Below are 57,671 nucleotides of genomic sequence, written 5' to 3'. Positions count from 1 at the left end.
CATATCAATTTTGCCATTCAAGGTAATTGCGGAACCATCTACATCAGCAGTAAAGGCACCTTTAGACATGCCACTCATATCAAGCGCCATAGTCCCATCAAGATTTTCTACATTCCTCTTTATTCCATCTTTAGTACGTAGCGCTACGCGACCATCATTAACAGTCACAGCGCCATCAAAAGTACCCGACTTATTTGGATCGGATGGTTTTACTAATTTAGTTATACTCCACGACCCATCAGCTAGTTGCCATATATGAAAATCTGGCGCCTCGACGATTACACTAGAAATAGCCGTAGCCCCTGATGTGTTGCCACCAATAATCTTCGGTAAAGAAGATAATTTAACTCCTACAGCTACCTCTTGAGCAGTTCCAACTAAATGTCCATCTCTATCTTTGATAATCACATCTGTTAGAACAACATCACCATTCCAATTAATTCGGAGAGAATCATAGTCTATAGAACCGTTTATGACATTATTTACTTGTTCTTTAACCATAGGTGCAATGTAAGTTTGAGCCATAGGATTAATGCTGGCACCAACAATACCAGACAAACCTAAAATCGCTGCACCGATAAGGAGCCACTTTTTACGGGTCATAATGATACTCCCATACACATTATGAATAATATAAATATATATACTAATCTTACCACAGACACAGTAATAACTATAGTATTTTCAGAGTGAATTTTATAAAACCTATCAAGAACACTCATTGTCTATAATGTCCATTACAAGAAAAAAGACGACCGAAGTCGTCTTTTTAAAGATCATATTATTGATTGCCGCCTAGTTTTGACAATTGTTCAACAGCACCACTATTAGCGATAACTTCAGCACCTTGACCTACAGGTGTAGACAATGGAACGCCTGTTAATTGTTCAAGAGCCGCAATGCTAATATTGTAATTGTAAAGAGCTTCTACATAGTTATTACGAGCTGTTGTCAACTTAGTTTCTGCATCAAGTACATCAAGGTTCGTACCAACACCTGCACGGTAACGAAGCGTAGCAATACGGAAACTTTCTTGACCTTGTGCGACTGCAGTTTGTGTACTTTGGATTGTTTGTTCAGCAGCTCGTAAATTCAAGTATGCTTTTTGTACAGCTAACAATACAGCATCAACAGTGGCCAAGTTAGCTTCTTTTGCTTGTTCAAGTTGTGCATTTGCTTTTTTAATAGCATTTTGTGTTGCACCACCATCCCATAAGTTCCAAGTAGCACTAGCACCAACACTCCAGGACTTTGTACTTGTACCAAAGTAACCATCTGGATCACCATAGCCACGACCAGCTTTTACAGCAACCGTAGGCAAATAACCCGCCTTAGCAGATTTTACAGCTTCTTCCGCAGATTTTACATCAAGAGCTGATTTAACAAGAGCGGAACGATGAAGCATAGCATATGCTTTCGCTTGCTCCAAGGTTACATTATATGGTTTATATTGTAAATCATGCTCTGCTGTAGTAATAGCTGTTTGTGCAGGGTATGCAATAACTTGATTTAAGTTCGCCTCTGCTAAATTTGCAGCATTTTGCGCTTTTACAAGAGATGTTTGAGAATCATCAAGATTTGTTTTAGCTGCCAATACATCGGAGCTCGCCACTAAACCAACATTATACTGTGCCTCTACATTAGTTACATGACCTTGATAATCTTTAACAGCTTGTTGTGCTACATCTACCATATTACGGCTCATAATCAATGTATAATAACCGTTAAGAGCATCATATTTTGCTTGTTGTAAAGCCTCTTCATAGCTAGCACCAGTACCTTCACGAGTATAACGTGCAGAATCAATGCTTGCATCGAGTTGTGGATTGAATACAGGCGCACTAATGGAGAAGTTATGACTACCAGATTTGCCACTACCTGTGTCACCGCCCGTTTTTTGAGCACTCCAACCATAACTAACACTTGGATTCTTACCAGCTGCTACTTGGCTTACTGCAGATTTAGCAGCTTCATAACCCCATTTAGTTTGCTTAGCTGTACGATTATTAGCTAATGCTAAATCAACCGTACGGGCTTCGTTTAAAGCTAATGTACGTTCATAGGTTTTACTGTCTAAAACAGATTTTTCTGCTAATTGCTTTTGTGTTAATTGAATAGCTTCTTTTTGATATTTGCTTAATTGGTCTCCGTTGTTAACGGATGTAGTTACTACATCAGCCGCGAATGCACCAGTAGTAACTAAAGAAAGCATTACACCTAAGGAAAGAACCTTTTTATTCATAATATGTACCTCCATACTCATATAGAGTAAATGTGTTAGTCATTAGAATACTTGTTTAATACCGAAATAGGTACCTCCATTCGTAGAACTGAACGGTCTGGTCATTTGAATAACGCCATAGGTATCTTTATGCAAACGTATATCACTACGAATACGATATTTACGATGATTAAGGTCATATAGCGCGGCTGATAAGGACACAGGACCACGGAAGTTATAATCCACCCCAAGACCCAATTCACTTTCAAAAATACCACCACGCACTAACCATTTAGAACTAATAAATCGACCTGCATTCAGATCAAAAGTAGTATCATCACCCATATTAGAAAGGCCAATTTCAGCCATTCCTTTATTGTTAAAGGCACGTACTCTACCATTGACACGGAATTCATTATCCGTTGTGTTATACAACAAATCTACAGATGGTTCAATCTTGGTAGATGACTTTTTTTCAGTCATACCAACCTCTACACTATTTCCATTTACATCCGTTTGGTACGCCTTTCCGCCCATCAGTTTATTGATGCGAGCTGAAATCTGTGCCGTATTATGTAAAGTCTCCTTAATATTTTCTTGTGCTTTAGGATCTGTTACAGTTGATTCCATGGTACGAGCCATATTATCTACACGATCAGTAGTTTGTTTTAAATTAGTTAAAATAGCACGCATATCATTGCCTGCATTACCATCAGCATTAAACTGTTGTGCTGCTTGATTTAGCTGAGCCGTTACATCCGCCATATTTTGTGTAATAGCTACCGCATTATCAGCCATCACAGCTGTAGATTGCAAAGAATATTTAAGTGCACTTTGAGTTGCAGGATCACCAATAATACTATTAATAGACTGTAGCATCTTCTCAGTACCATCCATTAATTTTTGTGCACTCTGCATGGCCTTATCCACAGCATCAACGCCTTCACCTTTAACGGAGTCACCATCTTGTAAATATACTTTAGACTGTCCTGGTGAAATTTGAATAAATTTATCACCTAAAAAACCATCTGACCCCAAGGAAAAGATTGAGTCACTTGGAATCTGCGTTTTTTCATCAAGTTTCATCTTAACCACAACGCCACGCGGTGTAATTTCAATATCAGAAACAGTCCCGATGGCCACGCCGGAAAATTTAACCTGATTCCCATTTTTTAGGCCATTTACTTGAGTGAAATCACCTGTAATTGTCATTTGCGGTTTAGCCCAAATATCGATACGGCCTACAAATAGTATGCCTGCAATAAATAGAACTATACCTATTATTGTAAAAGCCCCTACCTTGGCCTCCGTCGTCCACTTCATTATATATCTCCCATCGCAGATTCGTTAATCGGCTCTGCTTCACCATGAATAAATTGTTGTACCTTCTTATTTGTAGAATTCTTAAATTCTATTGTATCAGAAATTTCTACAAAATGCCCCTGATCGAGTAAAGCTATGCGGTCAGCAACATAAAATGCTGACTGCATATCATGTGTTACCACGATAGAAGTACAACCAAGCCGATTCTGCATCCCCTTAATTAGCATACTAATCGTACCTGATGTAATAGGATCTAACCCTGATGAAGGTTCATCATAAAGAATTAAACTCGGATCTAGTGCTATAGCACGAGCTAAGCTAACCCGCTTTTTCATACCACCAGATAACTCATTAGGCATATAGGACTCATATCCCTTTAAACCAACCCAATCAAGTCTTTCTGCCACAATGCGTTTGATTTCGTCATCCTTTAACTTCGTATGTTGACGCAAACCAAAAGCTACGTTCTCACCTACCGACATAGAATCAAACAAAGCTGAATATTGGAATACCATCCCCATTTTTCTTCGTACCGTATTAAATTCATCTTCAGATAATGTAGTTATATCTGTGCCATCTACGATAATCTGCCCTGATGTAGGACGTTGTAAACCTATTAATAAGCGAAGTAATGTACTTTTACCACTACCACTGCCGCCTAATATAACTAACGTCTCCCCATCATTAATAGTGAGATTAACAGAGTCTAAAATCACACGTGACTCGTAGGCAACTACAACATTACGTAGTTCAATCATAAATCCCTCTAAAAATATCCACTAAAATAACAATGTAGATAAAAAGTAATTTAATACAAATACTAGAATAATACTAGTTACTACAGAACTAGTAGTGGAAAAACCAACAGCTTCTGCGCCCATTTTAGTTTCCATGCCCTTATAAGCACCTACCAATGCAATGACAGCACCAAACACACTAGACTTTATAAGTCCTAAGGTGAAATCTGAAATGGTAGAAAACATTTGAATAGAGTCTAAATATGTACTAGGCGCCAAACCCTTGATAACAGTGGCTACAAAGTAACCACCGGCAATACCGATAACAACACCATAAAATGCCAAAATTGGCACCATAATCATACACGCTACTACACGTGGTACCACGAGGTAACCAACAGGATCAACAGCCATAACACGTAGGGCATCAATTTGTTCTGTTACCTTCATTGTACCAATTTCAGCCGTGATAGCTGCGCCAACACGGCCGGCTAATACTACACCAACTAAGATAGGACCCAATTCACGGCCCATAGCTACAGCCATAAGGCCACCTACTGTACTTTGAGCACCATAGGTAATTAGTACATCTGTAATCTGTAAGGTCATAACGGCACCAGCAAAGAGTAGAGTTAAGCTAATAATAGGCAAGGAGTCTACCCCTAAGTGAGCCATCTGTTGAAATACATGCCACAGATTAATCATTTTTAATTGTTTTATTGTTTGCCACACTAATAATGTAGCACTACCCATCTGCGATAAGCCGTTTATGACGACTCGACCTATCGATTCTAGCCAACTCAACAGTCTATCCCTTTCCCTTACAGTTTCAACTTATTCAGCTATATTTGTTCCACCAGCATTAGCCTCATCTTTTTTATTGGTTTCTTTCGACTCTTTTTTTGAATCCTTTTTAGACTCAGCTTTATCCGTTTTATCTTTTTTAGATTGATCTTCCAATTCTAACTTGCGTTCCATCTTAATCTGATGTTTCGCTTCTTTGACACGTTTTGCTAATTCTTTATCCCGATCAGCAGGCTTCATTACATGAATCGTAAATTGACCATCACCTTGCACAATGTACTCAGTATCAACAGCAGTCTTTTCAGGTTTCTTTTCATCATCCTTACTAGAACTCAAATCTTCTTGACCAGTTTTTTTCTTTACATCCCCTGGCATAGGTTTTGATTCCACATCTTTAAGCTTAGCCTTTTTAACAGATTGAGAGCCATCTTCATCAACTAAGCTGATACCATCTTCCAAAAATTCTACAACGATTTGATTATTTGTATCTGTCTTTTGAATTTCATCATAAAGCTCATCAAAATCTTTATGAACTTTCAAACGGCGTAAAATTTCATCTGTTAAATTATATTTCTGTTTTTCCAATACGTATGGCAATGGAATCTCGCCACCGCCACGCACCTCTAAGGTATACTTACCAATAGCTTGATCTTCAGGTACCTTAAAGAAAATTTGTTTAATAACCTTTTCACCGCGGAACGGCTCTAATGTTACATCTACTACGATAGTATCCCCAGGAGAAACTACAGTAGACGAAGCAGAAGCATCGATAAGCTTTGCTGTTTTCTTATCTTGCGTTACGTTTGTTTCAACCGAAATATCCGAAATTTCATAGTTGATGAATCGATTGTTCATAAGAACATCAATGACATTATAAAATTCATCAACTGCTTTTTCACTAATGGAATCAGAGCTGTAGAACATATTTGTCCGCGTTAATGGCTTATGTTCTTTCCCTTTTGGCGTAATAGTATAAGAAATTGTAGCCGTACCAGAGCCACTGCGATCCAATGTTTTATTCAACATATTGTATAAGGCTGTAGCTGCTAAAGTTGGTGTCATTTCACCATCTTCAATAACCTTGACGGAACTAGTTCTATCACGGCCCATATCAATATCCTTTAAATGGAATCGCAATGGAATACCTGGCGAAATCACGCCTGATACACCTGCAATACCGGCACCTCTATCTTCGGTAACAGAACCAATCTCTTTACCCATAGAGCCAAGCTTAAAGGCAGCATTATAGCTTTTTACAACGGTAAAGATACTTGCATTGTGCATAAAATAGTTAGAAGAACCATGTTTTAAGAATGGATGACCAAAGGCAACAACCTTTTCACCATCTACATGAGTAACAGTACCAATAGCGCCCAATTTAAGGTCACCATCAACTAGCAAAGCCGCTACCGAGCCACCAGCTTCTAAAGGTTTTGCAATTTCATCACCACTAGCACTTGCGGTGTCATATGTTTCATATTTATATTGTGGTAACTTCGATTTAAAGTATTCCATTGATGCCGCATCGAAGCCATACGCCATAAGTGGAGTACCTAAAGGAATCAATTGTGTATCATCCCAAGGTTTAGATAAGTTTTTCTCATATGGTATATTCCATAGTTTGACCATATCCTCAATAGGAGTAATCATACCTATCGTACCATCCGCAAACCCCCAGCCATAAGCAACAGCCCCAACGAGTTTACCATTTATATATACAGGGCTACCACTCATACCATGCGCAATGCCACCAGTTTGATCCATAACGGGTCCGGAAAACTTGGCTAAAATAAGATGGCCAGATGGTCCCTTATCCTTCATGACACCCAGTACCTTTACATCAAAAGTGGAAATAGTATCCCCTACGATTACAGTTTTTGCAATACCTTCCATACCTGTTGTTACATCATTGACAGGCATAAAATCAATAGCCTGTGCAGTTGTAAGTGAAGTACAGAAGAAAAGCGCCAGTATCGCTTTTCTATACCGACGCCAAGAATGAGAAAACTTCATTCCTTCTCTCCTTTATTTACTTTCTACAGTGACAACGATTTGATCACGAGAAACGTCTGAACCCACTGTAACATTAACCGCCGTTACAGTACCAGTTACAGTAGATTTAGCAGCAGCCATAGGACCAGCCAATGTCTCTACAGTCACCAATGTTTGGCCTTCTGTTACAGAAGTACCAACAGAAACTGTAGAAGCAACTTTACCTGTTAATACACTTTGGTATGATACAGGGGCCGCCATTACAGAGCTAACACTTAAAATGCCTAATGCAGCTAAAGCTAACACTACTCTTTTCATAACGATCCCTCCTTTTACAAAATTAGTTATGTATTTATAGTATACTAAATTATTAGTAATATTTCAAACAAATTTGTATGCAACGAATCTATTTTATGATTACTATATCCTCATAACTCATAGGTGCAGAAGATTTGTGTACATAATCATCATTGATAACTATATCAATGCTACCTTGATTTGATAATTCAGCGCCATCAACAACACCTAATTTAGACAATAACTGAGCTCCTTCTTTTTGAGTCACACCTACAGATTGAAGTTCGGATTTATCAACTGTTAGCACAACTAAATCATGTTCCTTTGTGGTTCCAATGAAACTACGACCTTTGTTATTAGATTCATCAGCTCCTACATAGCGACCGCCTTTCATCACCATAGTGCCCACTTCTAAACTAGCTCCACCGGTAGTACTAACTTGAGCAAGTTCTTCTCTATTTTGAATCGTAATAGGTGTTCCAACTTTTAATTTACGTAAAGCACTTCCAGATTCGCCATGACCAGACAATACGTATTGGTTTTCCCCAATTTTAGAATTTCCCTTTTGTTTACTAATAACCTTGCCATTAGCTACAGTCACTTCATAACCATATTCATTGGTCTTTGTAGAAGGACCATAAGTTGACGTATAAAGGGTCAAGGCATTCTCTTTACGAACCGTATCAACGGAGGTGATTACAAAACTCTCATTCTTTGTTTTAGCTTGAAGTAAAGGTTTTTTCTCTTCTATAAAATATCCTCTATTAGGCGTATATCGTAACGTACCACGATTAGAAATACGCTCTAAATCAATGGCTCCATCACTCGCCACTGAGTAAGGTCGTTCAAAACTGCCCCCTTTTACCTTTGCTCCAATGATAGCTGTATGAGCTTGAGTAACAGAAGATAATGGTTTACCTTCTGGAACATGCGCCACCACCATAGGTGAATCATTATCTACGGTCAATGCAAAGGCTTGAATTTTCCCTTCAGCTACGGTGTTATTAATTTTGCTATACGTTACAGATTTATTTACATCTTTTGTAGTCTGTTGCGCATAGCCAGAAAATAAATCCACTACTATACGCGAAGGCTTTTCTAATGCAAACTCATGATGTTGTACATCCTTATTCGCTGTTAATGTTACTCGTAAGGCCCCATTAACCTGTTGTAAGCCAATGCCTTTAAGAACTCCCGTTTTTTTATCATTTTGTGATATGGGGCCAGTTAAACCATTTGTAGTACCCCCTAAGTTCAATGTAAGAGCATGTGTTTCTTCATTATAGGATTGAGTCCAAGATACAGGCATTTCAGATACATCTAAAACAATTCGGCTTGTACCTTCATGATTAGATACGCGCACCCCTGTTAAATTACCGGCCTCAGCATGAGGAACGGTACTACCCAGTAGACCTAAAACAGCAAAAGTCATATACAGATATCGTTTCATCTTTAATTCCTCTATAGCTACAAACCATAATAATGGCCTTATATCATTACATCAATTTTACGCAATATACTTTTACTATAGTATACAGCATAAAGATGAAAAATTCAAAAAATAAACGAAAAACGAGGTTACAGTCTAAAGATACTCCATACATAAAATAGAATAACTGTAGACCATAACCTCGTCAATTTAAGCTTACTTCATCATGGTATATTATTATAACTATATTATTGTAACTCATCTAATGTATCACGAAGCTGTGACATTTCATCTAAAGCCTTTGCAACACCTTTAATTACTGCATATCTTGGAGATTCTACAAGGTATGCCGCGATTCCAATAGACCGTGTAATAACACGGTCTAATCCATCGATGAGCGCGCCACCACCAGTAAGAATGATACCATGATCATTGATAGCGGCCACAAGTTCTGGTGGAGTTTTCTCTAGAATGGACTTAACGCCTTCCAAAACATTCATCACTTGTGCTTCTAGAGCACGTTGAATCTCTAAAGAATTCACCGCAACCATCTTTGGTAATCCAGAACTTGCATCTCGTCCTCGTACCTCAATCGTACGCTCCTTTGCACGACGATCCACAGTCCCTACAGAAATTTTAATTTTCTCTGCCGTTAGCGGACCAATAACGAGGCGCTTCTTACGGCGGATATAACGGATAATAGATTCGTTAAAAGAATCTCCACCGATGCGAAGTGATTCACTTACAACCACACCCGTATCACAAAGAACGGCAATATCCGTAGTGCCACCGCCAACATCGACAACCATCGCCCCTACGTGCTTAGCATCATTGAGACCAGTCCCCATAGCAGCAGCCAATGGCTCTTCAATAAGGACCGTCTTTTTTGCACCGGTTCTGAGTAAGGCCTCTAAAATGGCGCGTTTCTCTACAGGTGTAATGCCTGATGGCACACATACGATAATACGCGTCTTCATCAATCTAGAGGCAGGTACAACGGAGCGAATAAAGTACTTCAACATGAACTCTGTCATATCATAATCTGCAATAACGCCCGCTTGAACTGGACGGATGACGGAAATCCCTTTTGGAGTACGACCTACCATAGAACGTGCAGCCTCACCTAAAGCAAGAATATCACCGGTTTTATCATCCCGTGCAATATACGCAGGTTCATCTAATACCAAGCCTTTACCCTTTGCAAAAATGAGGATATTTGCAGTCCCTAAATCAATTCCCAAATCGAAGTTTAAAGATCGATTTAAACGACTCATAAAATCTCCGACTTGCTCAGGTCGAACTAAACGTTTTAATGTCATGGCTGGCGTTGTTTTAGCAATCGCTACAGTCTCACGACTACGTCGTTCAGCACGGCGCATTTTTGTAACTTTAATCATGGTCTCGCGCATATTGGAGGCTAAATGATTAGCTTGCTTTGCCACGCCATTTGAAAGCTTAGTGGACTTACGTTTTGTCCTTCTCAATGGTTTGCGTGTAGTACTCGCTTTCGAATTCTCAACCTTTGCAGCACCTAAGTTCTGTTGCTCGTTGTATAAAGCCGGCCCTTTAGAGCGCCGGCTTCTTTTCTTTTTATTTTGTTTTGGCTGTGTACTCTTATTCGTCAACCCGAACAATATCAGCACCTAACCTTTGCAATTTACCTACAAAATCATCATAACCTCGGTCAATATGATGTAAACGACCGACTTCTGTTCTACCTTCCGCAGTCAATGCAGCGCATACCAGCGCCGCTCCAGCACGCAGGTCAGTAGCATTCACTATAGCCCCGTGTAAGCTTGGCATACCTTCGACAATAGCTTGACGATTATCGATGTCAATATGCGCCCCCATTTTACGAAGTTCAGCAACATGCATAAAACGATTTTCAAATACAGTTTCTGTTACTGTACTAGTGCCTTCCGCAATCGTAGTAAGAGCCATGAATTGAGCTTGCATATCTGTTGGGAATCCAGGGTATGGCAAGGTTTTAATATCGACAGCTTTAATGCCTTTACCACTACTGATAACGCGGATGCCGTCGATTTCTTCCTCTACTGTTACACCAGCTTCCTTTAATTTAGCCACTACTGGTTTTAGATGTTCTGGCAATGCATTTTCTACGAATACATCACCACCTGCCATAGCAGCAGCAATTAAATATGTACCAGCTTCAATGCGGTCAGGAATAGCTGTATGAATAGCACCGTGTAATTGAGGTACACCTTCAATACGGATCACATTTGTACCAGCTCCGCGAATATTAGCACCCATAGCATTTAAGAATGTAGCTAAATCAACAATTTCAGGCTCTTCTGCAGCATTTTCGATAATGGTTTTACCTTCCGCCATAGAAGCAGCCATAATTACATTCTCTGTAGCCCCCACACTTGGGAAATCCAAATAAATTTGAGTCCCTTTAAGTCCTTCCGGAGCATGAGCATATACATAATCTTCAGTAATTTCAATTTTTGCACCTAATGCTTCAAATGCTTTTAAATGAAGATCAATGGGACGTGCACCGATAGCACATCCACCAGGCATTGAGATTTTAGCCTCCCCTTTACGAGCCAAAAGTGGACCCATGACAAGGAAGGATGCACGCATTTTACGCACAAGTTCATAAGGAGCTTCCGTAGCAGTCAATGTAGAAGCATCGAAAACAATTTCACCATCTGCATTATTACGAGTGATTTTAACCCCCAAAGACTCGATAACTTGGCAAATCGTGCCTACATCTTCTAAATTTGGAATTTCAAGCAATTTACTAGGCGTTGATGCTAGCAAAGTACCGGCAATAATAGGGAGTACTGCATTTTTGGCACTACTAACACGTACACGTCCTTCCAATCGATTGCCACCTTGAATGATTAACTTTTCCAACAGAATTCCTCCTACACTTTATATCGTTCATCTTGTATAAGCTACAAGACCTTGTATTTATAACGTCATATACTAAATGTTATTATACTATTTTTCGATATATCTCATCAAGAGAATGAGAGAAAATACAAAGAAAAAAAAGCCCTGAATATATCTCAAAAATTTGTGCCCAATTTTTGAGTATATTTCAGGGCTTTATTCTTATTTAGCTTTTAATGTTTTAAGTTTATGATCCATATGCACTGTATCAAGGAAACGAACCGTACCAGTTTTAGACCGCATCACAATAGTATGAGTACGCGCACCACCTGGGAAATATTGAATTGGATTTAATAAGTTACCACGTGTAATAGCAGTAGCCGCAAAGATAACATCATCAGTACGAACTAAATCATTTAATGTGAGCACTTGGTTTACATCGGCAATGCCCATTTCATGGCAACGACGAATTTCTTCTTCCGTTTCTGGTTTTAAGCGAGCTTGCATATCGCCGCCTACACATTTTAAGGCTGCAGCCGCTAATACACCTTCAGGTGCACCACCAGTACCTACAACCATGTGCACCCCAGAACCTTCGATACAACATTCCATAGCTGGATTAACATCACCATCAGAAATGAGCATAATACGAGCCCCTACTTCACGAGCCTCTTTCATCAAGCCTTGATGACGCTCACGATCAAGCATAACTAACGTGATTTCATCTACATTACGTTCCATTTTAGCCGCTACATTTTTGATATTTTCGGTCAAAGATTTCGTAATATCGATAGCACCTGCACCTCGAGGACCAACACAAAGTTTCTCCATGTACATATCCGGTGCATGTAACAAGCCACCTTTTTCTGCAATCGCCATAACTGCAATAGCACCATTTTGACCTTTAGCAATCAAGTTTGTCCCTTCAATAGGATCAACGGCGATATCTACTTCTGGTCCGCCAGCACCTACGTGTTCTCCGATATAAAGCATAGGAGCTTCATCAATTTCGCCTTCTCCGATAACCACAGTACCAGAAATGCGAACAGAATCAAACGCTTGACGCATAGCATCTACAGCAAGACCATCGGCTGCATCCTTTTGCCCACGGCCAAGCAAACGACCGCTACGCAAAGCTGCGGCTTCAACGACACGAGCAAATTCCAAAGATAATGTACGATCCATAATGGGCCTCCTTATAAGTCCTCTATGTATTGATATGACTCTTACCTAGAGTCTCTAACTTATTGATTAGCTTGTTTCCAATCTTCCATAAATTTTGCAAGTCCTGCATCAGTCAACGGATGTTTCATAGCTTGCATGAGTACTTTAAATGGAACAGTTGCAATATGAGCACCTGCTTTAGCACATTGAATAATATGCAGCGGAGTTCTCACACTTGCAGCAATAATTTCAGTTTCAATTTCATGAATAGCGAAAATATCTGCAATATCTTGAATTAATGTAAGACCATCCATGCTGATATCATCAATACGACCCACAAATGGACTCACATAACTTGCACCTGCACGAGCAGCTAATAAGGCTTGGTTTGCGGAAAAAATCAAAGTCACATTCGTTTTAATGCCTTCTTTGCTCAAAATAGCAACGGCTTTAAGGCCTTCTGGAGTCATAGGAACTTTAATAACCACATTAGAGCCTAATTTCACAAGGTCATGTGCTTCCGCCACCATGCCTTCAGCATCAGAGGAAATAACCTCTGCGCTAACAGGTCCATCAACAAGGTTTGCAATTTCAGAAATAACTTGTTTCAAATCGCGTTTAGCTTTCACGATAAGCGATGGATTTGTAGTTACGCCATCAATAAAACCAAAGTCATAGGCCTCTTTAATCTCATCAAATTCTGCTGTATCAATAAAGAATCTCATAAAATGCCCCCTCTTATTTAGCCGGTGAAATCACTTCAACGCCACCCATGTATGGCACGAGAACTTTTGGAATTACAACGGACCCATCGGCTTGTTGATAGTTTTCCAAGATAGCAGCTACTGTACGCCCTACTGCAAGGCCAGATCCATTTAATGTATGAACAAATTCCGGTTTACCCTTAGGTCCACGACGGAATTTAATATTAGCACGACGAGCTTGGAAATCAGTCATATTAGAGCAAGAGGAAATTTCTCTATACTTGCCTTGTGCAGGCATCCACACCTCTACATCATAGGTTTTAGCAGAACCAAAGCCCATATCACCTGTGCACAGAGTGATAACACGGAACGATAATTCTAATAAGCGCAATACTTCTTCTGCATTATCTGTTAATGTTTCTAATTCTTTGAAAGAATCTTCTGGTTTAGCTAATTTAACCATTTCAACTTTGTTAAATTGATGTTGTCGAATAAGGCCACGAGTATCACGCCCCGCGGAACCCGCTTCAGCACGGAAACATGCGGTGAATGCAGTATAGTATTTAGGCAATTCCTCTTCGCTCAAAATTTCACCACCGTGATAATTAGTCAATGTAACCTCAGCAGTTGGAATCAAGAAATATTCCGTTCCCTCTACATGGTACATATCTTCAGCAAATTTAGGCAATTGCCCAGTGCCCGTCAAAGTTTCACGTGTTACCATATATGGAGTCATCATTTCAGTATAGCCATGTTTATCTACATGAAGATCCACCATGAAGTTGATAAGAGCGCGTTCCAAACGAGCCCCTAACCCCTTATACACAGTAAAGCGAGCTCCACTCATTTTGCCTGCACGATTGAAATCAAGGATATCGAGGCTTTCACCTAAATCCCAATGAGCCTGTACATCAAAATTAAATTGACGTGGTTCGCCCCATTTGCGTTGCTCCACATTTTCATCTTCATCGGCCCCTACAGGAACAGATGCATCACACATATTTGGCAACATCAATGCCGCATCGCGCAATTTTGTTTCCACTTCGCGAATACGGTTATCAAACTCAGCAATCTCATCGCCTACTTTTTTCATTTCTGCGATTTTTTCATCAGCATTTTCTTTGTTGCGTTTTAATTTGCTAATTTCTTCTGTTACAGAATTGCGAAGCGCTTTTAATTCTTCTACTCGACCGATCAATTGACGACGTTCATCATAAGCGGATACAAAGGTTTTCAGATCGCCTTTTGTATGACGATTATCTAAATTTTGTTGCACTAAATCAATATTTTCACGGACAAATTTTAAATCTAACATACTATAAACCTCATTTTCCAACTATGTTACGCACAATATATTCAATACGTTTAAGTATACCATATATTGGTGTATTTATCATTAAATTATGTGCTATATACTAGACTTCTCACCAATATTTTATATTATTCATCCTCTTCTTCATCTAGCAAATAATCTTTTGCCATCCATTTACGCGTGCCTGTAAAAGAAATGGTCACCCATTTTTCCGTTGGGTTACCGCCGATTTCTTGGTCAATTTCATTGCGAATAGCATCAATTTCAGCAATGGTTTGATATGGAAAACTTTTAGGAACTAAAATATCAATTTCAATGATTCGAGTATTGCCATATACTTGCACGCTCGTCACATAATCTTTAAAATTATACTTTTCCATAAATCGATCCATAATTTCTTGCACTTCATTATGCAATGAAGTTGGTGCCCATCCTAATATTTGTTTCATGGATGGCACAATGATACGAAATGCAGAGGGTATCATCTGTACCGCTAAAATAATTAATACAATAGGGTCAATATAAGTAGCCCATCTAGCATATTCAGTACTTTCTAGCATAGTAGCTACAACGAAACTAATCAAGATAGCCGCTTCTAACAAAGCATCGACATACCAGCTTACATTATCAAATTTAATCAAGTTAGACTGCAAACTTTTATTAATACGACGTACATAAAGATAGTAAGCAGTATCCGCAACAGTAAAGAATATAGCATAGAAAATAGCTGGCCCGAAGTCTACGTGACGTCCACCAGACAAAAGATCTGTAATCCCACTAGATAAGGCATAAATTACTATGAGAAGAATAAAAAAGCCCTCCACGGCGAGCACCAGAGGTTCAAATTGCCAAAAACCGAATTGGAATCGCTTACTCGTTTCTCTAGCAACTAACTTAGCTGTCATAAGCATCATAATCTTAATAACAACATCAACGAAGGAGAATACCCCATCTAACAACACTGCACTAGATCCCGTTACAATCCCCATCACAGTGCCGCTCACCGCAACTAGCGCCATCAAAGCAACAGATTGCATTAATAGCTTTTGTTCAATAGAGCGCCTTGCTCCTAATATATCCATTAAGCCCCCACTTTCTTAATTTGTACATTTTTTTATTATACACCAAGTGAATTGATGAGCAAAATCGCCCTGTTCAGTAATATAAACAGAAAAGCTATAAAACCTACTATAAATCATAATCCAAAATTTATCTAACACCTCGGTCAGGTTCTAAAAGAAGCACCGAAAAGCAGCTAGTTTGAAGGGTATACAAACTAGCTGCTTTAAATATATCAGTATTTTTTTCTGTAAGATATAAACTTTACCCTTTTGGACTCGGAACTACGCGACCAGCTACATAGCGTTCAATAATATGACGATCATCCCCTACATATAGCCAGCGCTCTAAACGCTCTTCCAAAGAACGTTCATTTGGGTCAAATAAGGACGTATCATCGATAATAAGGGCATCTAACTCATAGCCTTTTTCAAAGCTTCCAACGTGGCCAAAAAATTGTCCACCACCCTTGGTAGCCATATAGAAGGCTTCACTCAAGGTAAGAGGTGCATAGTTTGGGTCTACTTCAGCCCATTTCATTTTCGATAGACCAATAGCTTCAGTAAGGACCTTTGCCATCGATACAATATGTCCACCAGAAATATCGGAGCCTAAACCAATTGGTATATTCCGCTCAATCAGCTTACGAATCGGTGCAATTCCGCTAGAAAGATTTACATTCGAATATGGACAATGAGATACCATGGTCTGCGTTTCAGCCATGCGATCCATTTCTACGTCACTCAAATGAATGCAATGGGCCATTACAGTTGGCACGGTACCCATCAAATGATGTTCATAGTACACATCTGTATAGTTTGACGACTCAGGATGTAATGATGCGACCCAATCAATTTCGCCGTGATTTTCCGACAAATGAGATTGAACAGGAACATCGTATTCTTTCGCTAATTTAGCAAGTCCTGTCATGAGTTCACTCGTACAAGATGGTACAAAGCGCGGTGTAATAATAGGTTTAACTAAAGGTCCAAATTGAGCTGATGTATCTAACCATACTTTAGTATCAGCTAATGATTGATTCGTTTCTTCAATCAAAAATTCCGGACTATTACGGTCCATGTTTACCTTACCCACATAAGCTGACAATCCTGCTTTTTGTAAAAGCTCCATCAACACCAATGTGCTGTCTTTATGGATTGTGCCAAACAAAATACTTCTCGTCGTACCATTGCGCCATAAATCGTGAACAAAGGCACCATATACTAGACGAGCATAGTCAGGATCAATAAATTTTGCCTCTTCAGGAAATGTATAAGTTTCAAGCCATGGTAACAGTTCCTTATCCATACCAAGTCCACGATTACAATATTGTGGTGCATGCGCATGGGTATCCACAAAACCAGGAATAATGAGATTATCACCGTAATCAACAACATCATACTCTGTATAAACTGTAGGAATACTTTCACCACAATGAACAACCACCCCATCTACAGCAATAACATAACCCTGTTGAATAGATACAAGTGCTGATGGATTCGGTGTATATAATATATTTCCTTTTAAAATAATCGTTGAATTCATATAACCTCCTCGCGTGATTAGAGCCCTAAAGTACTGCGCCCATATACTACGCTAGATTTTCGTTTAAAGACTATGCTATATGATTCATAGTATATGCTATTTAAATAGCAAAGTGAATGATGAACGCCACAGTCATGATGTACATAATAGGATGAATTTCATGATGACGACCTGTTGCCAATTTAATTAATGTATAAGAAATAAAACCAAAGGATAAACCTTGAGCAATACTAAATGTTAATGGCATAAGAAGAATTGTTAAGAACGCAGGCAATGCTTCCGTGAAATCAGTAAAATCAATATGCGTTACCTCACTCATCATAAATACGCCAATAGTAATCAGTACAGGTGCAGTCGCTTGTACCGGTACCAATAAGAACAATGGTGCAAAGAATAAAGATACCAAGTATAAAAGGCCAGTTACTACTGCCGTAAGACCTGTGCGACCACCATCAGCAACGGCTGCCGCACTTTCAATATAAGAAGTAACTGTAGAGGTACCTACAACGGCACCTGCTGCGGCACCAATAGACGTACATAGCAAGGCACGATTCAAACCTTCAAATTTCCCTTCTTCATTTACTAAGTTTGCTTTTCTCGTTACACCAATCAATGTACCGATATTATCGAACATATCCACAATAGTAATGGAGAAGATAATGGAGAAAAAGCCATACCCAATAGCACTCATTACATCAAGTTGACCAAATGTGTCTACTGGAAATGGTGGTACCAAGTTAAAGATATCCGAACTAGATATAGGAACCTTAGTCAAACCTAACACCATAGCCAAAATCGTAGTGAAGGCCATACCAATTAACAATCCACCCTTAACCTGCTTAGCTAATAAAATACTTGTAATAAACAAGCCTAACAATGTTAATAGTACTGCAGGATCTTTCATGTTCCCAAGGGTTACAAATGTAGCATTATCAGAAATAATTATATGAGCATTTTTAAAGCCAATGAAGGCAACGAATAAACCAATACCTACGCCAATAGAGGTTTTCAGCACTTGTGGAATACCATCTACTATTTTATTAAGAACTTTAGTAACTGTTAAAATAACAAAAACTGTACCGGAAATAAAAACGGCACCTAATGCAGTTTGCCAACTAAGGCCCATAGCACCACAAATGGTATACGAGAAAAATGCACTTAGGCCAAGTCCAGGTGCTACGATAACCGGAACATTAGCAACAAAACCTATTAGCATTGTCGCAAAGGCAGTTGTTAAAATTACAGCCGCTACAGCACTACCATGAGGCATTCCTGATACAGATAATAGATTGGGTATTACTGCCAGAATGTATACTGATGCAATAAACATTGTAATACCCGCAAAAATCTCAGTCTTTACTGATGTTCCATGTTTGGTTAACTTGAAAAACCGATCAAGACAACCATTGGCTTGATTACCTCTTTCATAATCCATTGAACTCATCGCACTTACCTCCTAAACTTTTAGAAATATAAATTTAGTTAAATAAAAAAACGGCTACAAGAGCATCATAAATAAGCTCTTGTAGCCGTAAATCTCGGTTCACGCTAGAGAGACTTGACCCATCCCGTCAAGGTTATACAAGGTATGTAGTAGTTCTATACAGTTAATCTATATCATCACATTCAGATTCGATAAAGCAAAGATAAATAAGAAAAACTTTATATGCATGAATTTATATCATATATATTATGTAAATACCACATCTCACACTTAGTATAAAATTATTTTTATACACTGTCAATAACAATTGATGAATAATCATAAACTATTTTTTTATCCTAGAAATTATTTTCTATAGACTTTATATCGTTAATTTTGTTATATACTTATAGACTGGTACAGGAGCTCAACATATTAACCACTCCATTAATCCATCGTATAAAATTACATATAGCATTCATGTTTCAATACATATTTAAAGGCAGTATCGTAGTAACAGGTTTAAAATGATTTTTATATGATACTAACTATTTCATAAATATATAAAAAGCTCCCTACTCAAAGAATAGGGAGCCTTAATAGTGTCGATTATTATTCTGCTTCTTCAGCTTCAAAATGCTTAGGAGCTTCTGGTTTCATCAACGGGAACAATAATACATCTCGAATAGATGCAGAGTCTGTTAAGAACATAACAAGACGGTCGATACCAACACCAAGACCGGCTGTTGGAGGCAAGCCGTACTCAAGAGCAGTAACGAAATCCTCATCCATACGATGAGCTTCATCGTCACCCGCTTCACGTTCTTTCAATTGATCCAAGAAACGTTGTTTTTGGTCGATTGGATCATTTAACTCGGAAAAGCCATTTGCCAATTCACGACCATAGATGAAAGCTTCAAAACGTTCTGTAGCCAATGGATTTTCACGACTTGCTTTAGCAAGTGGAGAAATCTCTTTAGGATGACCATATACGATAGTTGGCTGAATCAAGTTTTCTTCTACATAATCTTCGAAGCAAAGATTTAAGATTTTACCAATACCATCATTTTCTGTGTATTCTACATTTAAGCGATCAGCAATAGCACGAGCTTCTTCTATAGTTGTGACTGCATCAAAATCTTCACCAGTGTATTTTTTTACACCTTCAGCCATTGTGATACGATTCCAAGGAGGAGTCAAATTAATTTCTGTACCTTGGTATGTAACTTCTTGTGTACCAAGTACTTCTTGAGCACAGTAGGACACAAGATTTTCTGTTAAGCGAATCGCATCCTCTACATCGCCATAAGCTTGGTACGATTCGATAGTAGTAAATTCTGGATTATGACGATTATCGATACCTTCGTTACGGAAGCAACGGTTCATTTCGAACACGCGATCCATACCACCAACGATTAAACGTTTGAGATACAATTCTGGTGCAATACGCATGTAAATATCGATATCAAGCGCATTATGGTGAGTGATAAATGGACGTGCAGCAGCCCCACCAGGGATAGCATGCATCATCGGTGTTTCCACTTCCATGAAGCCATCACGCATCATGTATTCGCGAATCTTAGCAACGATTTGAGAGCGTTTTACAAATGTATCACGCACTTCAGGATTTACAATCAAATCAACATAACGTTGACGGTAACGAAGTTCTGTATCCTTTAATCCATGCCATTTTTCTGGTAGTGGACGTAAAGACTTAGATAACAATGTTAATTTGTTAACTTTAATGGTAACTTCACCGGTATGCGTTTTAAATACGTGACCTTCTACGCCGATGATATCACCGATATCAAGCATTTTAACGTATTTATAAGCTTCTTCGCCCAATACATCTTTACGGAAGTATACTTGAATATCACCAGATTTATCACGAATATTCGCAAATGCCGTTTTACCATGGGAACGGATTGTCATCAAACGACCTGCAATAACTACAGGCTGGCCATCATATTTCAAGAAGAAGTCTTCTTTAATATCTTTTGCGTAATCTTTTACGACAAAACGTTGTCCAAATGGGTAAATACCATCAGCTTCATATTCGGCTAATTTATCGCGGCGAATTTGCATTTGCTCATTCAGCTCTTCTTGTATATTTTTAATTTCTTCACTCATGTTATCGCCTCTTTGTCGGTAATTGTAAATTATTGGATTGCTAACACTTTGAATGTTACAGGACCATCTGGTGTGGAAACCTCTACTTCATCGCCCTTACGTTTACCCAAAATAGCTTTACCTACAGGAGATTCATTAGAGATACGATTGTTAAATGGATCCGCTTCAGAGGAACCAACGATAACATATTCCAATTCATCGTTGTACATAGTGTCAAGTACAGTAACTTTACTACCTACAGATACAACGTCACCTTTTACAGATTCATCGATGATCTTCGCAGTGTTAATCTTATTCTCTAACTCTACAATATGACCTTCAATAAAAGCTTGTTCATTTTTTGCATCATCATATTCAGAGTTTTCACTGATATCGCCATATTCAATAGCAGTTTTAATACGTTCTGATACTTCAATACGGCGTACAGATTTATAGTACGCTAATTCTTCTTCTAACTTCTTTAAACCTTCGGCGGTGAGTAATGTTTCTTTTACGTCTGCCATGGGTACCCCACTCTTTCTACATATAAATAATAAGAAAAAGTGTCATAATAAGATGACACCTTATCTCTTGTTTCTAAATTATCTCAATCATTATATAAAAATACTATTTATTTGTCAATCTGACTACCCTTCGGACAGTATTTTGCGATATGATTCTAGCTCATTGTGAAAGCTCGTTACAGTATGAATTGTATTCACTCGATTGCGCCAATATGCAGATTCCGGAAGTCCCTTCATATACCAGCCCGCATGAGTGCGTATCTCCTTAACGGCCATACTTTCACCCTTGTATTGGCATAACAAGTCAAAATGCTTTAATAACATATCTAGACGCTCTATATCGGTCGGTGCAGGTAACACTTCACCAGTAGCTAGATAGTGGTGAATGCGATCAAAGATCCAAGGGTTCCCTTGTGCCCCACGACCTATCATTACAGAGTCACAGCCTGTTTCATCAAGCATTTGCTTAGCATCTTCAGGCTCCACAATATCACCATTGCCAAGTACAGGTACAGATACCGCTTCTTTCACAGCCTTAATATAAGACCAGTCCGCATGTCCACTATACATTTGCTCCTTTGTACGACCATGTACAGCAATAGCAGCCACACCTGTAGACTCAATGCGCTTTGCAAAATCCACGACATTGATAGAGTCACTATCCCAACCAATACGCATTTTTACAGTAACCGGTACATCAACAGCCTCAACAGCGGCTTCTGCAACACGAGCCGCTAGATCAGGATTTTTCATAAGTGCCGAACCATCGCCAGAGGTAACTACCTTTTTTACAGGACAGCCCATGTTTATATCTACAATATCGGCGCCCGCATCGGCCACAACCTTAGCCCCCAAAGCGATTGCTTCTGGATTAGAGCCAAAAATTTGCATGGATACAGGACGTTCTGCCTCTTCAATGCGCAATAATTCATGAGTACGTTCATTCTTATATTTAATACCCATAGCACTGACCATTTCGGTACATACCAAGGCTGCACCATGTTTTTTAGCCAGTAGTCGATACGCAATATCGCTAACCCCTGCCATAGGCGCTAATATGGCTTGACCATCAATTTTGACAGCCCCAATTTGCCACTGTTTATTATTCATATAATTCTATTTCCCTTAATAAAAAAGGTACAGCATAAGCTGTACCCAAATGTACACTACTTCGTTACATATACGTAACTATATTATAGTAGCATTATTTATTTCTTTCGTAAATAAGGCGTAAGCCTTCTAATGTAAGCATAGGTTCTACATGGTCAATGCAGTCTGTAGCACTGCTAATAAGCTGTGCCAAACCACCTGTAGCAACTACAGTTACATGATTTCCCATTTCCGCTTTCATACGAGACACGAGGCCTTCTACTTGACCTACATAACCGTAGAACATACCAGATTGCATAGAGGACACCGTATTTCGACAAATGACTTGCCCCGGGTCTCTCACATCGATACGAGGTAATTTGGCCGCCCGTTGGAATAAAGCCTCTGCAGAAATTGTTACCCCTGGAGTAATAACCCCGCCCATATAATCGCCATTACCTTGTACCGCACAATAAGTTGTAGCCGTACCAAAATCGATGATAATTAAATCGCCCTTATAAAGCTCATGTGCTGCTACAGCATTTACAATACGGTCAGCCCCTACTTCACGAGGATTATCATACTTAATAGCGATGCCAGTTTTAGTACCTGGACCTACAATAAGAGGATTTACATTAAAGTAGCGCAAACACACGCGCTCTAATGTAGGCATTAATGGTGGTACAACCGAGGAAATAATGATAGCATTAATATCTTTTACATCAACCTTACGGTCGTGAAAGAATAAGTTCATCATCAGCATGCCATATTCATCGGTGGTACGGACCCGATCTGTGGAAATACGCCAGTGACCCACAAGTTCTGTCTTGTCGTATACACCGAGAACAATATTGGTGTTTCCCACATCAATTACTAATAACATTAATGCCTCCTATTTACGCGGACGAATTGATACGTCCCCTGCCACAATACGTTTAATTGTCCCATCTGAGATTCTTACTAATAAATTACCATCTTCATCAATATCTGTAGCCACCCCTTCATAGGTATTGCCAGGAGCACGCACTTCAATTTCTTCACCGAGAGTAACAGATAATTGCCGCCATTCATTAAGGGTTTCGTCAAAGTCACTATCGAGCACTTCATAATATTGATGTTCTAATTCTTCTAATATAAGTCTAAATGCTTCTGTGCGCTCAATATCAATATCTTCCATCGCAAGGGATGTAGCAATTAATTTTAACTCTTCTGGTAGTTCTTCTTGTTTTGTTTTTACGTTGACCCCAATGCCCATTACAATATGAGAAATTTCTTCCATAGAACCAGACATTTCTGTCAAAATACCTACTAGCTTACGACCATTCACAAGAATATCATTAGGCCACTTTATCCCCGCATCAGTGAGCCCCATCTTATGAAAGGCCTTTGTTAAAGCCACTGCAGCCATCAAAGTACACTTTGGAGCCTCTACAGGTGGAAAATCAGGGCGTAAAATCAAGCTAAACCACAAGCCTTTGCCAAATGGAGAATACCAACCGCGAGATAAACGCCCACGACCAGCAGCCTGTTCCTCAGTAACCACAACCGTACCTTCTTCTGCACCTTGTTGAGCTAAACGACGAGCTTCTAAGTTCGTAGACTCCGTGGTATCCATATAAACATATCGTTTACCAAATACATCTGTTTTTAAGATTTGTTTCATTGCCAAGGGGCTCAACAAATCAGGTTCTTCCAATAATCGATACCCTCTCTTGGTATAAGATTCAATTTTGTAGCCTTTTTGACGTAACGCCTTGATATGTTTCCAAATAGCTGTGCGCGAAACATGGCAGGCTTCGGACATATCTTGTCCCGATACGAAACTACCTTGGTTTTGTCTCAAGAATTCTAGCACTTCATCACGCATAGTTTAGAGCCCCTTTCTTTGTCAACCTAGGTTTACAATTCGATTGTACAAGTGTACCTTGTAAAATGCAAGGATTATTTAAAATAATTAATGTTATAATGTATATAGTATAAAGGTATACATAAAAAAATAGATAACAATAATGCTATCTATTATCCTTCGGAGAGATATATGAAACAGTTTACATTAGAAGAGAAAAATCAAGTTTTAGAGAACCCTTTTATCCATATTCATCGAAAACTGGATGTACTACTCAATATAGGGAAGTTACTAATGGAATGTGGGGCAAATACAAATCGAATCATTGAGGAAATGCTAAAAGCCGCAACATTTATGGGAATTCCTCATGATTACTTAAATATCCATATTTCATATACCACTATTATGGTCAATCTATTACACAAAGAACGATCCATAACAGTCTTCAGAAAAACACCGGTTCATATTCCGAATATGGCTATGATCAATGCCGTATCAAAGCTCACATGGCGCGCCTTTGAGCGACATTACTCACTAACGACCTATGAACGACTAATTGCCAAACTGGATACAACTATACCAACGTATCCAAACTGGATAAAAGGACTAGCTTGTGCACTAGGTTCGGCAGGTCTTGCATACCTTTACAGTGGCGATATTATCGCATTCATCGTTACCATCATATGTTCTAGTATTGGTTATTTTACGCGCACCCTATCAGGCAGATTAGGGCTTAATGAATATGTAGGAATCGCATTAGGCGGATTTGGTGCCATGATATCGGCTTACGCTTTTTATAGTCATGTAAATAATGAATCCTTACTATATGTACTCGTTTGCTGTACCTTGTTCATGATTCCTGGGGTACCATTGATCAATTGTGTCATCGATATCATTAATAATCATATTTTATCGGGTATGACACGCGCTATTAGAACATTACTCATCGTGGGTAGCATGACTTTAGGTATGGCCATGGCACTCTACTTTAGCCCTGCACCAGCATTTAATTTTGTTGATATTAAACCTCATGTTATTTCCATTGAGCAAGTTATCGGTTCTTTTACAGCTGCAGCTGCTTTTGCGGTACTTTTTAATGCTCCTGTCAGACTATTAGTATCCATTGGTATTGGTGGCGTACTATGTGTATGTATTCGCAATATACTATCCGTAGAATTAGGATTTTCTACACCAGGTGCTACCTTTATTGGTGCTGCCATTATGAGTATTATTTTTGTAAAAGTTTCTACTTGGTTAAAAACATCTAGCACTATCATTATCGTGCCGTCTGCCATCGCATTAATGCCCGGTATACTGTACTACCGATTTCTCTTCGACATGTTACACATCAATGCATTAAATGATGCTAGTCTAATCCTTATGATACAAAATGGTGTAACTGGCACATTTACAACTATAGCTATAGCAATCGGTGTAGCTATACCAAATGTTTTAGCACAAAAATATTTGCAAAAACTAAAAGAACAACGCATGACAGAACTTCTTGCCACACGTCATATAAACGATGGACAGTAAAAAAGAGCTAGCCTTCTAAAAAGGCTAGCTCTTTTTCATATGGACAAAATCCATTATTTAATTTCATTAGATGATGCTTCACTAGGATCTGCTACAGTACTAGTTATTTCTTTAGCATCAACACTCTCTGGTACTACGCTACCTTCTACTTCAGAAGCTACTTTAGGCTCCTCAGCTTCAGGTTCTTTTGTTGTACCATATTTGTAAAGATTATCTACCGCTTTCGCATCGATTGTTTCCTCTTCTAACAAAGCATTTGCCATGTCATGTAAGAATTTTTCATTATCGCTAAGAAGTTTTGTTACATCTTTATAAGCTTCTTCTACGATACGATGAATTTCAGAGTCGATTTTCGCAGCGATTTCTTCACTATAGTTGCGCTCATGGCCTAGGTTTTTTCCTAAGAAGATTTGTTCTTGTTGTTCACCAAACACGATAGGACCAAGCTCGTCGCTCATCCCCCAACGCGTTACCATAGCGCGAGCAGTATTAGTTACACTTTGAAGGTCCCCAGAAGCGCCTGTACTGATTTCATCTAAAATCAAGGCTTCTGCAATTCGACCACCAAGAGCAACTCGAATATCTGCTAATAATTGAGATTTTGTTTTGTAGTTTTGTTCCTCAGTAGGAAGCATCATAGTGTAGCCACCAGCTGCACCACGAGGAATAATCGTTACTTTATGAACAGGATCTGCATGAGGCAATAGATGTGCCACGATAGCATGACCAGATTCATGGTATGCTGTCAATTTACGATCCTTATCGCTCACAATATGACTGCGGCGTTCAGGTCCCATGCTAACTTTTTCACTGGCTTCTTCAACTTCAGCCATAGTAATTACTTTTTTGTTAAGACGAGCCGCCAAAAGAGCTGCTTCGTTTAACAAGTTATTCAAGTCAGCACCAGTAAAGCCTGGAGTTTTCTTAGCAATCGTTTTCAAATCTACGTCATCAGCTAAAGGCTTATTACGAGCATGAACTTTCAAGATTGCTTCACGACCGCGTAGGTCTGGACGACCTACAATAACTTGACGGTCAAAACGACCTGGACGTAAAAGTGCAGGATCTAGAATATCTGGGCGGTTTGTTGCAGCGATAGTAATAATACCTTCGTTGGCACCAAAACCATCCATTTCAACGAGCAATTGGTTCAATGTTTGTTCACGTTCATCGTGACCACCACCAAGGCCGGCACCACGTTGGCGACCAACCGCATCAATTTCGTCGATAAAGATGATACATGGGGCGTTCTTTTTCGCTTGTGTGAAAAGGTCACGCACACGAGAAGCACCAACACCAACGAACATCTCTACAAAGTCAGAACCAGAAATCGTAAAGAATGGTACCCCTGCTTCGCCAGCAACAGCTTTAGCAAGTAATGTTTTACCTGTGCCTGGAGGTCCTGCCAATAATACACCTTTCGGAATTTTAGCACCGATAGTTGTAAATTTGCCTGGATCCTTCAAGAACTCTACTACTTCTTCTAATTCTTGTTTTGCTTCTTCAGCGCCAGCTACATCTTTGAAGCTAACCTTTACATTGCCTTCACCCATCAATTTAGCACGGCTTTTACCAAAGTTCATCACTCGGCCACCGCCACCTTGCGTTTGTTGCATGATGAAGAAGAACAATACTACCAAAATAATAATTGGAATAGCAGAACCTAACAAGCTCATCCACCAAGCTGGTTGCTCAGGAGGAGCTGCAGTAATTTCTACACCATTATCTTGTAAAGTTTTGATTAACGTTTCATCAGTTGGCGCATAAGAATTGAATTCTGTTCCATTTTTTAGTTTACCTTTAATACCATGATCATTGGTAATCGTTACGGACTCAACCTTTTTCTGTTGTACTTGTTGAATAAATCCTGTATAACTGAGTTCAGATTTATTCGCACTTTGACCAGAGAAAGCGTCAATGGCGATAACGAAAGCGGCAATGATAAGTAAATAAAGGACGATATTTTTAGTAAATCGACCCAAAATATTACCCCTTTCAATAATAGTTTAGTGGCATAAACGAATTGAGTACATCTCGTTGAGAGATGCACTCATATATTATATCATATTTTTAATCTTGATACATTTCTTCCTTTAAAATACCTATATAAGGTAAGTGACGATATTTTTCTGCATAGTCTAAACCATAGCCGATAACAAAGTAATCGGGAATGACAAAGCCTACATAGTCTACTTCTACATCCATTTTACGGCGTTCAGGCTTATTTAATAACGCTGCAAGGCGTACACTTTTAGCTCCACGAGCATGTAAATTTTCTAGCAAGTAATGTAATGTTGTGCCCGTATCTACAATATCTTCTACAACGAGTACATGCTTTCCTTCTACAGATCGATCCAAATCTTTTAAAATTCGAACTACCCCTGTACTTGTTGTACCGCTGCCATAGCTAGAGCAAGAAATAAAATCGAAGCTTACATCCACATTCTCATCGATAGAGCGAGCTAAATCTGTAAAGAAAACGATAGCACCTTTCAATACACCTACGAGAACTACGGATTCCCCTTTATAGTCAGCACTGATTTGACGACCTAATTCAGCCACACGAGCCTTTAATTGTTCCTCTGTATATAAAATATCTTTTGCATCTTGATGCATCTATATGACCTCCGCGATTCATATTAATGTTTGCAATATACCTTTATTGTATCACATTGAGCACTTACTTTTATACTTTTTATATTGAAAGTTTTCTTTTCCCCAGTGTTAACAATGTCGAGTAATTGCTCTTGATGAGCAGTGGTAAGCTTGATTTCAGGATCAAAGATGCTCACCAGTCTTTGCCACAATCGACGTTGGATAGACAACGGCTTCTTACGTAACCCCCTACGAGATATAAACGCGCCCTCATCAGAGATAGTTACTAACTCATCAAACGCCATATCCGTTAAATTAGAAATAAGAGAAATGTCTTCGCGTACAGAAGCCCCTAGCCTTACTATGGCATCGCTAACGATAGGATTAATGGCTTTTAACTCAGGTATAATGCGATGACGAATTCTATTTCTTTGATATCGTACATCCTCATTTGTACTATCTATACAGTAAGAAATATCTTTCTCTTTTAAATATAGAAGTAATTCTTCTTTTGTGACATCTAACAGAGGTCTTACTACTGGAACAGTATAATCATTACTAACAACGGCCATGCCTGTCAAACCATTAAGTCCAGTCCCTCTAATAAGATGTGCTAAAATTGATTCTGCTTGGTCATCTTTATGATGAGCTACTGCAATATAGTCATACCCCTCAGACTGTGCTATACCGGTTAGCCATTGATACCGAACTTGGCGGCCTATAGTTTCCTCTGATAGCTTTTGAGCTTGACTCAATTTAGGCACGTCAAAGACAGCCGTATAAAATGGCAGTCCTAGTACGTCCGCTTGATTTCGTAACCATAGGACCTCATCCTTACTTTCAGGACGAATACAATGATCTACTATAGCAACTCCAAGCTCATATACTGTATGGCGATGTGTAGCAATATCTTGCAATAAATGCAATAAAGCCATCGAATCAGGACCACCAGAACAAGCTACCAAGATATGACAATTCTCAGGAAATATATCATGTAATTTTAAAGTGTGATTAACGGTTCGAATGAGTGCTTTCACATTCACGGGCCATCGCCTCCATACCATCTTGGTCGCTCACAAATACATGAGGGACCTCATAGGAATCCATAAAGGACGTTAAAATCTCTGCCCCAGCAACAATAATGTCGGCACGCCCAGCGGGTAAACCTTTTACTTGTAGTCTCTCATCACGACTCATATACCGCAAATTCATAATAATGCCTTCCACCGTTTCACGGCTCAATTTATGACCTTGTACCTTTGTGCCATCATAATGGTCTAAACCTAAATCAATAGCAGCCAAGGTTGTTAGGGTTCCTCCAATACCAATGAATTCACCAAATTCACCTTCAATCATCATCGGATCCCAAAGAAAACGGGTTTCCTCCCACACTCGTTGAGGCCCTTCGTCAGATATAGATTGAAGGCGTACCGCTCCCACAGGATAAGAACGGCTCCAGTACACTCCATCCTTGTTACCTAATGCAAGTTCTGTACTACCTCCACCAATATCAATGGTCGTATAATGACGTCCATCCTCTAATTGATTTCCTAAAGCGCCATAAAAGCCATACATGGCCTCTTCAGCACCAGATAAAATTCGCCACTCCATGGGACAGTATGTATTAATACGTTCCATAAATGCAAGTCCATTAGCCGCTTCACGAACAGCGCTCGTCGCAAAACCAAAGCAATAGTCAGCACCGTATTCATTTGCTATTTTTTGTATATCCGTAAAGGCTTGATAGGATGCTTCCATGGATTCATCTCGCAAGGTACCATCTGTATTTCGTTGACCTAAACGAGTAGTCCACAACTGCTTAGGCTCATAACGCCACTCGTTATTCTCATAGGTAGCCAATAATAAGCGCACCGAATTAGAGCCAATATCGATAATTGCTAACTTCATAATTGCTCCTTACATATAAATGATTTTCCCTAATACTATTATAGCGTTAATACTCTATACATAAGTAAAGAGATGGCTAGATGCCATCTCTCACTATTAATCTCGACGACCACCTCGGCCTCCGCGTTTTCCTTCGGTATTACGTTTTAAATCGTGTAATCGTTCATTGCTATCGCGCAAAAATGATTTCATCTTCGCTTCGAAAGACTCTATGCTTTGTTTCGATTGAACACGATGAGGACGTTTTTCTTCGTCCATCCCCTCTTTAGGTTGTGTTTGACGAATGGAAAGTCCTATTTTATTCCCATCAATAGATAAAACCTTAACCTTTACTGGATCCTCAACCTTTAAAAGGGTATTAATATCTTCGATATATCCATGAGCTACTTCAGAAATATGAACTAACCCTGTTTGCTTTTCTCCTAAATCAACAAATACGCCGAATTTTGTAATACCTGATACGGTACCATCAATAATGTTACCAACTTCGATTACCATGCAACCTCCTAATTAATGCGGAAACCTTAAACTACAAACTGATGCAAAGGAAAAAATAATAGAATACACTCTATTTTACATACGGTACTTCACCAGGCTTTACCAATCCTAACTCCTCACGAGCAACCCCTTCTATGGTCTTTGGATCCTGTAACCTAGCCTTTTCCTGTTCTAACTCTTCATTTCGCTGCTGTAACTCTTGCAATTGTTGCTCTATATGTTGTTTTTCTTGATATACAGCCACCAAGCGATAAGCCTGCCCTAACAGTAACAGCACCATAATCCCTATGCCAATCCGCTTGATCCACATGAGGATAATACGCTGATCCTGTGCTTTGCGATTAGGACGAACCCGTTTGCGTGGCCTTTTTGGGCGTTGTACATCCATAGTGTCCTGAGTCATAATGTCCCCCAAATATTCATCATCTGTATACTGTCATTTTTAGATTATACCACATAACAGAGCTTGGGACTAAAGAAAATTACAGATATTTCTCATTAAGAACGGTAACATAAATCCGTATAATTTTAAAACTCCATATGCGATGTAAACTTTCTATATACAAAAGTAAACATCCACTTACATAGCCTCAGCCTTTGCAACATGTTCACGAATGACAGCACAAGAAGCTTTAAATAAGGCTAGCTCTTCATTAGTTAGTTGCAGTTCAAAAACATCTTCGATGCCATCTTTACCAATAACAGCAGGAGTAGATGCAAATATTCCTTCTTCTCCATATTGTCCATTTAAATAACAGGAGCAAGGCAATACCTTCTTTTCATCATGGAATACGGCGCGAATCAATTCTGTGGTAGCACTCGCAATACCAAACTCCGTAGAGCCTTTACCAGCTAGTACATGATAGCCACCAATTTTAACATCATCTAGTACTTTTGTATGGTCAAGTTTAGGAAATCTATGAGGTAGCTCTCGATATAATTCTAAAAGTGGTTTACCTTGTACACAGACATGGGACCACGGCACCATGGCACTACCTCCATGTTCACCTAAACAGTAGGCCGTAATAGAGCGATTACTAATAGTAAAGATATGAGCTAATTCTTTTTGCAATCTAGCTGAATCTAGAGCGGTTCCCGTTGAAATAATACGCTTAGGATTCCACTCAAGATGTTTACATAAATAGGTAGCCACTACATCAGCAGGATTAGAAATGGAAATGATGAAACCTTGAAAAGAAGACTGCTTAATACGTGGAATAACGTCTTTTAGTACAACCACTGTTTCACCAAGGCTCTCAAGGCGATCCTGATACAAATTCGGCAAAGGCCCCGCACTAAAAACGAGGATATCACAATCTCCACATTCTTCAATAGGACCTGATGTAGCAGTTACTTGATGTGGAATATAGCTAACGGCATCATTAATATCCATAGCTTGCGCCTGAGCTTTTTTCTCGTCAATATCCATCAAATATAATTCATCAACCTCACCTTGCAAGGCTAAAGAAAATGCCACATGAGAGCCTACATGGCCAGTGCCAATAATACCTACCTTACGTAACTTCATAAGAGCCTCCATACCTTAGCATAAAACGATAGCATATCCTCAAATGCCAATTATTTAAATCACGTATATCTGTATATGATTTATCTTAATAGAATCATAACTCATTTAAATTCATCTCATCCAAATTGAGTGGGAACAAATCTTTTCCTTCCATCGCTTGAGGAGATTTTTCTAAATATTGTTTACGCATGGACCATAAAATATCCAAATCTGTAGGATCCAATTTTGATAATGCATATATCATAGTAAAGTCAGAACCATAGTGCCCACGTAAGCTATCAGGTACACCCTTAGAGCCTTCACCACTAATGCGGTTATTAAAGAACCCTTGGATACGACGATCACCTAAATCTATAATAATAAAACCTGATCCATCATACACATATAATGTATGATTAACACGTTTTAATGCACGTACTGTATTCGTAATAAAATACTGGTCCTTCAAATCAATGAGGGACGACTCATAACCAGAATGGTAAAAGTCACCATAATAATGGGCCCCTCCATCAGTAGACTCCAACAAGCCTTTAAATTCTTTTTGCTCTTCAGCACTGAAATCGGATAAAGATTTTAGCTTTGTTATATTCCGTAAACCTCGTTGGTAATCATCCGATTTAGTTGGCTCTATATGTTGCCCCCTAAAGGTTATTGGCATTAAACGAAGTGCATTATCAGATAAATTATAAATCCCTAGTCCTTCATAACCTAAGAAATACACTTGTGATCCACTAGTCTTCATAGCTAATATTCGTTTTGAAATAATGGCATCACTAGAATTAACCAGTGTATGCGCTTCTGGATCAATACGTACTGTTTTACTATCATAATTTGCTCCTACAGCAAGCCAGTAAGATATCCCCATTATAATAAGTGCCAGTACAAATAATCCAATACGTTTTATATTCATCTACGCTCTCCACGACTTTCCAATCATAAAACGTAAAAGCATGCGTACAATATGTATCGTGTTTACAGTGTATCTAACATTAGATTATATACGATTCTAGCTTATGCACCCAATTGAGCTAATCGGTCAGCAATCTTAGTCCCTTTATATGTGAATGTTGGTAATAGCTGAGATAGCGGTTCTAGTACAAAATTACGATTCCAAAAATGAGGATGCGGTATCACAAGACTCTCATCACACAAAGAAATCATCTTTCCCTCTATATCGTACACTAAAATAATATCCAAATCTAATGTGCGAGGTCCCCAATGAATCAATCGTTTTCGTCCAGCCTCCTGCTCTAATTGCTGAATAAGGCTGAGCATTTGATGTGGATCTAGAGTGCTTTCACAAGACCATACGCCATTGACAAAGGTATCTTGTTCCGTATATCCCCACGGCTTAGTTTCAATCAGAGGAGAAGTGACTAGCCTGGAAATTGCCTCATGATGTAGTAAGGATTGAAAAGCAGAACTGATGTAGCCTCTCTTATCCCCCATATTCGAGCCTACACCGATGTAATAGGTATACATCAAATTTGTCCTCTTGTGGTGATAACCTCAACATAATCTAAAATACCTGAAATCGGTACAGATGGTTTACGCACCGTTACAGATAGACCTACGATGCCTTGATAATATTGGTACAAGGAATCGGCAATAAGCGCCCCTAATCGTTCTAACAGATTATGCTTTTCACCAGTCATAATTGATTCTACAGTTTCATATACCTCTACATAATTGATGGAATCCTCTAATTGATCACTTTGACCAGCCTTTGTAAGATCAGTTATTATTTCTACATCTACAAAAAATCGTTGTCCTTGTTCTTGCTCAGATGCCAAATTTCCGTGATATCCGTAGAATGCCATATTTTTTAAAACGATTCTATCCATTATTCACCTCGTAACAAGCCGTCTGCTACAGCTAAGGCGCGTTTGTGCATTTTCACATTGTGAACACGCACCATATCGACGCCTTGGAATACGCCTGTAATACAAGCAGCTACCGTACCTTCATCGCGATCTTCTGGAGGCAATCCGCCTAACATAGATCCGATGAAACGCTTGCGGCTTGGAGCAAGCAAAACAGGGTATTCATAAGCAGTTAACTCACCCAAGCGTTGCATAACTTCAATATTTTGTTCTTCAGTTTTACCAAAGCCAATACCTGGGTCAAGCCAGATTTGTTGTGGCGTTACACCCTCTTTCAACGCTTTATCAATAGCGCAGAAGAAGAAAGCTTTCATATCTTCAATGATATCACCATAGTTTGTATCATTACTATTATGCATGATGATAACAGGTACCTTATATTTAGCCACCACCGCGGCCATGTCAGGGTCATAATGTAAGCCCCATACATCATTTAGAATATGTGCCCCTTTTGAGAAAGCATATTCTGCGGTTTTTGCATGATATGTATCGATAGATACAGGAACGGTAGAGGCCTTTAACACAGGTTCTATCAATAAAGAAAGACGTTCTATTTCTTCGTCCGTAGTCAAAGGTGTAGAACCTGGTCGTGTAGACTCAACGCCTAAATCGATAATATCTGCACCATCTTCAATCATTTGTTTCACATGAGCAGTAGCTGTTTCTGGTATATTAAATTGCCCCCCATCAGAGAAGGAGTCAGGTGTACCATTCAGTATACCCATGATAAGAGTACGATCACACAAAGATAAGCTTTTGCCATCATTCCATGTATAATTTCTACGTTTAAACATTTACCTGTCCTCCGCCTAACATTGCCAACGCTTCATCCCTTACTGTACCTGTTTCAGCTAATACGCCTCGGCTTTCTAATGTAATTACCTTTGAATCTTGCTGCATAGTTCCTTTAATAAGCATACATAATTGAGTCGATGTAATACGAACAAAAACACCATGAGCAGATAAATCATTCATTATCGCATCTGCTAATTCAGATGCTAACCGCTCTTGTAATTGCGGTCTGCGACTGAGTATATTAACAACATCTTGAAACTTACTGAGCCCTGCCACACATCCATCCTTGGGTTGATACACAATGTCTACAGTCCCAAAGAATGGCAATAAGTGGTGCTCACACATAGAATAAAAGGAAATACCTGTAACGGCTATAAGTCCCTTGTAATCAGTGCTAAACGTTTCACCCCATACCGATTTTGTTTCGACTCCTACGCCACTAAATAACTCACTATATAATTCTGTTACACGACTTGGTGTCTTTTCTAACTCTGGTGCCTCTGTATCAACAGATAAAGCCTCTAAGAATTGCTTTATCCCGTCATTTGCACGTTGATTCATCGGTCCTCCTAAACAATCTTTGTCGTCCAATCTTCAATATTCCAAATATCCGTAACCCAATCTTGATAGAATTCAGGCTCGTGACTTACCAATATAATTGTACCTTTAAAATCACGTAGTGCACGGCTCAGTTCTTCTTTTGCATATATGTCTAAATGGTTAGTCGGTTCGTCTAGGACCAACACATTGTACTTATTCTGCATGAGCTTACATAGGCGAACCTTCGCATTCTCACCACCTGAAAGTACGCGCATTTGAGACGTAATATGTTCATTTGTAAGGCCACAACGAGCTAATGCTGCACGCACCTCTGCATTTGTCATCGCCGGATATTCATTCCAAATATAATCTAACGCTGTTTCGGAATTAGATGGCGTATCCTCTTGGGCAAAATAGCCAACTTGTAAGAATTCACCTTTTACCAACTCACCACTAACAGGCTTTAATAGACCTAAAATAGTCTTCAACAACGTTGTTTTACCTAAACCATTGACACCGCGAATAGCAATTTTTTTGTTTCTTTCAATTTGAAAGTCTACTGGTCTTGTTAATGGTTCATCATAACCTAATTGCAATCCAAAAGCCTCTACGATAAAGCGACTTGGCGTACGGCCTTCTTTAAAGCCAAAAGTGGGCTTGATATACTCTTTTGGCTTTTCTAGAATTTCCATCTTTTCTAAGCGCTTTGCTCGAGAATTTGCCATACCACGTGTTGCAACGCGCGCTTTATTGCGCTGAATAAAGTCTTCCATACGCTCAATCTCTTGCTGTTGACGTTCATACGCCTTAGCTGCTTGCGCTTTTTTCACCTCGTAAGCAGCTTGGAACTGATGATAATCACCAGTATAACGCGTAAGCACCGCTTGTTCGATATGGTAAATAACATTGACTACGGAGTTTAAAAACTCCATATCATGAGAAATCAAGATAAAGGCATTTTCATAATTTTGCAAATAGTTTTTCAACCACTGAATATGCTCCACATCAAGATAGTTTGTCGGTTCGTCTAAGAGCAAAATAGTCGGTTTCTCTAGTAATAGTTTTGTGAGCAAAACCTTGGTACGTTGACCACCGCTGAGCTCTGTTACATCTCGATCTAAGCCGATATCCATAAGTCCCAATCCGGCAGCGGTACGCTCAATAACCGCATCAATTTCATAGAACCCACGTTGCTCAAGAATTTCTTGCCATTCCCCTACCTGTTCAAGTAGCTTATTCATTTCATCTTCGGACACATCACCCATGCGATTATACGCATCGTTAATGTTTTGCTCCATGACGAATAAATCATCAAAAGCACGTTGTAATACATCACGGATGGTCATACCTTTTTCAAGAACAGCATGTTGATCCAAATACCCAACAGTTACCTGATTGGACCATTCAATTTTCCCCTCATCAGGTGGCAATTTACCTGTAATGATATTAAGAAACGTAGATTTACCTTCACCATTTGCACCAATGAGGCCTACATGTTCACCTTTTAGCAAACGGAATGATGCATCATCTAAAATTTGTCGCGCTCCAAAACCATGAGTTACATTTGAAACGGTTAAAACACTCATATCTATCTCCACCGGAATAAAAGCCGTCTTGTTGAAGACGGCTTATTTCATACTTACTTAAATATTATATCTATTGTACCTTTTTGACCTCTATATGTCAAAAATTGAACTTACTTACACATCGCATAACGCAAGGCTACAACAGCCATAATCTTAGCACCCTTAATCGCTTGGTCTAACCCATAGTCAGATCCAGCAGCACAAGTAAATTCTGGCGTATGCGCTTCTAAACCTAATCCAATCTGCAAGGTAGGCTGTGCTGTTGGTACTTCGTAAGACACATTACCTACATCAGTGCTACCATCCGCCTCATCATCAGGCAATATACGTGGGCTTTCACCAAATTCAGTCATCACATCTTTAAAGAGATTTAATAACTGTTTATCTTGACGCATATCCTTAAAGAGTGGCTCATAGTGATGCATCTCAACTTGAGCTCCATAGGATGAACCGATTTCTTGGGCTGCCTCTTTAATAGCCGGCAAAATAATACCTTCTAAATCATCCACTGTACTACCACGAACAGTCATACGAATCGTAGCCTTTGGTGTAACCACATTTGGTGCCGTACCTGCCTCTGTAAAGATGGCACCTACAATAGCACCTTTAGGAAAGGTCTTTTTTAAATCTTTTACCCTTTGATATAAGTCTACCGCACAATCTAAGGCATTGATTCCTGAATCTGTTAAGGATGCAATATGACAAGAACGTCCATGGAACGTAACCTCTAGAGGATGTGTCGCCAATGATGTACCTCCCACCTCATTTTCTCCACCTGGATGAATGATAAGTGCTGCCTCATAGCCTTTAAAAAGACCGGCTTCTGCCATATATACCTTACCACCGATAGTTTCCTCTGCAGGGCACCCAAAGAATGTTGTACCCCAATCCTGTGGTGCACTTTGACTAAAAGCAACAGCAGCACCTAAGCTCATCATAGCAATAAGGTTATGACCACAGCCGTGGCCTAGTTCCGGTAACGCATCATATTCACCTAAGAAGGCTATTTTATGCCGTGCAGTACCGTTATAGTCGCCCCGTAACGCTGTTTGTAACTCTGGCCGATTAGTTAGACTTACATGAGATATAAAATTATGTGTTTCTAAGAATTGGTGAATTACCTTTACTGCTTTATGCTCATTCAAGCCCAATTCAGGATTATCGTGTAAATATATGGAAACTGCACGCAATTCCCGTGCCATACTATCTATGATGGCACAGGCGCGAGCCTCTCGTTCTTGTAGTGTCATAACTCCCCTTGTTATTATCTAATATCTTATTACCTATTATTTTATTACCTAATATCACGGTAACTACTATTTTTATCTAATATCTATTTGCCTATTAAGTAAAATCGTTCATCCAAAAGCTCTTAACTATTTCGTATAAGGATGAACGATGATGGTATTAGAAATATATCTAAAGCTAATCGTCGCTCCTAGCGGTAATGTTTGATGTGGCGCCCCATGTCCCGTTGGCACATAGCATACAAAAGGATCTGGTAATTTTGGATTTCTATTTTCCTCCATATAGCGCAATGCTTCATAACCTAAATCGTAATCACGCTCATCTTCATCTCCTTCACAATCTGTAAAGATACCAATGACTAAGCCTTTAATACGGCTCAACAAACCGCTGAGTCGAAATTGTTGTAACATGCGATCCAGCTTATAAGGAGCCTCCCCTACATCTTCAATAAATAGTAAGGTATCTTCCCATGATTCATTCTCTAAAAAATAAGGCGTTCCCGATAACATGGATACCATCGTCATATTACCACCTCGTAAAATACCCTCACCGAGTTCTGTGCCAATCGCACCTCGGGGAGGCTCTGGCAAGGGTTCTATAACTTTTAATTTGCCTTCTAAAGCATTAAATAGCGTATCAATATCTGACTTACGGTCTAATTTAAAATCTACCCCCATAGGTCCATGATAAGTAATGAGGCGGCTATATCGATTAATAGCCATATGAAGTGCTGTACAATCACTATATCCAACAAAAGCCTTCCGATACTTACGAATCGCTTTATAATCTAATAAATCTAAATAGCGCATCGTGCCATAACCACCGCGCAAGGCAAGAACCGTATCACAAGGAGCCACAGTCATCATGTATTGAAATTCTACGGCTTGCTCCTCAGGTGTGCCTCCATATAGCCCCTTTCTCCTTGCACTTTCACCTACAAGCACCTTATAGCCTTTAGCCTTACAAATTTCTTCTATTCTATGTAAATCTTCATCGCTAGCACTAGCAGGTGCCATAATACCTATGGTCATCCCCGGTGCCAAACGTTTTGGTTCAATCCAGTCCATATATCCTCAGAAAATACCTGTTAACTTATAATATATTAATATTCCCATACAACAAAAGACGTACACAAGGTGTACGTCTTAAGTGTATCTTATTTGTATGCTTTTTTAAAGTCAACAAGTCCCAATGTGGTCCAGAAATAATTTTGAATTGTTCCGTTTGTCACATATGGTTGTGTTGTAAAGTACAACGGCATAACAAGAGATTCATCAAAAATCATCTTTTCTGCTTCATGCATCATCGCATCACGAGCCGCCCCATTTGGAGTTGTACGAATACGTGCAATCAACTCATTATACTCATCACTATGATACTGACCATCGTTATCTTCAGCAGAGAATACCTCTAAAAAGTTTTGTGGATCGCTATAATCGGCAACCCAAGAAGCGCGAGCTACTTGGTACTTGCCAGCTTCACGGTCTGCCAAGAATACCTTTGTCTCTTGATTTTGTAAGCGTACATCTGCGCCAAATGCATTTATCCATGCATCTTGAATCGCTTCTGCAATAGCTTTATGTAATTCACTTGTATTATACAAAATCGTAATTTGCGGCAATGGACGATTCTTGCCATAGCCAGCCTTTTTCAGGATTTCCTTGGCTTGCTCTACATCTTCGTATACGAGATAGCTACCAGCTTCACGGAAGTCTTCACGACCATTGCTTTCAAGCATACCATATGGTACGAATGCATAAGCTGGCTCTTTACCGCCTCTAACAATATTATTAACAATATTAGCACGGTTGATAACCATAGAAAAGGCTTTACGCACATCTGGATCTGTGAAAGGTTCTGCTTTCACATTGAATACGTAATAGTAGTTACCAAGCATAGGGCCAATATGTAATAGGCCGGCTTCTTCTAGACGTTTTTGATCCGCTACAGGAGGCTCAACCGTCATATCAGCTTCGCCACCTTCAACTAAGGTAAGGCGTGTACTTTGAGACTCACTAATAGGCCAATTCATTTTCTCTGTCTTCACAGATTCTGCATCCCAATAGTTTGGATTCTTAATGAAATCCATTTCCCCATTATTCTTCCAAGAAAGTAAACGATATGGACCATTAGATACTATTGTTTCCGCATTAGCCGCCCAGTTTTCGTGAGCTTCTACTGCTTTTTTACTCACTGGGTAATAGCTATGAGACGCTAATAATTTCAAGAAATAAGCCGTTGGATTTTCTAAGGTAACTACCAATGTATCCTCATCAATAGCTTTAACCCCAACATCTTCAGCTGCAGCTTTACCCGTATTAAAAGCTTCACCATTTTCCAATACATATAACATATATGCATTATCCGCATGGACTTCAGGGTCTAATACGCGCTTCCAAGCGTATTCAAAGTCATAAGCCGTCAAAGGCTCTCCATTGGACCATTTTAAATTAGGTCGTAAATGGAAGGTATACTCACGACCATCATCGGAGATGTCCCAATTTTTAGCAAGTGCTGCTTCAGGTTCACTTTCATCATTCAAACGAACTAGACCATCGAATAATTGAAGTTGAACCGTAGCCTCCGGAGAGGTAGTAGACTTTGCGGGATCCAATGTGGATGGTTCCTGCTCAATAACATAGCGGATTGTGTGTTCATCGATTGGTTGAACACCACGAGGGTACCCAAATACGAATAAGAGTACGCTCACCCCTAGAGCGAGGACCATGAGTTTTAACAAGTTTCGTTTATCCATCATGGCAATGCTTCCTCTACAAATTCTTTCATGATGCGCCCAACTTGAGCGCCTAACTCTTTACCTCGGTCATTATCGATATCGCTCATTAAAAGGATAAAACAAAAATGACCCCTAAATGTTTCTATTACACCCCCATCATGTTCTACACGATCAAGGGATCCTGTTTTATGGTGAAAGCGTATGCCTTCTCCCCAGTAAAATGGTAAGATATCACGGAATTGTTGGCGACCTAAGATATTCCACATTTCTCGGCCATAAGCATCTCTATCACGACATTCAAAAATGTGTTTATACAAACGAGCTAACGACATAGCTGTAATGTGATTATCACGACCTTCAGCTAGGGCGTTAAAGTCCATCATCATGCGATTAAGCTCCATCTCATCCATACCAAGCTTTTCTGCACGAGCATTGATATTTTCCATGCCGAGCACTGTGATGAGTAGATTTGTTGCGATATTATCACTAAGAACCATCATGAGACGGCATAACTCAAGATATGTAAAACTATGTTTACCAACTAACTCTTGTAGTGCGCCGCCACCTTCAACGCGTGGAGTTCTAGATAAAGGAACTGTATCATTAATGTCCAATTGCTCCGTACGAGCTAAATGAAAGACATATTCCATGATAAGTACCTTAATTAAACTCGCACTAGAATGTACAGTATTTTCACCTCTAGCTGCGATGAGTGTTGGTTCCTCTTCATCATCGAATTGTAGCACCGCATAAGATATATTCCCTGCTGGTGCCAATTCTTTAATGACTGTATCTAGTTGATGTTCCAAGGACTTGCCAACAATTAGTTTTTCCATACTATTCTCCCATTATATGTGCCAGCATGCGATGCGGCGATCTGCCCAATCTCGAAGTGGCGGACGTTCTGTAAAACAACGACCTTCCGCTTCTGGACATCGACCACTAAACAGACACCCTTTTGGTGGGTCTAATGGATTTGGTGGATCCCCTTTAAGCGGTGCCCCAATTGGTGCATGTGGCATAACTGGACCATTTAAGGCCGTCAATGCACGGGTATACGGATGCTGAGGGAATTCATATAAGTCCAATGCAGGACCTTCTTCCATGACGGCACCTAAATACATAACAACCATGCGATGACTAATGTAGCGCACCATATTTAAATCATGAGAAATAAAGAGGTACGAAATACCATGTTGTTCTTGTAACCGTTCTAGTAATGTCATAATTTGCACTTGGATAGATACATCTAACGCAGAAATCGGCTCATCACAGATGATACATTGAGGCTCCATAATAAGAGCCCGTGCAATGCCGATACGTTGACGTTGCCCACCAGATAGTTCATGAGCATAACGCTCACCAAATGACATATTTAAGCCAACTTGGTCAAGCACCTCTTTTACACGAATCACGCGATCTCGAGGTGTATACTTTGGATCCAGTTCTAAAGGCTCCTCTAAAATCGCATTAACCGTAAGCCGCGGATTAAGGGATGCATAAGGATTTTGAAATACCATTTGCATCACCGGGTGAACAGACTCTCTATCCACATAAGGGTTGATATGTCGACCATTCATATAAATAGAACCAGATGTAGCTTGATATAAACCCATCAAAGTGTAACCAAATGTAGATTTACCACATCCAGATTCACCTACGATACCTAGGGTTTCCCCTGGTGATTGATATAGACTCACGCCTTGTACGGCATGTACCGTTTGTTTTGGCTTAAATAAGCCGCCTGACAGGGTGAACTCTTTAACGAGATTGTCAGTCTCCCATACGTAACTCATTAAAGTCCCTCCAACTTAGCTAACCAACATGTAAACTGGTGACTTTCACCAACATTTGTAACCATCGGAACCCGACTACCACAGATTCGCATAGCCCATTTACAACGAGGATTAAATGCGCATCCACGAGGTAAATCAAATAGATCAGGTGGTTGACCTTCAACAGCCTTCAATTCGCCGTGCCATTTACCTTGAGGCAATGCAAGCAACAGCCCCAAAGTATATGGATGACGAGGCTCGCTAAAAATACCATCTACTGTAGCAGACTCAACACATTTACCTGCGTACATAACCATAACCCGATCACAAATTTGAGCAATAACACGTAGGTTATGAGAGATAAAGATAATCCCTATGCCAGCCTCTACGGCTAATGTTTGCATAAGGCGCAAAATTTGTGCCTCTGTAGTAATATCAAGAGCTGTTGTGGGCTCATCACAAATTAAAATCTTGGGACGACCGGCCACTGCCATAGCAATACATACGCGTTGGCGCATTCCACCGCTCAACTCATGAGGATATTGAGATAACCGGCGTTCCGGTGTAGACAGCCCCATCTTCTTCAATAAATCGATGGCAATGGCCCTTTCATCGTAATCTTCACCATACGCATTTGTACGACGGATAACCTCATACATTTGCTCTCCAATGGTCATGATAGGATTCAAGGAGGTCATAGGATCTTGGAACACCATGGCAACCGTCGTACCACGAAGTTCATTCCAATCATCTTCAGTAAATCCTAAACAATCATGACCATCAATCATGAATGTATCCGCTTTAATTTTAGTTTTACCATATGGCAATAAGCCCATTAAAGAGTTAACTAAAACGGATTTACCACACCCAGATTCCCCGACTATACCTAAAATCTCACCAGGGTATAAAGAAATATCTTGATTGCGAATAACTCGCAACGGACCTTGGAAGGTATTGATGGTAATAGATACATTACGTACATCAACAATAGCATTATTCATTATCTATCTCCTTCCTTAGGGTCTAATACATTACGTAAACCGTCGCCAAAAAATGCGAAACCAAGCATGGTAATACTAATAGCAACAGCTGGGAAAATCAATTGGAACGGATAAGAGCGCATGCTACTAATACCTTCAGAAGCTAGTACGCCCCAGCTCGCCATAGGTGCATTTACACCTAAGCCGATAAAACTAAGAAATGCTTCTGTAAAAATAGCCTCAGGAATGGCCAATGTTAAAGTAATAATGATCGGTCCTACACAGTTTGGTAAAATATGACGTAATAAAATTCGACGCTTAGGAATACCCATAGCTTCTGCTGCAATGATGTATTCTTCGTTTTTAACTTTCAAAATTTGGCTGCGTACGATACGGGCCATATTAAGCCAATACGCAATCCCCAACGCTACAAAAATAGAGATTAGCCCAGGTCCAAGTACAACCATCAATAAGATTACGTATAATAAAAGTGGAATACCATACAAAACATCTACGATCCCCATCATGATACGGTCTACCTTGCCACCTATATAACCCGCAATGCCGCCATAGGCAACGCCAATCACAAGATTAATAAAAGCTGCTACAAAACCAATGGTTAAGGAAATACGAGCGCCGTACATAACACGTGTATAGATATCACGGCCCAATGTATCCGTACCAAACCAATGGCTAAAGCTTGGACTTTGGTTCGCATCAATTAAGGATTGGTCCGCATAGGTATAAGGTGAAATAAGTGGACCTAGAATAGCAAGCACCATCATCACAATAATGATGGTTGCACCAACTACAGCTAAACGATTTACCTTAAATCGTTCCCATTTACTAGGACGTTTTATAAAGCTAGTAATCTCTTCTTGAGGGGCTCGTTCAATAGGTAAAAAGTCTTCCTTATTCATCTGTCCCCTCCTCCGTTGTAACTCGTGGATCGATTAATGGATAAATCATGTCCACCAAAATATTAAGAAATACTACAAGCGCACTATAGAAAATCGTAATACCAAGAATAACCGTATAGTCTCGGTTATAAATAGATGTTACAAAATACTGACCTAGACCAGGAATCGCAAAAATTGTTTCTACGATAAAGCTGCCTGTTAACAAACTAGCTGCCAATGGACCTAAGTACGTAATAACTGGCAAAATTGCATTGCCAAGGGCATGACGTGTCAAAATGGTCCAAGAACCTAGACCTTTTGCGCGAGCTGTACGAATGTATTCTTGTTGATACACGTCAAGTAAACCACTGCGCGTTAAACGAGCAATAAATGCCATCGGTTGCGCTGCTAATGTCAACACAGGTAACACCATGTAAGAGGGGCCACGCCATAAGGCTACCGGGAACCATCCCAATTCAAAGCCTACTATGTACACAAGAACAGCACCGATAATAAATGTTGGTACCGAAATCCCTATTGTAGATAATACAGTTACCGCATAATCTACAATGCTATTAGGTCTCATGGCACTAATCGCACCAGCTGTAATACCACCAACTATAGCTACCATTAAAGATAATAAACCAAGCTGTGCGGAAATTGGGAATGCATCACCAATTATATCGTTTACACTACGGCCTTCATATTTAAATGATGGGCCCAAGTCACCTGTAATGACGCCACCTAAATAATCTCCATACTGTTTCCATACAGGATCATCGAGATGATATTTAGCCTCGATACTTGCTTTCACCTGAGGCGGTAATTTCTTTTCTGTTGTAAAAGGCCCACCAGGTATCGCATGCATTAATGCAAATGTTACGGTAATGATGACCCATAAGATTATGATTGCGCCACCTAGGCGTCGAAATACATACCTCGTCATTGTCACTTTCCTCCATAAAAAGTCTATTCGTTTTATTATACTACATTATGAAGTTAATTTCATGATTAACATCATTACATTTACAGAAAGGCTCACATAACGTACAATAAAATATATGATTATTTGGAGGTGTCTATGATAGCAGTACCTAGAGTTTTAACAATTCAAGACATGAGCTCTATCGGACGGTGTGCCCTTACCGTTATGATTCCTATCATCAGTGCCATGCGCTGTCAGGCGGTTCCTTTGGCGACAGCGGTACTAAGCAATCACTTAGAGTATCCACACTATGAATTCGTTGATTTATCTGCTCATATGAGAGATTTTATGGACTGCTGGGATAAAAACGAAATTGACTTTCACGCTATCGTAAGTGGATTCTTGGCATCACCAGAACAAATTCACCTCGTTGAAGAAGCAATCGATCGATTTGCCTCTAATGGTCAGATGGTTATCGTCGATCCCGCAATGGCCGATGATGGTCGCCTCTATTCCATTTATACTCCTGATATGGTTGTAGCTATGCGCCAACTTGTATCTAAGGCCCACATCGTAAAGCCAAACTATACTGAGGCATGCTTCTTATTAGATATTCCATTCTCAACAAATCCTATTAGCGAAGATGAATTACGTGAGCGATGTAAACAATTACATCACATGGGCCCTGAAATGGTTATCATGACCAGCGTCCCATCGAAAACACATGCTGTTATTGCGGTCTATGATGGACCTACAGACTTTTTAAAAACATACTCTATACCTCTGGTTCCTGTAAAAGCTACAGGGACAGGAGATATTTTTACTGCTGTATTATCTGGTGCTGTAATGAGGGGATATTCTCCTTATGATGCGGCAGAACTGGCAATGAATTTTACTACCAACGCGATTCAAGCAACATTAGATACAGTACAATCGCTAAAACATGGAGTCGCATTTGAGTTAGTTTTGCCAGAATTAACTCAACTATAAGCTATAAATAAAGGGGAACTTATGGATTTACTTTATGTTGTATTAAGAACACTGCTCATATGTACCATCGGTTTACTCATTGCATTCCAAGGACGTCGCATGGGTTTATCGATTTTTAACTTAACGGGACGGTTAAATCGACTACAATTTATCATATGCTTCATCGCTTTAATGATTTTATTTCATATTGTCCACTACATCGATAACATATTCTTGGACTTTGTTGTATCACTACCAGCATATTGGTTGACTAGGGTCATTATTTGGCTCTTATTGGCAACCCTCTTTCCTTTATCTTGTGTCTTATTTGGCCGTCGTATTCACGACATCGGCTTCAATGCATGGGCAGGAATCCTCTGGTCGGTAATCATGATTTTCATCAATACCTACTCTGCCGTATCTCCATTCAATTACATGCTAGAGCTTTTTATATGGCTCATCGGCTTCCTATTCTGGGTATTGCCAGGACAACCTGAGCCTAATCAATATGGCAACCCTCCATTTATGACTGTAAATCGGACAGTTTATGAACCAATACAGACTCCTATATCTAACAAAAAACAAGAAGGTCGAAAAACAGTTCGTAAGCGACGCAAAAAGCGATAATTAAAAATTAACACCCTACAATAAAAAACGTATCTCTATAAGTAATATATACCTTCTTTACTGGACAACCAGTAAAGAGAGTACATATCAAAGAGATACGTTTTTATTATGTCTTCTGTTTTTACAATATTAGTTCATTAACAACATCAACTCAATCAAAGTACAACCTATATATGCAATAATAAACTTAACCTTTTGTTTACGCGCTCTATCATCATCTGCAATTTTAAGTCGATTTGCAAGGAATCGTTTATCTCGAATTTGCAACAAAAGGTGTTTAATTCGCTCTTGGCTTTCATTAGCAGTATACTCATCACAATCAGCTGTCAATGTAGCTTGTTGCATGAAGATGCGTCGGTGTAGTTTACGCATTTGAATTTTAATATTGTTATGTACAAATGCACTTTGCCACTGTTTGCGAGAATCAAAATACATGTACAAATACCGAGGAATATTCATAACCAAGAAGGAAATGATAAAAATCCCTAAGGAAATTAAAAAGTATGTAGAGAATGAAAATTCCAATGTTTCTGTTGGTAAGTAGTGATGCAAGATAATAAATGTAATCCATACACCTATTGGCAATAAAAGAACCGCTGCAATATCGATAGAACGAAGCCAGCTAGTACGAGTTGGCACATCAGGTACTGTAAAAGTATCTACAGGATCATGGAATGCATAGTAATCCAACTGTAACACAGATTGACTGGTACGCGGGTTACCCAAGAGAACGGGTCCATTACTACCAATATGGCGCTCAGGCATGGGTATAAATTTCTTCACTTGTGTATTAGGTAATAAGTCAAACTGAATTATACCCTTCTTCTCAAAGCGTACAGTAGATCCTTTTTCACCTAATGCAATAGGGTTAAAGAAAATACCGAAGAGACTTAGACACCAGTTACCCAACAAGTGTAAAATAGAGTTCAAAATAAACCCACCTGTATCTATATTATTTGTATCTAAACGAATGGCAAAGGATGATGAATAATCATCGAACCATAAATCCTCTAAGGTGAATTCCACATTAATCACATTCCCCCATTTTGTAATAATGGATAGGAATATTTGATTGTTTGGTTCAAATTCAAATGTTACAGCATAAAAGAACCAATGATTACGAAGAGCGGCACGCAACATGCGATTAACCATATCTTCTTCTATATATAATAAGCGATGGTCAAACAAATCTTGTTCTAAAGGTGCTTTTTCTAATACGGGCGCCTTATCCACCACCGCATCTCGATCAGATAATGCTTCATCCACCAAAGCTCGTAATTTGGTGAAGATTTTAGTCATAACCCCTCCAAGGGTGAAATAATAGCTCTTAACACAAAAATTATACCATATATTGCATGATTTATCGATAAAAGTATACTACATATACTATTAAATATAAATATAATTAAAGCCCCTTTTTGCATAGTAAAAGGGGCCTTATTAATGTAGTTAAACATTAGTCATATTATAATTTAATATTCATAATAGATCTTAAATTGCAACGTAATATTAAACATTGTTCAAATCTATAATTAAGCATTAATAATAGATACTTTAAATGATATTTAGTTTTATTGAATACTTGCCATGGATAAATAACAGTATTCATAGAAACGACCTTTAAGCGCCATTAGCTCTTCATACGTTCCATCTTCAACAATTTGCCCTTTATCCATAAATAAAATCCGGTCCATTTGTTCTAAACCTTCCAATTGATGCGTAATATATAGACATGTCCTACCCTCTACATAATGCATCAAGTCACGATGTAAAGCTTTTCTTGTTACTTGATCCAAGCCTTCTAAAGGTTCATCTAATAAAACGATTTTAGGATTCCGCAAGAACAATCTAGCTAATGCAACTCTTTGACGTTCACCACCACTCAAACCTTGCCCTCCACTCCCTACAATCGTATTCATACCTTCTGGTAATTTTTCAACTACCGATCGCAATGATGCACGGTTAATGGCTTGATCTAAATCCGCCATAGAAGCTTCAGGTCTTGCAAGGCGTATATTATCCTTAAAGGAAGCATTAAAAATATACGTATCTTGAGTTATAGTCCCCAATGCATTACGCCAAGTATCAATTGAAATATCCTTCAACTCCACCGAGCCTATACGAATGGATCCACCATAATCATATAACCTCTCAAGCATATTAAATAATGTCGTCTTGCCAGACCCACTAGCACCAACGATAGCAATGGATTGCCCTTGCTGAATATGTAGTCTAAGATTCTCATAAATATGGCGATATTCATCATAACCAAAGGATACATCTGTAAAAATAATATCATCATTAGGGTTAAATGATTTTGGTGATATAGGTTCTACAATAGATATAGGTTCATTACTGAGAGCCATGAGACGACTTGTGGCAACTTTACTTTCTGCACCATGATGAACAGCAGCAATCATAGGTTGTAACGCTTCAAACCAAGCTTGTGTACCAATGGCAACCACCGCCACCATAACACTAGCCCAAGCACCTGTTAACGCATTAGAAGCCATAATAGCTACAATAACTACAGTTAACTGAACGCCGCCTATGAATAGTGTATTACCCATATTCATGCCCCGCTCAATAGTACCTTTTTGAGCATCTACATTGCGCATCATATGCTGAATACGCTTATATACCATGTCTTCATTGCCATAACTAATCACATCTTCCAGACTATCCATAGTATCACTTAAAAGCGCTTTATAATCGCCTTGTTGGGGCCCAATCGTACGTAAAGATTCTTTATTATACGAATAAACAACCAAAGGTACTATTACACCTAATACGAAAGCTGACAAAAGAATAGGTATAATCAAACTATTGTCGATTGTAGAAACTCCATATGCAATCAATATAGTCAAGGCAACGGCTGCTACTGGTGGAATCAAAGTGCGCAAGTAGAAGAATTGTAATACCTCTATATCCCCCATGATGCGTCCCAACATATCACCCACCCCAAACCGTTTGAGTATAGCAGGTGCCAATGGTTCCAAATGAGCATAAAACCACAAGCGCAAGCCATAGAGTCCTTGGAATGCCATGCGATGAGATGTATAGCGCTCAAAATAACGACATACAGCACGACTAACACCGAAGAATCGAACTCCTACGATTGCAAGACTTAAATAAGTGAGCCCTGGTTGCAATGCGGCAGATGCCAATAGCCAAGAGGATACTGTCAAAAGCCCAACATTCATAAACACTGTTAAGAATGTAAATAGCAAAGCTAATACTAATGACCACTTAGCGGGACTCAATACAGAAAACAACAACTTCCAACCTTGTAAGCCCATATTAGAACCTTTTGCATTATCTTTAAAGGTCTCAGTATATTTAACAAATTTAACAAAATGCTCTGTGCTATTGATAGGTGTATCTATGCCCAATGTATTCTCTGAACCAAATTGTTTTCCAATATGCAACGGTTCTTCAAGAGTTGCTGAAAATTGACCTAAGCCAGATGTAACAAGGTCTTTAAAATACCCCTCTTCTTCAAGTAGGTCATGATAAGAACCTTCTTGAAGAATTGATCCATTTTTCAAGACATATAGCTTAGATGCCCAATGCATAGTTTGTAATCGATGCCCAATAATGATGACAACCTTATTTTCCATCAAACGCTGGATAGCCGTACTTATAATGGCTTCTGTTTTTACGTCTAGATGTGCTGTCACTTCATCAAGAATCAATACTTGACCCTTCCGGAGGAATGCACGAGCTAAAGCAATACGTTGCCGCTCGCCGCCACTAAGACCTAAACCGCCTTCACCGATAACCGTATCAAGTCCATCTTGTTCTCGATTAATAACATCTAATAGCTGAACTTCTTTGCAAGCATCAAGAATCTCTGCATCACTTACATCCATACCAAAGGATAAGACCTCTCGCAAGGACCCTTTCATAATATGTGGATGTTGAGATACATAGATAATTTGCTGACGCCACCAGTTGATATCTAAATCACATATATCAATGCCATCGATAGTAACTGTTCCTTTCGGAGCCTGTAAAAACCCTCCAACAATATGGGCCATAGTAGATTTACCAGCTCCGCTTTCACCAACGAGCATAATAGGTGCATTACGTTCAGCCTGCAGCGTAATGTGGTGTACCCCATTCTCACTATTTTTATAGGTGAAAGTTAAATCTTTAATTGCAATTTCCTGTATAGGCTTATCAAGTTTAGACTCACCACCTACTGGTAAATAAGGTGGACGCTGCATGAATTCTTCATACTTCAGAATAGATGTTTTCCCTGCCATCCCTGTGTGGAAAGCTGCCCCCAATTGTCTAAATGGAGTATAGAACTCCGGCGCTAACAACAAAATAAAGAAGGCTGAAAAGAATGTGACTTCACCATCTAATAAGGTTAGACCTAAATATACCGCAATCAGAGCAGTACTAATTGTACTCACTAATTCAAGTACTAATGCAGATAAAAAGGCTACGCGCAACACGCGTAAAGTGGAATCTTTAAACTCTTGAGATAATCGACCAATAACCTTAATTTGATCCTTTGCACGGCCAAAGAGCTTTAGCGTAGTAATCCCTTGTAGTACATCTAAAAAATGCCCCGATAGGAAGCTCATACGTTCCCATTGTTCCTTATTTAATCGATCAGCTTGCTTCCCAATCAAGATCATAAAAAATGGAATTAAAGGCACCGTAACAATCAAAATAATACCAATTATTGGCAATGTATTTACAATGGCAATCCCCATAATAAGAGGAATCATAATAGCATATAAAATCTGCGGAATGTAACGTGCTATGTAAGCATCTACTTGTTCTAAACCATCGGTAAGCATATGGATGACATCGCCATGACGTTCCTTATGCTGTATACCGAGCTTAAACATATGCGCCAAAGAGCGTTCTCTAAAGGATGCTTTTACAGCACTTCCCAAATGATTTGCTACCGCCTCTTGAACATAATGAGCCACCAATCTCACAATAATAGCAATAAACAAATAAATAATGGTGTTCGTTTCGTCAGCTAGTGTATGCTCCAAAAATATAAGATTATTTATTAAGGTTCCAAAGAACCAGGCTTGCCCAACAATGGACAGACTTTCTACTAAACAGGTTAAGCCGAGTAGCACAAGCGGTCCTTTATGTTCTAGCAGCGCTTTAAATGCGGTACGCTGTATCATACTATCCTCTACGGTAAATCTATTTAAATATATAAACTCAAACAAATTTAAATCCCTATTACTAAGCCTACAAGAGTCCAAGTGAATCTAAATTTATCAATATTATATTCATCTTACCATAAAAAAGAGGCGTGCCGCTACGGCACGCCTCACATTAAGACCTAATTTTTACAACTTACATAAGTTGTAAAGCTATACTATTAATAGTGTAAATCTTTTTCTGTTACACGATGACGGAATGTCCAATATACCCAAGATTGGTAAACCAAAATAATTGGCACAAATACGAAGGCTACACAAGTCATCAAAGTCAACGTATAAGTAGAGTTAGCTGCATTAGTAATAGTCAAGCTCCACTCAGGATTCAAAGAAGAAACCATGATGCGAGGGAACAAACCTGCAAAGTATGCAGCTGTTACAGAAATAACAGATAAACAACTGAATAAGAAACCCCATTTTGTATTTCGAGTGCGTGCTGCACCCCAAGAAATGAGGAAGGACATGATAGCTAATGCAAAGCAAACTATAGCTAATACAGAATTAAACAAATCTGTATACACGTAAGTTGCACCTACCAATGCCAATGCACCGATAGCTGTAGGAACACCTACTACCAAGGATGCCGCACGAGCGCGCTCAGAAACAGCACCAGCTGTTTTAATAGAAGTAAATAAACCACCATGGTATGTAAATACCAAAATGAACGCAATACCACAAAGTATGGTGTATGGACTTAATAAATCAGAAAAAGTACCAACATATGTCATACTTGCATCAATTGGAGTACCTTGAATCAAGTTACCTACTGTAACACCCCACAATAGTGCAGGAATCAAGGAACCAAAGAAGATGCAGTAGTCGAATGTTTTACGCCATAACAAATTAGGGCTCTTAGAACGGAATTCAAAGGATACACCACGAATAATAAGAGCTGCAAGCATCAAAAATAGAGCCAAGTAGAATCCACTAAACAATGTAGCATACACGTGAGGGAAGGATGCGAATAATGCCCCTCCGGCAGTAATCATCCAGACTTCATTACCATCCCACACTGGACCTAAGGCATTGATCATTTGTCGACGTTCAACGTCAGTTTTACCAATGAATGGCAACAAAATACCAGTACCATAGTCAAAACCTTCTAATAAGAAGAAGCCAGCGAATAGTACAGTAATTAAGATAAACCATACCACTTCAAGGTTATTAAAAATTAATTCCATAATCTTGCCTCCTCTTTTTCAACTACATCATGAGATGGATTTCCATCTGGACCTTTTTTAATGTGTTCTACAGCAAGGTAGATAGCCGCGATAGCAGCCACGATATACACAAGTGTAAAGCCGATGATTGTAGTCATAATTTCTGGAGCCGTTACGGATTTAGACGCACCATCTGCAGTCAATTGCAAACCATATACAAGCCATGGTTGACGACCTGCTTCCGCTACAAACCAACCAGTGGAGTGAGCGATGAATGGCAATGGCAACATCCAGAACATAATTTTTAAGAATGTACGATTTTCAACAAGCTTGTCTTTTGCATTTAGGATAAGACCTACAAAGGCAACAAGTAACATAAGAGAACCGGATGCTACCATGACACGGAATGTCCAGAAGATTGCTGGAACATCTGGAATATAGTTGCCAGGGCCATATTGAGCCTCCGCTTTTGCTTGAAGGTCTTTGATACCTTCTACCTTACCAGACGTAAAGGAGTTTTGAGTCAAGAAGGATAAACCACCAGGAATTTCAAGAGCACCTGTATTCTTTTGTGCTTTAGTATCAATATTAGCTACCAAAGAGAATGGCGCTGGATCTTGTGTTTCCCACAACGCTTCCATAGCAGCCATTTTCATAGGTTGTACTTTTGTGATGTATTGACCTTGATGATGACCAGCTAATGCACCTAAAGTACCAAATACAAGTGCGATAACCATGCCCCATTTAGCGGAGCGGCGGTAGAACTCTGTCGCATTATTACGCAATAAGTGCCATGCACTGATTGCCATAATAATTACACCAGCTGTTAATAAACCATTCAATACGATATGGAAAAATTGTCCAGGTACATAGCCATTTTGAACGATGGTCAGGAAATTTTCCATCTCTGCACGGCCATTGCGTAATACAAAGCCTACAGGATGTTGCATAAAGGAGTTGGCTACGAGAATCCAGAACGCAGATAAGTTAGTACCTAACGCTACAAATGTAGCTACAAGGGCGTGAACACATTTATGTAAGCGGTCCCAACCGAAAATCCAAACGCCCATGAATGTAGATTCCAAGAAAAATGCCATTAATGCTTCAAGGGCCAATGGGGCACCAAAAATGTCACCCATAAAACGAGAATATTCTGCCCAGTTCATACCGAAATGGAATTCCTGAACAATACCAGTCACCACACCCATGGCAAAGTTAATTAGGAACAATTTCCCCCAGAACTTAGCCATTTTTTTGTATACTTCTTTACCAGTCGACACATAGGTCCACTCTAAAGCAGCAACAGTCACTGTCATACCTAGTGTGAACGGCACAAATAACCAGTGATAGATAGATGTTAGCGCGAATTGCAATCGGGCTAAATCTACAGCTTCAAACATGTGTTTTCCTCCTTAGAATAAAATACTAACATCACTTGACGAGCTTTTACAAAAAACCTTGCATCATTGCGACTGTAAAAAAGCTCAAGCCTCAGCACCAATCAACTGTTCTCTTTGGGCAAGGGTCTTAAAATTAACCGCTTCCAACTGATTAATCAATTGATGCTGAATCACGCCCATTGCTTCATTTATAGCGCAATGTCCCTTACAAGACTTAGAGCAAGAACCTACATCATATAAACAACGTTGTAAATACGCATCCCCTTCTACTGCTCTAATTACATCAAGCAACGAAATCTCTTGAGGGCTTCGATTCAGGGCAAACCCGCCATCTACACCTCGGAAAGATTTCATAATTCCTGCTGCAATGAGACTACGCATAATCTTGAGCAAAAAGCGTTCTGGAATCAACTCTTGCTCAGCCAATACAGCACCAGTTATCTTCGAGCCCGAAGGTAGTAGCGCCATATGCAAGACCATGCGAAATGCATAATCCGTGGCCTGATTTAACTTCATAAAGTCTCCTTTCTCATGCACTCGGACAAACGTATTACTAAATCTAGTATAAATGAAATAAAACAATACTGCAATGGTATTGTTTTAAACAGAATAAATTAATTCACTTACTTCTCATGCTCATATTTTATGGATCAATTACCTACTTTTATATCCATCAAATATTGATTGTCATCATATATAAAAAGACTGCTCTCAAAAGAACAGTCTCCATATATATTATTTTGTAATTTCTCGCACCAAATGGCCCATTTCAGGAATGATGAGTTTGCTCATCGCTAAGGTGACGGCCCCAACAGAGCCAGGAATAGAAAACATCAAAGTGTTATTCTTAACACCAGCTTCTGCACGAGATGCCATTGCTTTTGTTCCAATATCCTCCGTATAGGATAAATATCTAAAGATTTCACCAAAACCTGGAATATGCTTTTCATATAAGCTATTTACCGCCTCGATGGTAACATCTCTCATAGCAATACCAGTTCCCCCAGTAGATATAATGACATCAATAGACTCATCATTACACCATGGAGTCATAGCATTTATTATAGCCTCACAATCATCAATTACAATTTTTCGATCTGCTACAATATGATTTGCTGCTTCCAAAAATTCTTGAACCTTGTTGCCTCCTTTATCAGTTTCTAATGTACGAGTATCAGATACAGTTAATACTGCAACACGTAATGGTCTTGCTACAACTTCGTAAGACATAGTTCCTCCTAAAATAAAGGCACAATAGACGCCAATATCGGCCATCCATTATCGCGTAATGTATCACGCAATGCCCATGTATACTTAATAAGCGGTGCACAATGTAGGCGCAACCAGAAAGATAAATACGGTGTATCTCCTTGGAATACAGCTAGTCGATTTAGAGCATATAAATTATCCCCTGGCTTTACTGTTCCTGGTTGAACTGTGAAAGCCATTTTATACCCAGACTGTTTAGTAACATATTGAACGAGCATATCATTAAAACCACCAGGATACGCCAAATAATTGATAGGTTCTCCTAAAATACCTTCCATAGATGTTTTACCACCGAGAATGGCATCAGGCAATTCTGTAGGATCCATATGAGTTAGTATCTTATGATGATTTGTATGCCCTTGAATATCAAATCCTGCCGTCTCCATTTGACGCATTTGTGCTGTATTTACAAAACCAGGCGTATTGGCTGCGTCACTAATCATGAACAAAGTAGCTTTCATATTATATGCTTTTAATATAGGCAATGCATGTTCATAATTATCTACATAACCATCGTCAAATGTTATTACTATAGGCTTCTCTGGTAACTCCGTACCATTTTGCAAATACTCATACAATTGATCCAATGTTATCGTATGATATCCATGATTATGGAGGTATTCCATCTGCTCCTTAAACTGATCCACATGCAATGTTAAAGCAGAGTGTTTCTCATCATTTATTTGATGATAATTAAGTACCGGTACACCATATAACTTATAATTTGAAGACAGACCCCACATAGCCCCAATAGAAACCGCTAAAATTGCAATACATATTGCAATACAATATAACAACTTTTTAATACAGCTCTTGCCATATTTATACATATAAAATAATCACTCCCATCGACTTACATACATACTGAGAATACCACATATAAGTGGTTATTATCAAGAAAATCCCTCATAAGATCAATATAAAAACAATTGATGCAGTGAATCTGTCGTCGCTTTATTCTTATTACCTTTAACTTGCCCTGCTCACCAGGTACCCTGGGAGGATAGGAAGCTATACAAAAAAAGACACACCCTTAGGTGTGCCTTTGCTTAATCAGCAGCTTCCTATCCTCCCAGGCCGTCTCCAGCCAAGTACTTTCGGCGTTTATGAGCTTAACTACTGTGTTCGAGATGGGAACAGGTGGATCCTCATAGCCATCGCCACTGAATCTGTCAGAG

At 39.3% G+C, this 57,671-nt stretch carries 52 protein-coding genes and 1 rRNA gene (1 of these 53 running past the window's edge); 3 read left to right on the top strand and 50 right to left on the bottom strand.

Translation table 11 applies throughout. The features are described from left to right. From AAA071_RS08510 to AAA071_RS08410, 21 genes are all read right to left on the bottom strand, one after another. Positions 1 to 603, bottom strand: partial view of a translocation/assembly module TamB domain-containing protein gene (locus tag AAA071_RS08510; protein ID WP_118091610.1) — the 5' end (the start) only. 3,687 nt of this gene lie to the left of the window's left edge; only the first 603 of its 4,290 coding nucleotides appear in the window; its start codon is at positions 601 to 603; the stop codon falls past the left edge of the window. 178 nt (positions 604 to 781) lie between these two features. After that, positions 782 to 2,242, bottom strand: a complete 1,461-nt coding sequence (locus AAA071_RS08505; RefSeq protein WP_004695458.1) for a TolC family protein — start codon at positions 2,240 to 2,242, stop codon at positions 782 to 784. A 42-nt stretch (positions 2,243 to 2,284) separates the two neighbouring features. Next, the gene (locus AAA071_RS08500; protein ID WP_004695456.1) at positions 2,285 to 3,544 is read right to left on the bottom strand and encodes an MlaD family protein; all 1,260 of its coding nucleotides are present in this window, start codon (positions 3,542 to 3,544) and stop codon (positions 2,285 to 2,287) included. Next, positions 3,544 to 4,302, bottom strand: a complete 759-nt coding sequence (locus tag AAA071_RS08495; RefSeq protein WP_004695454.1) for an ABC transporter ATP-binding protein — start codon at positions 4,300 to 4,302, stop codon at positions 3,544 to 3,546. Before AAA071_RS08495 ends, AAA071_RS08500 begins: the two co-directional genes overlap by 1 nt. 21 nt (positions 4,303 to 4,323) lie before the next feature. Then, complete coding sequence (locus AAA071_RS08490) at positions 4,324 to 5,085, bottom strand: MlaE family ABC transporter permease (RefSeq protein ID WP_004695453.1); 762 nt, start codon at positions 5,083 to 5,085, stop codon at positions 4,324 to 4,326. Between the two features lie 30 nt (positions 5,086 to 5,115). Continuing rightward, complete coding sequence (locus tag AAA071_RS08485) at positions 5,116 to 7,098, bottom strand: SpoIVB peptidase S55 domain-containing protein (protein ID WP_118091609.1); 1,983 nt, start codon at positions 7,096 to 7,098, stop codon at positions 5,116 to 5,118. Positions 7,099 to 7,110: 12 nt separating this feature from the next. Next, positions 7,111 to 7,395, bottom strand: a complete 285-nt coding sequence (locus AAA071_RS08480) for a biotin/lipoyl-containing protein (RefSeq protein ID WP_004695449.1) — start codon at positions 7,393 to 7,395, stop codon at positions 7,111 to 7,113. An 88-nt stretch (positions 7,396 to 7,483) separates the two neighbouring features. Next, positions 7,484 to 8,824 (bottom strand): phosphodiester glycosidase family protein, encoded by a 1,341-nt coding sequence (locus tag AAA071_RS08475; protein WP_118091608.1) that lies wholly within the window; start codon positions 8,822 to 8,824, stop codon positions 7,484 to 7,486. A gap of 227 nt (positions 8,825 to 9,051) precedes the next feature. After that, positions 9,052 to 10,437, bottom strand: a complete 1,386-nt coding sequence (locus tag AAA071_RS08470) for a rod shape-determining protein (protein ID WP_038125913.1) — start codon at positions 10,435 to 10,437, stop codon at positions 9,052 to 9,054. Further along, on the bottom strand, positions 10,418 to 11,683 hold the full coding sequence (murA, locus tag AAA071_RS08465; RefSeq protein ID WP_349234137.1) for a UDP-N-acetylglucosamine 1-carboxyvinyltransferase: 1,266 nt from the start codon (positions 11,681 to 11,683) through the stop codon (positions 10,418 to 10,420). Before murA ends, AAA071_RS08470 begins: the two co-directional genes overlap by 20 nt. 201 nt (positions 11,684 to 11,884) lie before the next feature. Further along, entirely contained in the window at positions 11,885 to 12,847 is a 963-nt protein-coding gene (gene glpX / locus AAA071_RS08460; protein WP_004695442.1) for a class II fructose-bisphosphatase, read from the bottom strand. 59 nt (positions 12,848 to 12,906) lie between these two features. Next, positions 12,907 to 13,551 carry a fructose-6-phosphate aldolase gene (gene fsa, locus AAA071_RS08455; protein WP_004698439.1) on the bottom strand — a complete coding sequence of 215 codons (645 nt, stop codon included), beginning with the start codon at positions 13,549 to 13,551 and terminating at the stop codon, positions 12,907 to 12,909. Positions 13,552 to 13,564: 13 nt separating this feature from the next. Next, on the bottom strand, positions 13,565 to 14,845 hold the full coding sequence (gene serS / locus AAA071_RS08450; RefSeq protein ID WP_349234136.1) for a serine--tRNA ligase: 1,281 nt from the start codon (positions 14,843 to 14,845) through the stop codon (positions 13,565 to 13,567). A 125-nt stretch (positions 14,846 to 14,970) separates the two neighbouring features. Further along, positions 14,971 to 15,924 carry a cation diffusion facilitator family transporter gene (locus AAA071_RS08445; protein WP_004695437.1) on the bottom strand — a complete coding sequence of 318 codons (954 nt, stop codon included), beginning with the start codon at positions 15,922 to 15,924 and terminating at the stop codon, positions 14,971 to 14,973. A 241-nt stretch (positions 15,925 to 16,165) separates the two neighbouring features. Then, positions 16,166 to 17,446 carry a guanine deaminase gene (guaD, locus tag AAA071_RS08440; protein ID WP_118091606.1) on the bottom strand — a complete coding sequence of 427 codons (1,281 nt, stop codon included), beginning with the start codon at positions 17,444 to 17,446 and terminating at the stop codon, positions 16,166 to 16,168. Between the two features lie 100 nt (positions 17,447 to 17,546). Further along, complete coding sequence (locus AAA071_RS08435) at positions 17,547 to 18,890, bottom strand: NCS2 family permease (RefSeq protein ID WP_004695433.1); 1,344 nt, start codon at positions 18,888 to 18,890, stop codon at positions 17,547 to 17,549. A gap of 591 nt (positions 18,891 to 19,481) precedes the next feature. After that, positions 19,482 to 20,999 carry a lysine--tRNA ligase gene (lysS, locus tag AAA071_RS08430; protein WP_287511106.1) on the bottom strand — a complete coding sequence of 506 codons (1,518 nt, stop codon included), beginning with the start codon at positions 20,997 to 20,999 and terminating at the stop codon, positions 19,482 to 19,484. 29 nt (positions 21,000 to 21,028) lie between these two features. After that, entirely contained in the window at positions 21,029 to 21,502 is a 474-nt protein-coding gene (gene greA / locus AAA071_RS08425) for a transcription elongation factor GreA (RefSeq protein ID WP_004695428.1), read from the bottom strand. Positions 21,503 to 21,625: 123 nt separating this feature from the next. After that, positions 21,626 to 22,612, bottom strand: coding sequence for a tRNA dihydrouridine synthase DusB (dusB, locus tag AAA071_RS08420; RefSeq protein WP_287511105.1), 987 nt, complete (start codon positions 22,610 to 22,612; stop codon positions 21,626 to 21,628). 94 nt (positions 22,613 to 22,706) lie between these two features. Beyond that, positions 22,707 to 23,474 carry a type III pantothenate kinase gene (locus tag AAA071_RS08415; protein WP_004695423.1) on the bottom strand — a complete coding sequence of 256 codons (768 nt, stop codon included), beginning with the start codon at positions 23,472 to 23,474 and terminating at the stop codon, positions 22,707 to 22,709. 9 nt (positions 23,475 to 23,483) lie between these two features. Continuing rightward, a complete protein-coding gene (locus AAA071_RS08410) occupies positions 23,484 to 24,458 on the bottom strand; it encodes a biotin--[acetyl-CoA-carboxylase] ligase (RefSeq protein ID WP_287511102.1) in 975 nt (324 codons plus the stop codon). A gap of 171 nt (positions 24,459 to 24,629) precedes the next feature. On the opposite strand from AAA071_RS08410, the gene AAA071_RS08405 reads away from it, so the two are divergent. Beyond that, on the top strand, positions 24,630 to 25,973 hold the full coding sequence (locus AAA071_RS08405) for a threonine/serine exporter family protein (RefSeq protein WP_004695419.1): 1,344 nt from the start codon (positions 24,630 to 24,632) through the stop codon (positions 25,971 to 25,973). A gap of 53 nt (positions 25,974 to 26,026) precedes the next feature. Here the strand turns inward: AAA071_RS08405 and ftsH are convergent, their stop codons facing one another. The 21 genes from ftsH to AAA071_RS08300 all read right to left on the bottom strand — a co-directional run bounded on the left by ftsH (position 26,027) and on the right by AAA071_RS08300 (position 45,891). After that, positions 26,027 to 27,955 carry an ATP-dependent zinc metalloprotease FtsH gene (gene ftsH, locus AAA071_RS08400; RefSeq protein WP_021147861.1) on the bottom strand — a complete coding sequence of 643 codons (1,929 nt, stop codon included), beginning with the start codon at positions 27,953 to 27,955 and terminating at the stop codon, positions 26,027 to 26,029. An 88-nt stretch (positions 27,956 to 28,043) separates the two neighbouring features. Continuing rightward, positions 28,044 to 28,589 (bottom strand): hypoxanthine phosphoribosyltransferase, encoded by a 546-nt coding sequence (gene hpt, locus AAA071_RS08395; RefSeq protein ID WP_004698467.1) that lies wholly within the window; start codon positions 28,587 to 28,589, stop codon positions 28,044 to 28,046. A gap of 23 nt (positions 28,590 to 28,612) precedes the next feature. After that, entirely contained in the window at positions 28,613 to 29,611 is a 999-nt protein-coding gene (gene tilS, locus AAA071_RS08390) for a tRNA lysidine(34) synthetase TilS (RefSeq protein WP_278467822.1), read from the bottom strand. Continuing rightward, complete coding sequence (locus AAA071_RS08385; protein WP_278467824.1) at positions 29,580 to 30,476, bottom strand: Ppx/GppA phosphatase family protein; 897 nt, start codon at positions 30,474 to 30,476, stop codon at positions 29,580 to 29,582. Before AAA071_RS08385 ends, tilS begins: the two co-directional genes overlap by 32 nt. A 96-nt stretch (positions 30,477 to 30,572) precedes the next feature. Then, positions 30,573 to 30,974, bottom strand: a complete 402-nt coding sequence (locus tag AAA071_RS08380) for a S1 RNA-binding domain-containing protein (protein WP_278467825.1) — start codon at positions 30,972 to 30,974, stop codon at positions 30,573 to 30,575. A gap of 70 nt (positions 30,975 to 31,044) precedes the next feature. After that, on the bottom strand, positions 31,045 to 31,377 hold the full coding sequence (locus AAA071_RS08375) for an FtsB family cell division protein (protein WP_004698500.1): 333 nt from the start codon (positions 31,375 to 31,377) through the stop codon (positions 31,045 to 31,047). A gap of 177 nt (positions 31,378 to 31,554) precedes the next feature. After that, complete coding sequence (locus tag AAA071_RS08370; protein WP_278467828.1) at positions 31,555 to 32,502, bottom strand: L-lactate dehydrogenase; 948 nt, start codon at positions 32,500 to 32,502, stop codon at positions 31,555 to 31,557. A gap of 94 nt (positions 32,503 to 32,596) precedes the next feature. Next, the gene (locus tag AAA071_RS08365; protein WP_278467830.1) at positions 32,597 to 33,412 is read right to left on the bottom strand and encodes a hypothetical protein; all 816 of its coding nucleotides are present in this window, start codon (positions 33,410 to 33,412) and stop codon (positions 32,597 to 32,599) included. A 101-nt stretch (positions 33,413 to 33,513) separates the two neighbouring features. Beyond that, the gene (folK, locus tag AAA071_RS08360) at positions 33,514 to 33,984 is read right to left on the bottom strand and encodes a 2-amino-4-hydroxy-6-hydroxymethyldihydropteridine diphosphokinase (protein ID WP_278467831.1); all 471 of its coding nucleotides are present in this window, start codon (positions 33,982 to 33,984) and stop codon (positions 33,514 to 33,516) included. Then, the gene (folB, locus tag AAA071_RS08355; RefSeq protein WP_004695400.1) at positions 33,984 to 34,346 is read right to left on the bottom strand and encodes a dihydroneopterin aldolase; all 363 of its coding nucleotides are present in this window, start codon (positions 34,344 to 34,346) and stop codon (positions 33,984 to 33,986) included. The genes folK and folB overlap by 1 nt, the downstream gene beginning before the upstream one ends. Further along, positions 34,346 to 35,179 carry a dihydropteroate synthase gene (gene folP, locus AAA071_RS08350; RefSeq protein WP_077708240.1) on the bottom strand — a complete coding sequence of 278 codons (834 nt, stop codon included), beginning with the start codon at positions 35,177 to 35,179 and terminating at the stop codon, positions 34,346 to 34,348. The genes folB and folP overlap by 1 nt, the downstream gene beginning before the upstream one ends. Further along, complete coding sequence (gene folE / locus AAA071_RS08345; protein ID WP_077708238.1) at positions 35,172 to 35,741, bottom strand: GTP cyclohydrolase I; 570 nt, start codon at positions 35,739 to 35,741, stop codon at positions 35,172 to 35,174. The genes folP and folE overlap by 8 nt, the downstream gene beginning before the upstream one ends. A gap of 8 nt (positions 35,742 to 35,749) precedes the next feature. Then, on the bottom strand, positions 35,750 to 37,306 hold the full coding sequence (locus AAA071_RS08340; RefSeq protein WP_278467834.1) for an ABC-F family ATP-binding cassette domain-containing protein: 1,557 nt from the start codon (positions 37,304 to 37,306) through the stop codon (positions 35,750 to 35,752). 110 nt (positions 37,307 to 37,416) lie between these two features. After that, the gene (locus tag AAA071_RS08335; protein ID WP_008603490.1) at positions 37,417 to 38,556 is read right to left on the bottom strand and encodes an amidohydrolase; all 1,140 of its coding nucleotides are present in this window, start codon (positions 38,554 to 38,556) and stop codon (positions 37,417 to 37,419) included. 126 nt (positions 38,557 to 38,682) lie between these two features. Beyond that, entirely contained in the window at positions 38,683 to 39,621 is a 939-nt protein-coding gene (locus tag AAA071_RS08330) for a S66 peptidase family protein (protein WP_004695389.1), read from the bottom strand. An 89-nt stretch (positions 39,622 to 39,710) separates the two neighbouring features. Beyond that, a complete protein-coding gene (locus tag AAA071_RS08325; protein ID WP_349234135.1) occupies positions 39,711 to 41,312 on the bottom strand; it encodes a peptide ABC transporter substrate-binding protein in 1,602 nt (533 codons plus the stop codon). After that, positions 41,309 to 42,127: a serine hydrolase gene (locus AAA071_RS08320; protein ID WP_008603492.1), complete on the bottom strand. Its 819-nt coding sequence runs from the start codon at positions 42,125 to 42,127 to the stop codon at positions 41,309 to 41,311. The genes AAA071_RS08325 and AAA071_RS08320 overlap by 4 nt, the downstream gene beginning before the upstream one ends. A gap of 12 nt (positions 42,128 to 42,139) precedes the next feature. After that, a complete protein-coding gene (locus AAA071_RS08315; RefSeq protein WP_004695381.1) occupies positions 42,140 to 43,087 on the bottom strand; it encodes an ABC transporter ATP-binding protein in 948 nt (315 codons plus the stop codon). Continuing rightward, positions 43,087 to 44,067, bottom strand: a complete 981-nt coding sequence (locus tag AAA071_RS08310) for an ABC transporter ATP-binding protein (RefSeq protein WP_008603495.1) — start codon at positions 44,065 to 44,067, stop codon at positions 43,087 to 43,089. Before AAA071_RS08310 ends, AAA071_RS08315 begins: the two co-directional genes overlap by 1 nt. Further along, positions 44,067 to 44,966 (bottom strand): ABC transporter permease, encoded by a 900-nt coding sequence (locus AAA071_RS08305; RefSeq protein WP_008603497.1) that lies wholly within the window; start codon positions 44,964 to 44,966, stop codon positions 44,067 to 44,069. Before AAA071_RS08305 ends, AAA071_RS08310 begins: the two co-directional genes overlap by 1 nt. Then, positions 44,959 to 45,891 carry an ABC transporter permease gene (locus AAA071_RS08300; protein ID WP_004695374.1) on the bottom strand — a complete coding sequence of 311 codons (933 nt, stop codon included), beginning with the start codon at positions 45,889 to 45,891 and terminating at the stop codon, positions 44,959 to 44,961. The genes AAA071_RS08305 and AAA071_RS08300 overlap by 8 nt, the downstream gene beginning before the upstream one ends. Before the next feature lie 135 nt (positions 45,892 to 46,026). Here AAA071_RS08300 and AAA071_RS08295 point away from each other — a divergent pair, with 135 nt between their 5' ends. Both AAA071_RS08295 and AAA071_RS08290 read left to right on the top strand, forming a co-directional pair. After that, entirely contained in the window at positions 46,027 to 46,860 is an 834-nt protein-coding gene (locus tag AAA071_RS08295) for a pyridoxamine kinase (RefSeq protein ID WP_021147854.1), read from the top strand. Between the two features lie 21 nt (positions 46,861 to 46,881). Further along, positions 46,882 to 47,466: a DUF805 domain-containing protein gene (locus AAA071_RS08290; protein ID WP_004695370.1), complete on the top strand. Its 585-nt coding sequence runs from the start codon at positions 46,882 to 46,884 to the stop codon at positions 47,464 to 47,466. Positions 47,467 to 47,595: 129 nt separating this feature from the next. Here the strand turns inward: AAA071_RS08290 and AAA071_RS08285 are convergent, their stop codons facing one another. From AAA071_RS08285 to rrf, 8 genes are all read right to left on the bottom strand, one after another. Beyond that, positions 47,596 to 48,765: a hypothetical protein gene (locus AAA071_RS08285; RefSeq protein WP_004695368.1), complete on the bottom strand. Its 1,170-nt coding sequence runs from the start codon at positions 48,763 to 48,765 to the stop codon at positions 47,596 to 47,598. Positions 48,766 to 49,037: 272 nt separating this feature from the next. Further along, positions 49,038 to 52,625 (bottom strand): thiol reductant ABC exporter subunit CydD, encoded by a 3,588-nt coding sequence (gene cydD, locus AAA071_RS08280; RefSeq protein WP_349234134.1) that lies wholly within the window; start codon positions 52,623 to 52,625, stop codon positions 49,038 to 49,040. A 200-nt stretch (positions 52,626 to 52,825) separates the two neighbouring features. Further along, positions 52,826 to 53,845, bottom strand: a complete 1,020-nt coding sequence (gene cydB / locus AAA071_RS08275) for a cytochrome d ubiquinol oxidase subunit II (RefSeq protein ID WP_008603507.1) — start codon at positions 53,843 to 53,845, stop codon at positions 52,826 to 52,828. Beyond that, positions 53,836 to 55,224 carry a cytochrome ubiquinol oxidase subunit I gene (locus AAA071_RS08270; protein WP_004695363.1) on the bottom strand — a complete coding sequence of 463 codons (1,389 nt, stop codon included), beginning with the start codon at positions 55,222 to 55,224 and terminating at the stop codon, positions 53,836 to 53,838. Before AAA071_RS08270 ends, cydB begins: the two co-directional genes overlap by 10 nt. A gap of 84 nt (positions 55,225 to 55,308) precedes the next feature. Next, positions 55,309 to 55,740: an RrF2 family transcriptional regulator gene (locus tag AAA071_RS08265; RefSeq protein ID WP_004695360.1), complete on the bottom strand. Its 432-nt coding sequence runs from the start codon at positions 55,738 to 55,740 to the stop codon at positions 55,309 to 55,311. 219 nt (positions 55,741 to 55,959) lie between these two features. Continuing rightward, the gene (locus AAA071_RS08260; protein WP_060919836.1) at positions 55,960 to 56,454 is read right to left on the bottom strand and encodes a MogA/MoaB family molybdenum cofactor biosynthesis protein; all 495 of its coding nucleotides are present in this window, start codon (positions 56,452 to 56,454) and stop codon (positions 55,960 to 55,962) included. 8 nt (positions 56,455 to 56,462) lie between these two features. After that, on the bottom strand, positions 56,463 to 57,323 hold the full coding sequence (locus AAA071_RS08255; RefSeq protein ID WP_205112892.1) for a polysaccharide deacetylase family protein: 861 nt from the start codon (positions 57,321 to 57,323) through the stop codon (positions 56,463 to 56,465). A gap of 221 nt (positions 57,324 to 57,544) precedes the next feature. Beyond that, positions 57,545 to 57,661: ribosomal RNA gene (rrf, locus tag AAA071_RS08250) — 5S ribosomal RNA — on the bottom strand. Between the last annotated feature and the right edge of the window lie 10 nt (positions 57,662 to 57,671).

Source organism: Veillonella parvula, assembly GCF_040097785.1.
In the GTDB taxonomy this organism is placed as follows: Bacteria; Bacillota; Negativicutes; order Veillonellales; family Veillonellaceae; genus Veillonella; species Veillonella parvula_D.
The sequence above is the reverse complement of the archived record's forward strand: the minus strand, read 5'-3'. Positions and strand labels throughout refer to the sequence as shown.

What these genes read in the sequence shown, in the direction of transcription:
- AAA071_RS08505 (WP_004695458.1), bottom strand. Translation starts at nt 2,242, where the DNA reads ATGAATAAAAAGGTTCTTTCCTTAGGTGTAATGCTTTCTTTAGTTACT.
- AAA071_RS08500 (WP_004695456.1), bottom strand. Translation starts at nt 3,544, where the DNA reads ATGAAGTGGACGACGGAGGCCAAGGTAGGGGCTTTTACAATAATAGGT.
- AAA071_RS08495 (WP_004695454.1), bottom strand. Translation starts at nt 4,302, where the DNA reads ATGATTGAACTACGTAATGTTGTAGTTGCCTACGAGTCACGTGTGATT.
- AAA071_RS08485 (WP_118091609.1), bottom strand. Translation starts at nt 7,098, where the DNA reads ATGAAGTTTTCTCATTCTTGGCGTCGGTATAGAAAAGCGATACTGGCG.
- AAA071_RS08480 (WP_004695449.1), bottom strand. Translation starts at nt 7,395, where the DNA reads ATGAAAAGAGTAGTGTTAGCTTTAGCTGCATTAGGCATTTTAAGTGTT.
- AAA071_RS08475 (WP_118091608.1), bottom strand. Translation starts at nt 8,824, where the DNA reads ATGAAACGATATCTGTATATGACTTTTGCTGTTTTAGGTCTACTGGGT.
- glpX (WP_004695442.1), bottom strand. Translation starts at nt 12,847, where the DNA reads ATGGATCGTACATTATCTTTGGAATTTGCTCGTGTCGTTGAAGCCGCA.
- fsa (WP_004698439.1), bottom strand. Translation starts at nt 13,551, where the DNA reads ATGAGATTCTTTATTGATACAGCAGAATTTGATGAGATTAAAGAGGCC.
- serS (WP_349234136.1), bottom strand. Translation starts at nt 14,845, where the DNA reads ATGTTAGATTTAAAATTTGTCCGTGAAAATATTGATTTAGTGCAACAA.
- AAA071_RS08445 (WP_004695437.1), bottom strand. Translation starts at nt 15,924, where the DNA reads ATGGATATATTAGGAGCAAGGCGCTCTATTGAACAAAAGCTATTAATG.
- guaD (WP_118091606.1), bottom strand. Translation starts at nt 17,446, where the DNA reads ATGAATTCAACGATTATTTTAAAAGGAAATATATTATATACACCGAAT.
- AAA071_RS08435 (WP_004695433.1), bottom strand. Translation starts at nt 18,890, where the DNA reads ATGAGTTCAATGGATTATGAAAGAGGTAATCAAGCCAATGGTTGTCTT.
- lysS (WP_287511106.1), bottom strand. Translation starts at nt 20,999, where the DNA reads ATGAGTGAAGAAATTAAAAATATACAAGAAGAGCTGAATGAGCAAATG.
- greA (WP_004695428.1), bottom strand. Translation starts at nt 21,502, where the DNA reads ATGGCAGACGTAAAAGAAACATTACTCACCGCCGAAGGTTTAAAGAAG.
- dusB (WP_287511105.1), bottom strand. Translation starts at nt 22,612, where the DNA reads ATGAATAATAAACAGTGGCAAATTGGGGCTGTCAAAATTGATGGTCAA.
- AAA071_RS08415 (WP_004695423.1), bottom strand. Translation starts at nt 23,474, where the DNA reads ATGTTATTAGTAATTGATGTGGGAAACACCAATATTGTTCTCGGTGTA.
- AAA071_RS08410 (WP_287511102.1), bottom strand. Translation starts at nt 24,458, where the DNA reads ATGCGTGATGAAGTGCTAGAATTCTTGAGACAAAACCAAGGTAGTTTC.
- AAA071_RS08405 (WP_004695419.1), top strand. Translation starts at nt 24,630, where the DNA reads ATGAAACAGTTTACATTAGAAGAGAAAAATCAAGTTTTAGAGAACCCT.
- hpt (WP_004698467.1), bottom strand. Translation starts at nt 28,589, where the DNA reads ATGCATCAAGATGCAAAAGATATTTTATATACAGAGGAACAATTAAAG.
- AAA071_RS08385 (WP_278467824.1), bottom strand. Translation starts at nt 30,476, where the DNA reads ATGAAGTTAGCAATTATCGATATTGGCTCTAATTCGGTGCGCTTATTA.
- AAA071_RS08380 (WP_278467825.1), bottom strand. Translation starts at nt 30,974, where the DNA reads ATGGTAATCGAAGTTGGTAACATTATTGATGGTACCGTATCAGGTATT.
- AAA071_RS08375 (WP_004698500.1), bottom strand. Translation starts at nt 31,377, where the DNA reads ATGACTCAGGACACTATGGATGTACAACGCCCAAAAAGGCCACGCAAA.
- AAA071_RS08370 (WP_278467828.1), bottom strand. Translation starts at nt 32,502, where the DNA reads ATGAAGTTACGTAAGGTAGGTATTATTGGCACTGGCCATGTAGGCTCT.
- AAA071_RS08365 (WP_278467830.1), bottom strand. Translation starts at nt 33,412, where the DNA reads ATGAATATAAAACGTATTGGATTATTTGTACTGGCACTTATTATAATG.
- folK (WP_278467831.1), bottom strand. Translation starts at nt 33,984, where the DNA reads ATGTATACCTATTACATCGGTGTAGGCTCGAATATGGGGGATAAGAGA.
- folB (WP_004695400.1), bottom strand. Translation starts at nt 34,346, where the DNA reads ATGGATAGAATCGTTTTAAAAAATATGGCATTCTACGGATATCACGGA.
- folP (WP_077708240.1), bottom strand. Translation starts at nt 35,179, where the DNA reads ATGTTTAAACGTAGAAATTATACATGGAATGATGGCAAAAGCTTATCT.
- folE (WP_077708238.1), bottom strand. Translation starts at nt 35,741, where the DNA reads ATGAATCAACGTGCAAATGACGGGATAAAGCAATTCTTAGAGGCTTTA.
- AAA071_RS08340 (WP_278467834.1), bottom strand. Translation starts at nt 37,306, where the DNA reads ATGAGTGTTTTAACCGTTTCAAATGTAACTCATGGTTTTGGAGCGCGA.
- AAA071_RS08335 (WP_008603490.1), bottom strand. Translation starts at nt 38,556, where the DNA reads ATGACACTACAAGAACGAGAGGCTCGCGCCTGTGCCATCATAGATAGT.
- AAA071_RS08330 (WP_004695389.1), bottom strand. Translation starts at nt 39,621, where the DNA reads ATGGACTGGATTGAACCAAAACGTTTGGCACCGGGGATGACCATAGGT.
- AAA071_RS08325 (WP_349234135.1), bottom strand. Translation starts at nt 41,312, where the DNA reads ATGATGGATAAACGAAACTTGTTAAAACTCATGGTCCTCGCTCTAGGG.
- AAA071_RS08320 (WP_008603492.1), bottom strand. Translation starts at nt 42,127, where the DNA reads ATGGAAAAACTAATTGTTGGCAAGTCCTTGGAACATCAACTAGATACA.
- AAA071_RS08315 (WP_004695381.1), bottom strand. Translation starts at nt 43,087, where the DNA reads ATGAGTTACGTATGGGAGACTGACAATCTCGTTAAAGAGTTCACCCTG.
- AAA071_RS08310 (WP_008603495.1), bottom strand. Translation starts at nt 44,067, where the DNA reads ATGAATAATGCTATTGTTGATGTACGTAATGTATCTATTACCATCAAT.
- AAA071_RS08305 (WP_008603497.1), bottom strand. Translation starts at nt 44,966, where the DNA reads ATGAATAAGGAAGACTTTTTACCTATTGAACGAGCCCCTCAAGAAGAG.
- AAA071_RS08300 (WP_004695374.1), bottom strand. Translation starts at nt 45,891, where the DNA reads ATGACGAGGTATGTATTTCGACGCCTAGGTGGCGCAATCATAATCTTA.
- AAA071_RS08295 (WP_021147854.1), top strand. Translation starts at nt 46,027, where the DNA reads ATGATAGCAGTACCTAGAGTTTTAACAATTCAAGACATGAGCTCTATC.
- AAA071_RS08290 (WP_004695370.1), top strand. Translation starts at nt 46,882, where the DNA reads ATGGATTTACTTTATGTTGTATTAAGAACACTGCTCATATGTACCATC.
- AAA071_RS08285 (WP_004695368.1), bottom strand. Translation starts at nt 48,765, where the DNA reads ATGACTAAAATCTTCACCAAATTACGAGCTTTGGTGGATGAAGCATTA.
- cydD (WP_349234134.1), bottom strand. Translation starts at nt 52,625, where the DNA reads ATGATACAGCGTACCGCATTTAAAGCGCTGCTAGAACATAAAGGACCG.
- cydB (WP_008603507.1), bottom strand. Translation starts at nt 53,845, where the DNA reads ATGGAATTAATTTTTAATAACCTTGAAGTGGTATGGTTTATCTTAATT.
- AAA071_RS08270 (WP_004695363.1), bottom strand. Translation starts at nt 55,224, where the DNA reads ATGTTTGAAGCTGTAGATTTAGCCCGATTGCAATTCGCGCTAACATCT.
- AAA071_RS08265 (WP_004695360.1), bottom strand. Translation starts at nt 55,740, where the DNA reads ATGAAGTTAAATCAGGCCACGGATTATGCATTTCGCATGGTCTTGCAT.
- AAA071_RS08260 (WP_060919836.1), bottom strand. Translation starts at nt 56,454, where the DNA reads ATGTCTTACGAAGTTGTAGCAAGACCATTACGTGTTGCAGTATTAACT.
- AAA071_RS08255 (WP_205112892.1), bottom strand. Translation starts at nt 57,323, where the DNA reads ATGTATAAATATGGCAAGAGCTGTATTAAAAAGTTGTTATATTGTATT.